This window comes from Caballeronia grimmiae (genome assembly GCF_000698555.1).
Classification (GTDB): domain Bacteria; phylum Pseudomonadota; class Gammaproteobacteria; order Burkholderiales; family Burkholderiaceae; genus Caballeronia; species Caballeronia grimmiae.
The window spans coordinates 1-57671 of record NZ_JFHE01000028.1 but is presented as its reverse complement, the minus strand read 5'-3'; the positions used below and the strand labels follow the sequence as shown (position 1 = coordinate 57671).

Sequence of the window (57671 nt, the reverse complement as noted above, 5' to 3'; positions counted from 1 at the left end):
CGGGGCAACCAGCGCCGCGAGCCGGAAGCCGCCGGTGCAATGGCCGCGGCTTTCGCGAAACTCAAACGATAAGCGACTTGCGCTGCCAACAAAAAACCCACGTCTCGGCGTGGGTTTTTTATTGAGCGTCGCAGCGCTCAGATTTCGATCTTCGTCCCCAGTTCCACGACGCGATTCGCCGGAATGCTAAAGAAGTCGGTCGGCTTCGCAGCGTTCTGATGCATCCACGCGAACACGCGTTCACGCCACACCGACATGCCGGGCAACTCCGTCGGCACCACGGTCTCACGCGCCATGAAGAACGACGTGTCCATCAACTCGAAGGTCATCGCGTGCGCACGCGTGATCTGTTCGAGGACTGCCTTCACATCGGGCGTCTCGTTGAAGCCGTACGCAGCCTTCACGAGAAAGAGACCACCCGTGACGTCCTTAACTTCCAGCCGATGCGCGTCGTCCACGTAAGGGATATCGCGCGTGATGAAGTTCAGAAAGATGGTCCGCTCGTGCAGCACCTTGTTGTGCTTCAGGTTGTGCAGCAGGCTGACCGGCACGAGCGAATCGCTGCCAGTGAGGTAAATGGCCGTGCCCGACACGCGATGCGGCGGGTGCGCAAGCAAGCCTTGCAGGAACGGCATCAGCGGAATGCCGTCGGCGGCCGTGCGATCCTTCACGATCATGCGGCCCTTGTACCAGGTCATCAGCAGGAAGAACAGCGCCCCGCCGATGCACAGCGGCAGCCAGCCGCCCTGCTCGATCTTCAGCAAGCTCGCGCCGAAAAAGCCGATATCGATGACGAGAATCATCGCGATCATCGCGCCGACCAGAAAGCGGTTCCATCCCCAGAGGTTCGTCATCACGACCGAAACGAGGATGGTGGTGACGAGCATCGTCGCGGTGACGGCGAGACCATACGCGGCCGCCAGGTTCTCCGAGCTCTTGAACCCGACCACGATGCACAGGATGATGAACAGCAGCATCCAGTTGACGAGCGGAATATAGATCTGCCCGATCGCCAGTTCGGACGTATGCAGGATTTTCATGCGCGGCACGTAACCGAGCTGGATCGCCTGACTCGTCAGCGAATACGCGCCCGAGATGACGGCCTGCGATGCGATCACCGTCGCGATCGTCGACAGAATCACGAGCGGCAGCAGCGCCCATTCCGGCGCGAGCAAGAAGAACGGGCTTTCGATGGCCTTCGGCGAGTGCATCAGCAGCGCGCCTTGCCCGAAGTAATTCAGCAGCAGCGACGGCATCACGAGCCCGTACCAGCCGTAGCGGATCGGCCTGACGCCGAAGTGGCCCATGTCCGCATAGAGCGCTTCCGCGCCGGTCAGCACCAGCACGACCGAACCGAGCACGATATACGCCTGCAGCACGTGATCGGCCATGAACGAGACGGCGTAGTACGGATTTAACGCGACCAGCACGCCCGGCGCGAGCACGATGTGATAAGCGCCCAGCACCGCGAGCGTGCCGAACCAGACCAGCATGATCGGCCCGAACAGCTTGCCTACCACGGCGGTGCCGTGACGCTGGATCCAGAACAGCATCACGAGAATGACCATCGTGATGGGGATCACGTAAGGCGAGAGTTTCGGCGCGGCGATCTCGAGACCTTCGACCGCCGATATCACGGACATCGCCGGCGTGATGACCGCATCGCCATAGAACATGCAGGCGCCGAAGATGCCGAGCATCATCAGCACACCGGAAAGACGGCCGGAGTCTTTCACGCTGCGCAACGCGAGGGTCATCATCGCGAACACGCCGCCTTCGCCGTTGTTGTCGGCGCGCATGACGAACAGCACGTACTTGATGGCCACGACGATGACGATGGCCCAGAACAGCAGGGAGATGACGCCGAGGATGGAGGCTTCCGAAAGCGCGATGCCGTGGGTTGGGCTAAAGGCTTCCTTCAAAGCGTAAAGTGGACTCGTGCCGATGTCGCCGAAGACGACGCCGATTGCCGCGAGCGCAAGCGAATGCAAAGGCTGTTTGCGCTCTTGCGCGTGAGTCATGTTAGTCATAAAAGCGAGAGATCCGTCCAGGGCGGAAGAAAACCGAACGCCATTCTATCTAACGTCGCACGCAGATACGTCTGCCTGCGTGTTGCTCATGCACCACGACAGACGCGAGTAAGAGTTTAGCATCGTGCCCCGAATGCGTAAGCGGCGCGGCACGCCTTTGCAACACGGTCGCGCTGAAAGGCGGCCGGAAAGCAAAACGCCGTTGCGTCGGGAGAAAACCCCGGCGCAACGGCGCAGTGCATCGAAACGAACAGGACGGCGCGATGCTCAAACGCGGCCGTTCTGCGTGCCTCGCTTGATCCAGGCGCCGAGGTTGTGAGGACGCACGGTGTCCCACTCCTCGAACGGCTGATGAATCCACGGATTCGTTTCAAGAAACTGCACGTGATAGTCGGGCTTGACCTTCGAGCACGCCTTGTACCAGAGCACCGCCGAGCGCACCGCGGTGATCGCGGGATAACGCTCTTTTAGGTGGTCCTGCACGCGCGCCAGCGTGACGCCCGAATCGACGAGATCGTCGACGAGCAGCACGTTGCCCGACAGTTCGCCGCGCGTCATCGTGATGTACTGCGCGATGTCGAGGTCGCCCTGCTGCGTGCCCGCGGCCTCGCGATACGAACTCGTCGCAAGAATGGCGAGCGGCAGGTCGTAGATGCGCGAAAGCTGGTCGCCGACGCGCAGGCCGCCGCGCGCGAGGCACAGGATTTTGTCGAACTTCCATCCCGAGTCGTGCACGTTCAGCGCGAGAATTTCGATCAACCGGTGATATTCGTCCCAGTTGACCCAGAGGTTCTTTTCGTCGTTACGCGGGTCGGTCATCGCGATCATGTGAGGCTCTTTCGATTGCATAGTGCGGTTATATACGAAATGTGGCCGCATGAAGCGGCCACATTCTTTACAGCGTCCGGTTCAGGCCGAGGCTTGGGCGCGCTCAGACCTTGAACGGATGACGAAGCAGGATGGTTTCGTCGCGGTCCGGACCGGTCGACACCATGTCGATCGGCACGCCCGCCACTTCCTGCACACGCGTGAGGTAAGCACGCGCGTTCTCGGGCAGGCTGTCCCACTGCGTAATGCCGACGGTGCTTTCCTTCCAGCCGCCGAACGTCTCGTAGACCGGCTCGCAGCGCGCCACTTCCGACGCGCCGCGCGGGAGGATGTCGAGCGCCTTGCCGTCGAGCGTATAGCCGACGCACAGCTTCACTTCCTCCAGGCCGTCGAGCACGTCGAGCTTCGTCATGCACAGGCCCGTGATGCCGTTGATCTGGATCGAGCGGCGCAGCGCGGCGGCATCCAGCCAGCCGGTGCGGCGCGGACGGCCGGTGACCGAGCCGAATTCCTTGCCGACGGAGGCGAGCGTCACGCCGACCGGGTCCTGGCGCTTCGGATTATCCGCGTCGTACAGTTCGCTCGGAAACGGGCCGGCGCCCACGCGCGTGCAATACGCCTTCGTGATGCCGAGCATGTAGTTGAGCTTTTGCGGACCGACGCCCGCGCCAGCCGTCGCCGCACCCGCGACGCAGTTGCTCGACGTGACGTACGGATACGTGCCGTGGTCGATATCGAGCAGCGTGCCTTGCGCGCCTTCGAACAGCAGATTGCGGCCAGCGTGGTTTTCGTCGTACAGGCGGCGTGAGACGTCCGTGACCATCGGCGCGAGACGGTCGGCGTAGCCGAGCATCGTGTCTAGCGTTTCCTGATAGTCGACTTCGGCGGCACCGAGATATTTCGTCAGCACGAAGTTGTGGAAGTCCAGCACTTCACGCAGACGTTCTGCGAAGAGCGGCGCGTCGAACAGATCCTGCACGCGCAGGCCGCGACGGGCCACCTTGTCTTCGTACGCCGGACCGATACCGCGCCCCGTCGTGCCGATCTTGCCGGCGCCGCGCTTGGCTTCGCGCGCCTGGTCGATGGCGACGTGGTACGGCAGGACGAGCGTGGCGGCCTCGGAAATGAACAGACGCTTGCAGACATCGATGCCCGCGGCTTCCAGTTCGTCGATTTCCTTGAACAGCGCCTGGGGGGACAACACGACGCCATTGCCGATGTAGCAGGCCGTGCCCGCGCGCATGATGCCCGACGGGATGAGGCGCAAGATGGTTTTCTTGCCGCCGATGATGAGCGTGTGGCCGGCGTTGTGACCGCCCTGGAAGCGCACGACGCCCTGGGCATGGTCCGTCAGCCAGTCGACGATTTTGCCCTTGCCCTCGTCACCCCACTGGGTGCCCACCACGACGACGTTGCGCCCCGGGTTCACATTCACTGCACTGGCAGACATGTTGATTCGTTAGCTGGTTAAAAACGCATTTTACCTATGTTCGCGGCCGTTTCCGAGTTTTTCGGGATGCATGCCGCGATTAGGTCTGGTTCACGCGCTTGCACGCGCGATGACGAAAGTCCTGGGCCGTCAGGCGCCGGAACGAGCCGGATTCACGCGCTCCTCGACCGCCCATTGCCCGTCGCGCTCGACCAGCACGCGATCGAATGCGAATTCGTCGAGATCGTGTTCGTGGCCCGGCAACGCCTGAATCACGACTTCGCCCGCATCCCGCAGCGTCGCGACGGCCGCGCGCAACGGTTCTTCGTGCCTCCACGGCGCGAGAATCGCGCTGCCGCGTGCATCGACGGGAGAAATGCGCGCCACTTCCCGCAGGTCCAGCGAGAAGCCCGTCGCGGGCCGCGCGCGGCCATAGGCCGAGCCGACATCGTCGTAACGGCCGCCGCGAGCAACCGCGTTCGGCACGCCATCGACGTAAGCGGAGAACATCACGCCGCTGTGGTACGCGTAGCCGCGCAGGTCGGCCAGGTCGATCATCAGCTCCGCGCCGTCGGCGCGGGCGGCGAGGAACGCGAGGTCGTCGAGCGCCCGCGCGATCACCGGCAGATTCGGCAGACGCGCACGCGCCATTTCGAGCACCGAAGCATCGCCATAAAGCGAAGGCAGCGCGCGCAACGCCTCGCGCGGCACGTGGCCGAGATGCGCCGTCAGTTCGTTGATGCGCGGCACGTCCTTGCTGGCGAGCGCGTCGTAGAGCGCTTCTCCGAGCGATGCCGCCGCCGGTTCCAGTTCAAGCAGCGCCGCGAGCACGCCCGCATGACACAGGTCGAGGCGCACTTTCGACAAGCCCGCGAGGTGCAGCGAATCGAGCATCAATTGCTGAATCTCGAGATCCGCTTCCAGCCCGGCGTGACCGTAGATTTCCGCGCCGATCTGAATCTGCTCGCGCGTCGCGTGCAGGCCGCGCGGACGCGTATGCAGCACGACACCCGCATAGCAAAGACGCGTGACGCCCTGCCGGTTCAGCAAGTGGGCGTCGATACGCGACACCTGCGGCGTAATGTCCGCCCGCAAACCCAGCGTCCGGCCCGACAACTGATCGACGAGCTTGAAGGTGCGCAGATTCAGGTCGCTTCCACCGCTCGTCAGCAACGATTCGAGGTATTCGAGCATCGGCGGCATGACGAGCTCGTAGCCGTACGAGCGAAACCGGTCGAGCAGGCGGCGGCGCAGCTCTTCGATCTTGCGGGCTTCCGACGGCAACACGTCGGCGATATTTTCGGGAAGCAACCAGGTGGACATCGATACGTTTCCTGCTTGGGCACGCGGCGCTCGCAAGCACGGCGCGCATGGGCGGATAGAGACAAAGATAGGCTAAATGGCGGAACCCCGCCGGGCGCTGCGATCCGCGATCGGCTTACGTGGCGATCCATAACAGGACCAGTCCGAGCGCCATCGCGATCAATCCGCCGATGCGGATGTGATGCGGCGGCCGTTCGGCGATACGGCGGAACGTGTCGCGCCAGGCGGTGGGAAAGACGAAGGGAAACATGCCTTCGATGATCAGCATCAACGCAAGTGCGAGCAGTATCGTCTCGACCATGTTCTCGGAAAGAAGGCGCCGCGCGCGTGTTTATTCACCTCTGGCGCGCGGCGCGGGTACGGTCAGCGTTTCGCTGCGGCAGCGGATGCGTCCGCACCGCCGTTCGGGCTTTTCATGAAGCGGAAGAAGTCGCTGCTCGGATCGACCACGATCACGTCGCCGGGCTTGAACGTCTTCTTGTACGCCTCGAGGCTCTGATAGAACTGATAGAACTGCGGATCGCGTCCGTATGCGTCGGCTGCGATGGCGGCGGCCTTGCTGTCGCCTTCGCCGCGGATCGACTGCGCCTGACTGTAGGCATCGGCGAGAATTTGCTGCTGCTCGCGTTCCGCGTCGGCCTTGATCTTGTCCGCTTCCGCCGTGCCTTTCGCGCGCTCGTTCGCCGCTGCCTGCTGGCGCGCCGCGATCATGCGCTTGTACACCGAATCGGCCACCGCCGACGGAAAGTCGATACGCGTCATCTGCAGGTCGACGAGCTGCACGCCGAACGCTCCCGCCGCGCCTTCCACCGCCTTCAGCGCTTCGTTCTCGAGCGCCTGCTGATTGCCGAGCGCATCGGTCAGCGAGCGATTCGCGAACGCGCTGGCAAGCGCGGTGCGGGCGAGCGCGATCAGACGCTCTTGCGCGGTTTGCGTGTTCTTCTCGTTGCTGACGAAGAGCTTGAGTGGATCGGCCACGCGATACTTCACGACCGTATTCACCAGCACTTCATTCTTGTCCGACGTCGTGAAACGATCGGCGCCGCTCTCGTCGATGGTGAGCGTGCGCGTGTCGATGAGCGTGAGCGTCTGGAACGGCGGCGGCAGCTTGAAGTGCAGGCCGGGACCGTCGAGGCGCGGGTTGCTGTCCCCGTGAGCGGCGACGATGGCGGCGTGCCGTTCGTCGACGGTGAAGACCATCGACGAACCGATAAACAGCACGATGACGACTGCGACGACGAGCGCAATGATTCGATTCATGTTCGCGCTCCTTACTGCAGGTCGTCTTGACGGCTGCGCGAGCGGAACGCATCGCGCGAGCGCAGCGGATCGCCACTCGCGGCACTGGCGCCGCTTGCAGGGCTTGCACCGCTCGCGGGCGCTGCTGCCGCCGGCGCCGAGGCGGGCGCCGTGGCTTGCGGACGAACCTGTGGCTCAACCGGAGCCGACGCGGCGCTGCCCGTGTTCGCCGCTGCGTCCCTGGCCTGCTGACGGTTCGCGTCGATGAGCTTGTCGAGCGGCAGATAAATCACGTTATTGCCTGCCTTGCTGTCCACGAATACCTTGGTAGTTTGCGAGTAGATCTGCTGCATCGTGTCCAGGTACATGCGTTGACGAATGACCGCCGGGGCCTTCAAGTATTCCGCGTAGACCTCCTTGAAACGCTCGGCGTCGCCCTGAGCCTGCGTCACCTGGCGGTTACTGTATGCGGTGGCTTCTTCGATCATCTTCGCGGCATCCGCCTTTGCGCGGGGCAGCAGTTGATTGGCGTAGGCCTCGGCCGTATCGCGGGCGCGCTCGTTGTCCTGCCGCACGCGCGATGCTTCTTCGAACGCCGCCTGCACCTGAGTCGGCACTTGCACGCTCTGCACGGTCACGCCCGTCACCTGTAAGCCGGTGCGGTAGGCGTCGAGGGAGCGCTGGATGGATTCGGTCAGACGCGGGCGCAATGCTTCGCGGTCCTTGTAAAGCAGATCGTCCGTCGCCGCGGCGCCGGCGATTTCTCGAATCGCGGCCTGCCCCGCCTCGGTGACGCTCAGGTCGGGATCGGGATTGCGGAACAGGAAGTCGGTCGGCGACTTGATCTGATACTGCACGGAGAAGCGCACGTCGAGAATGTCGGCTTCGTTCGTCAACAGCGATGCATCGCGCACGTTGCCTTGCGAGAGCGCCGTGCCGCGTCCGATTTCGACGGAGCGCACTTGCGACGTATCGACGATATCGTGCGACTGGAACGGATACGGCAAACGCCAGTGGATGCCTTGCGTCACCGTCTGCCGGTATTGCCCGAACTGCGAGACCACGCCGACGTGTCCATCCTGCACGACGAACACGCCGCTGCCGAGATAGATCGCGATGAGCACGCCAATGACGATGCCCACGCCGATGCGCGTGCCCCGCCCGTTGTCGCGCGGCATGCCGCCGTTCGGCTTGCGGCCGAAAATGCCGGCGAGGCGGCGATTGAATTCGCGCCACATTTCGTCGAGATCCGGCGGGCCTTCTTCCTTGCCGTTGCCGCGCTTGCCGTCCTGCGGGCGCTTCGAATCGTTCTTGACGCCGTCGCCGTCGCCCCGCCCCCAGCGCGGATCGTTGATCGAAAAGGCCGCATGCATGCGCTGCCTGTTAGTCCGCTCGTTGTAATCGTTCACTCAGTGATTCACCATTAGACAGCCGGTTCGATGCCGCGTCGGTCATGCGGAGCAGTTAGTGTCCGTGTTCAGGAACCTTGTGGCCGTCACGTTCTCCGGCTGGCCGGTGGTCTTCCGGCTGCGCGTTCTCGTCGTGTGTCTCGTTCGGCCCGGACTGCGTGGACTGCGGGAATTGCGTGGCTTCCGACATTTGCGCCGGCTCGCCGGTTTCGGCGAACACGCTCGGCATGCTTTCTTCGGGTTCGCCTGCTTCCGCTGAAGCAATTTCGGCGATGGCGGCGCGCAGCGCGTCGAGTCCCTGACCCGTGCGTGCGCTCAAAAAGACGCGCGAAATATTACCATACTCATCCCTTTCAACCGCCTCGCCGCGGGCCGCAAGTTCGGGCACGGCGTCGATCTTGTTGAAGACGAGAATCTGGCGGATGGAGTCCGCGCCGATGCTGCGCAAAACCTCGTTCACCTGATCGATCTGATCGAGGCGCACCGGACTCGATGCGTCGACGACGTGCAGCAGCAAGTCGGCGTGAATGGTTTCCTCGAGCGTCGCGCGAAACGCCGCGACGAGCTGGTGCGGCAGTTCGCGAATAAAGCCGACCGTATCCGAAACGACGACATGGCCCGCTTCCTCGCCGAGGAACACGCGGCGCGACGTAGTGTCGAGCGTGGCGAACAACTGGTTCGCGGCATACGCCTGCGCCTTGGTCAACGCGTTGAACAGCGTCGACTTGCCCGCGTTCGTATAGCCGACGAGCGACACCGACATCGTCTGATTGCGCTGACGCGCCCGGCGCTGCGTGCCGTGCTGACGGCGCAGCTTCGCAAGCCGCGTCTTCAGCGCCTTGATGCGCTCGCCGATCAGCCGGCGGTCGGTTTCGAGCTGCGTCTCACCGGGACCGCGCAAACCGATACCGCCCTTCTGGCGTTCGAGGTGGGTCCAGGCGCGAATCAGCCTCGTAGAGAGATATTGCAGTTGCGCGAGCTCGACCTGCAATTTGCCTTCATGGCTGCGGGCGCGCTGCGCAAAGATATCGAGGATGAGACTGGTGCGATCGACGACGCGGCGATTCAACGCAAGTTCGAGATTGCGTTGCTGCGCGGGCGCGAGCGCGTGATTGAAAATGACGAGTTCGACGTCGTTCGCTTCGCAGGAAAGGCGCAGTTCTTCGACCTTTCCGCTGCCGATGAACATTTTGGCGTCCGGACTGGACCGACGGCCGGTGAGCGTAACGGCAGGATGGGCGCCCGCACTTTCTGCGAGCAGGCTGAGTTCTTCGAGACTGGCTTCGAAATCGATCTTGCCGAAATCGATGCCCACAAGCGCTGCGTTAATCAAATTATGTCTGGATAGTTTTTGAAGCGACCGGCGAGTTGCTCAATGTTCGAATTCGGAATGGCAACGGCGCGCCGGCCGCAACGAGGTTAGGACGATTCAGCGTCCGGGTGGAAATTCACCGGGCGAGCCGGCACGACCGTTGAAATGGCGTGCTTGTAGACCATCTGGGTGACCGTATTCCGGAGCAACACGACGTACTGGTCGAACGATTCGATGTTCCCTTGAAGCTTGATGCCGTTGACCAAATAGATCGAGACCGGCACGTGCTCTTTACGCAGTGCGTTCAAAAACGGGTCTTGTAACAATTGCCCTTTGTTGCTCATAGCAAACTCCGTGTTTTTTGCAGGTTAGAAGTATTGTGACGAAGAAAAAGAGATCCGCCGGCAATCGCTACACTATAGCCGATTTTCGTTTCCGCACCAGACCGGCCATTTGGCCAATGAGGCCGAAACGCTTGGCTCCGCGGGCGCTTACTCTTTGTCCGCGTAGGGGTTCTTGCTCGAGCGAAACTCTATTCGCAATGGAGTGCCGGCCAGTCCAAAAGTTTCTCGGAATCGGCCTTCCAGATACCGCTTGTAGGTATCGGTGACCGCATCGAGCGCATTGCCGTGCACGACGATGATCGGCGGGTTCTGTCCGCCCTGGTGCGCATAGCGCAGCTTCGGCCGGACCGGCCCGCGGCGGCGCGGCTGCTGAAACTCCACGGCCTCGATGAGCGCGCGCGTGAGCTTCGGCGTCGGCAGCTTCGCCATCGCGGCGGCATAGGCGTCATCGACCGACTTCATCAATGCGCCGATGCCCGTCTTTTCCAGCGCCGAGACGTAGTGGAATTTAGCAAAGTCCAAAAACTTCAGCTTGCGCGTCAAATCGGCCTTCGTGCGCTCGCGCACATGCGAGTCCAGCCCGTCCCACTTGTTCACGCCAACGACGAGCGCGCGTCCCTGTTCGACGACGAAGCCCGCGATATGCGCGTCCTGATCGGAGATGTCCTGCTGCGCGTCGAGCAGGAGAATCACGACATTCGCATCTGAGATCGACTGCAGCGTCTTGACGACCGAGAACTTCTCGATCGCTTCGAAGACCTTGCCGCGGCGGCGCAAACCCGCCGTGTCGATCAACGTGTATTCGCGGCCTTGACGCTCGAAATCAACATAGATCGAATCGCGGGTGGTGCCGGGCATGTCGAACGCGATCACGCGCTCTTCGCCGATCAGCGTATTGACGAGCGTCGACTTGCCGACGTTCGGCCGTCCGACGATCGCGATCTTCACGCCGTGCTGCGCCTTCTCTTCCTCGCTCTCTTCCGGCTGACCGGCGTAGGCGATGTCGAGCGCGTCGTTGATCATCTCGGTGACGCCGTCGCCGTGCGCCGCCGAAATCGCGCGTGGATCGCCAAGGCCGAGTTCGTAGAAGTCCGACGCGACCGCCGTGTACTTCATGCCCTCTGCCTTGTTGACCACCAGGAAGAGCGGCCGGCCGGTCTTACGCAGATAGTCGGCGATCGACTTGTCCTGCGGCGCGAGCCCGTTGCGTCCGTCGACGATGAACACGACGATATCGGCTTCCTCGACGGCCTGCCGCGTCTGACGCGCCATCTCGTGCAGGATGCCGTCCTTCGCGACCGGCTCGAAGCCGCCGGTATCGACGACGAGATACGGACGCTCGCCGCCCACGCGCCCTTCGCCGTAGTGGCGGTCGCGCGTGAGACCGGGCAGATCGGCGACGAGCGCATCGCGCGAACGCGTCAGCCGGTTAAAGAGAGTGGATTTCCCCACATTGGGGCGCCCGACGAGGGCAATCACGGGTTTCATCAGAGTTTGTTCACAGTTGAACGCAAGGCGATGGGCGAAACGCGCGGTACGGCGTCTTCGCCGCTTGCGCCGCGAGAATGGCTGCGCTTGTCGAAAATTAGCATGGATTCGGCTCGCCGCTTTGCAGCTTATGCCGCTGTCGGGCCGTCGCGCCGTGCACCGATGGTTGCCTTGCGCGGGCTTTTGTCGCGCGGCATCGGCGGCGCGCTTTCTTCTTTCGTGCCCGGCCTGGCGGGCCATTCTTGTCGAGCGCGAACGGATGTCGCGCTCTGTTTTCTGCAACCCTGTACAGGGCTTCGGCGCTGCGAGCGCCGGTCCTTCCAATTGCGCCTCGTCCCGTGAAGGACGAAGCGCTGCATGAGACTTACTGCGGACGGAAGCCGTACAGGCCGCCATCGTGCGTCTGCACGACGAGCGTATTGCCCGCCAGCACCGGCGGCGCGGTAATTTCGCTGCCATCGGTCGGCGCGCGGCCGACGATCTCGCCGTTGTCCACGCTCAGGAAATGCACGAAGCCCTTGTAGTCGCCTACAACGACCGCGCGACCCAGGATGAACGGCACGCTGACGCGGCGGCTCTTCAGTTTGTCGTTCTTCCAGACGGGCGTGCCGTCCGACGCGCGAAAGGCGTTGACCACCGACCAGTCATCGCCGGCGGCGACGATCTGCTCGTCCTGTGCGAGGCCGCTATCGCTGGAGAAGTTCTTTTCCCAGACCGGACGGCCCGAGTTCGCGTCGAAACAGCCGATCTTGCCCTGGAACGTCACCGCGCAGGTCTGCGCGCCAACAAGACCCGGCGCGCCGGTCACGTCGTTGATGCGCTCGACTTCCGTCACGCCTTTCGGGTACGACACCGGCGCTTGCCAGTAGGCGTCGCCCGTTTGCAGGTTGATCGCGGCGAAGTTGCCGCCCGGGAAGCCCGCGAGCACCGCCTGATTGCCGGCGAAGGTCATCGCGGCGGCCACACGCAGATTCAGCGGCACGGCGCGCAACTGGAATATCCACTTCTGCTCGCCGGTCTGCGCGCTGAACGCGATGACCTTGCCGTCGATGGTGCGCACGACCACGAGATCATTGCCGACGAGCGGCGGCGAAACGATTTCGCCCGGCGCCGTGGCCGTCCACAATTGCTTGCCGTCCGGTCCGAGCGCGTAGACGGAGCCCTTCAGGCCGCCGACCGCCGTCAGATTGCCGTCGCTGCCGACGCCCGCCGACAGATCGTCCTTGAGCTTGGTGCGCCAGACTTCCTGACCGGTCGTCGCGTCGATCTTCGCGACAGTGCCATTCTCGCCTGCGGCGAAGACGGCATCGCCCACGGCGACCGGCGCGAACAGGTAACGGCCGGCTTTGCCGACGCTCGCCTTCCACGCCTGATTGACATTCAGCACCGGCTTGATGTCGACGAGCGGTGTCGGCACGCGGCGTTCGTCCTTGGTGGACGCACAGGCGGCCAGCAGGACGGTCATCGCGCAGGCGAAGGGCACGGCGTAGCGTTTCAATTGAATCATCGGTGGACGCAACATGAATGGGTGAATTCGGTTGACCGGCGCAGCCGCGCTTCGCTCGATGGCGACGCGCGGCGCGGCGGCTTGATTGGCGAAATAGCGTTGGCGCTCGAACGAAGCGACGGTCGAAGCCGTCGCTCGAGAGCGGTCAGCCGCCAAGCGAATCGAGCTTGAACTCGATCAGTTGCCGGGTGGCCGCGTCGTTCTTCGGCAAGCTGTCGAGCGCCGTCTTGTAGGCGGCGCGCGCGTCTTCGCGCTTGCCTTGCGCTGCGAGCAGATCGCCGCGGCGATCAGCAACGACGCCCTTGAACGCATCGAGCGGAGCGTCGGCGAGCAGCTTAAGGCCGGCGTCGTAGCTCTTTTCGTCGAGCAGGATCAGCGCCATGCGCAGCTTCGCGATCTGCTTGTACTCGTCGTCCTTCGCGTGGTCGATGGCCCACTGCAGTTGCGCCTTCGCGCCGGCGGCATCGCCCGCTGCGTAAAGCGACTTGGCCGCCGAGAGCGCCGACATCTGCGCGTACGCCGTGCCGCCGAACTTGTCTTCCATGTCCGACGCGACGCGCGCGACGAGCTTCTGATCGTTGCCGTTCACGGCCTGCTGAAGCCGGTCATAGAGCACCGAAGCTTCCGCCGCCTGACGGCGCTGCCAGTAATTCCAGCCGTTGAAACCGGCCGCAACGACGAGCGCCACGAGCACGATCCACGTCGTGGCGTTACCCCATTTGGCCCACCAGGCCTTGACACTTTCCAGTGATTCTTGTTCGTCGTGGTAACTCATCGTCCAGCTATTCCTTCCTGCGTCTCATTGCCCATCGTGGCCTGGCACGATGGCGGGATCGGACCGATCTCCACGATGCGCGCGGCGCTTGATCCGACCAGAGCCTGTTCGTCAGGCGTCCTCGTCGGCGGATGCAACCATCGCATTGATTAGGTATTCGGTCAAGTCTTCCGCCGGAACGTTGACTTGCTCGTTCTTTTGCGCATCGGCCGTTTCGTCGCCGGTGCGTCGCAGCGGCTTCACGCCGATCGTTCCTTGCGCGAGTTCGTCCTCGCCGAGCACCACGGCGAACGCCGCGCCGCTCGCATCCGCCTTCTTCATCTGCGACTTGAAGCTCGCCGGCGCGCCGTCCGGGCTGCAGTGCAGAATGACGTCGAGGCCGGTGTCGCGCAGCCGTTCAGCGACGATGAACGCCTGCTCCGCCGCCTTTTCGCCCTGATGCACGACGTACACGTCCGTGCCTTCCGGTTCCGGCACCAGATTCTCTTCCTTGAGCAGCTCGAGGATACGCTCGACGCCCATCGCCCAGCCGCACGCCGCCGTCGGCTTGCCGCCCAGTTGCTCGATGAGCGGATCGTAGCGGCCGCCGCCCGCCACCGTGCCTTGCGCGCCGAGCTTGTCGGTCACCCATTCGAACACGGTGAGGTTGTAGTAATCGAGGCCGCGCACGAGACGCGGATTGACGGTGAACGGAATGTTGTTCGCCTTCAGCAGACGCTGCACACCGTCGAAGTGCTTGCGCGATTCCTCGCCCAGAAAGTCGACGAGCTTCGGCGCGTTTTGCGCGATTTCCTGCATCGCCGGGTTCTTCGTGTCGAGCACGCGCAACGGGTTCGTATAAAGACGGCGCTTCGCTTCTTCGTCGAGGGAATCGGCGTGCTGTTCGAGATACGCGATCAGTTCCTTGCGATGCGCCGCGCGCTCTTCCGCCTGGCCGAGCGAATTCAGTTCGAGCCGGATGCCGGTGAGGCCCAGGTCGTCCCACAGGCGCTGGCACATCATGATGATTTCGGCGTCCGTATCCGGACCCGCGAAGCCGAGCGCTTCCACGCCGACCTGATGGAACTGCCGATACCGCCCGCGCTGCGGACGCTCATGCCGGAACATCGGCCCGATGTACCACAGGCGCTTCGGGCCGTCGTACAGAAGATTGTGTTCGATGGTCGCGCGCACGACGGCCGCCGTGTTCTCCGGACGCATCGTGAGATGCTCGCCGTTGAGCGCGTCGGTGAAGCTGTACATCTCCTTCTCGACGATGTCGGTCACTTCGCCGATGCCGCGCGTGAAAAGCTGCGTATGCTCGACGATCGGCGTGCGAATGTTCTGATAGCCGTACGCGCGCAGCAGCGACTTGACGGTGCTTTCGAAGAAGTCCCACAACGCGGCATCCTGCGGGAGGATGTCGTTCATGCCCTTCACGCCGCTCAGCTTCGAGAGCCGTTTCTTCTGTTCAGTCATCTGTCTTTAGAGTGATGCCGCGGACGTCTCGACGCGCTGGCCGTAAGTGCGTTCGACGTAGTCGCTAACGATTTGCTGGAATTCCTCGGCGATGCGCTCGCCGCGCAGCGTCTTGACCTTTGCGCCGTCGATGAACACCGGCGCGGCCGGATTCTCGCCGGAACCCGGCAAGCTGATGCCGATATTCGCGTGCTTCGACTCCCCCGGCCCGTTGACGATGCAGCCCATGACCGCCACGTGCATCTTCTCGACGCCCGGGTACTGATCACGCCAGACCGGCATCGAATTGCGCAGATACGTCTGGATCTGCGACGCCAGTTCCTGGAACAGCGTGCTGGTCGTGCGGCCGCAGCCGGGACATGCGATGACCATCGGCGTGAAGGAGCGCAGACCCATGGTCTGCAGAATTTCCTGTCCGACGACGACTTCGCCCGTGCGCGCGCCGCCCGGCTCGGGCGTCAGCGAGATGCGGATCGTGTCGCCAATGCCTTCCTGCAGCAGCACCGAGAGCGCCGCCGTCGAAGCGACGATACCCTTGGAGCCCATGCCCGCTTCGGTGAGCCCGAGGTGCAGCGCGAAACTGCAACGCTTCGCCAGTTCGCGATATACCGCGATCAGATCCTGCACGCCGCTCACCTTGCACGACAGGATGATCTTGTCGCGGCCAAGGCCCAGTTCGACGGCGCGTTCGGCCGAGCCGACCGCCGACTGGATCAGCGCTTCGTACATCACGCTTTGCAATTCCCACGGCTTCGAACGCGCGGCGTTTTCGTCCATCATGCGCGCGAGCAGATCCTGGTCGAGGCTGCCCCAGTTCACGCCGATCCGCACGGGCTTGTCGTACTTGATGGCGGCTTCGATCATCTGCGCGAACTGCGTGTCGCGCTTCGCGCCCTGCCCGACGTTGCCCGGATTGATGCGGTACTTCGACAGCGTCTCGGCGCACGCCGGATGGTCGCGCAGCAACAGATGGCCGTTGTAGTGGAAGTCGCCGACGAGCGGAACCGACACGCCCATGCGGTCGAGCTGTTCGCGGATGTGCGGCACGGCGGCCGCCGCTTCCGGCGTATTCACCGTGATGCGCACGAGTTCGGAGCCGGCCTGCGCGAGTTCCTTGATCTGGATCGCGGTGCCGATGGCGTCGGCCGTGTCGGTGTTGGTCATCGACTGGACGCGCACCGGCGCATCGCCGCCGATCGTCACGAGCTGGCCGCCCCAACGCACGTCCACGGCATGCGACGAACGGCGAGACAACGGACCGCCGAAGACCGGATCGGTCGAACAAATCTTGCTGCTAATCAGGGATTGAGCTTCGGATTGCATCGAAAAACCCTTTGGCAAACGGCGCGCTGCGCATGCAGCGACCGTCGCTTGTTTGAAACCTCGAACGAGCGTCACGGCCGAACCGGGACGCCCTCGTCATGTCCGCGCGCTGAATCACCGACGCTGGCGGCTCCGTCTGCCTCTTACGGCAAGGACAGGCGCGCGACGTTTCCGCGTGCGCCGGAATACTTCTTGGCGTCGACGGGCTGATCGTCGATCGACAGCGACTCGACGCCCTTCGCGTTCCCGACGGTCACCTTGAAAGGCGCATCGCCTTGCACGCGCTGCACGCTGCCCGCACGGACAAGGCCGGAAAACAGTTCCTTGCCGTCCTTGCCGCGCACGTTGAACCAGCTATCTTCCTTCACCTTCAGTTCGATTGCATTCGCGCCCGTGCCTGCGCTTCCGACAGCCGGAGCCGAAGCAGCCGCAGCCGCAACCGATGCCGGGACCGCAGCCGCCGGAGCGGCCTTGACCGTCGATGCAGCCGCCGGCGCGCTCGCGCCTTGCACGGCTGCGATCGTCGACGATGACGCCGGCAGCGCGTTCGTGCCGAGCGGACGCGGCATCGGCTGTTCGCCGGGCGCCGCCGCCACTTCGGGCAGCGATGCCTCGCCGGTGTTCGCCGCTGCGGCTTCATCGGGCGTTGCGGCCTGCGACGAGGCAGGCTTGTCGATCGACGTCGCCGCCGAACCCGCGCTCGACTTCAGCCGCGCAAGCCACGCCGACGAATCGCCGCCGGTATGCCACATCACGAGCGCGGCGAGCACGGCGACGATCGCCGCCACGCCCCACAGCCACGAACGCTTGCGCCCGGATGAATTGCCGAGCGGCATCGAGACGCGCCCGCGCGGCAAGCCCGCGCCGGACGACGCCGGCACCTTCAAATTGTGTTCGACCGGCACGCCCTCGCGGCGAAACGCCTGCGTGAACGGCGTCGGGTCCGCACCCAGCACCTTCGCGTAGCTGCGCACGATCCCCGCCGCAAAAGTGCGGTCCGGCAACTGGCTGATGTCGCCCTCTTCGAGCGCTGCCAGCTTCTGCGGCGACACCTTCAGGCGCGCCGATACATCGTCGATCGACCATGCTTTGGCATGCCGAAGCTGCGCGAGACGCGCGCCCACTGCTTCCAGCGAGTCCAGCGGCTCCGCCTGGCGCTCGCCCGATGCCGCCCCGTCGACGCGCGTCCGGCCATCATGCTGAGTGGCAGGCACATCGCCGGTATGACTGCCGAAAGGCGTCGGGTGTTGCGGCTCACTCATCCCAAATTCCTCGCATCGAATCTTTTATAGAGCGCTGCTGCGCCGTGAAGTGCAAAAAGCACTGAACAATACAACTCCGGCGCTGTTGCAGACCGCTTTATAACAAAATGTTCGGCTTTGCGCGCCCTGTGGAGCGCTTGCTTCGTTGTTATCTGTGTTCTTGTGTTGCGGCGGCACGCCAATGTGCCGCAAGGGCGCACCCGGCGTTCTGCCGGGACCGCGCCGCCGTCAGACCGCGCGCACTTCGATCACCTTGCTTCCCGCGCGGCTCGTGCGCTCGGCAAGCCGCGTGCGGTCCTGCACCGCGCCCGCGAGCTGACCGCAGGCCGCGTCGATGTCGTCGCCGCGCGTCTTGCGCACGGTCGTGACGATGCCCGCGTCGATCAGAATCTGCGCGAAGCGCTTGATCTGCTCGTTCTTCGACCGAGTCAGGCCCGACTCGGGGAACGGATTGAACGGAATCAGGTTGAACTTGCACGGCACATCGCGCGTGACGGCGAGCAGTTCGCGCGCATGCGCTTCGGTGTCGTTGACGCCGTCGAGCATGCAGTATTCGAACGTGATGAAGTCGCGCGGCGCGACCTTCAAATAACGCTGACACGCAGCCATCAACTCGCGCAGCGGATACTTCTTGTTCAGCGGCACCAGCATGTCGCGCAGCGGATCGTTCGGCGCGTGCAGCGATACCGCGAGCGCCACCGGCAAGTCTGCCGCGAGGCGGTCCATCATCGGCACGACGCCGGAGGTGGACAGCGTCACGCGCCGGCGCGACAGGCCGTAGGCGTTATCGTCGAGCATCAGGCGCATGGCGGGCACGACGGCGTCGTAATTGAGCATAGGTTCGCCCATGCCCATCATCACGACATTCGTCACGACGCGCTCGCCCTTGCCCGGGCCGCCGACCTCGCGGCCAAGCGACTTGCGCAGCGCGAACTCCGCCATGCGCAACTGGCCGATGATTTCCGCCGTTGTCAGATTGCGAGAGAAACCTTGCTTGCCGGTGGAGCAGAACCGGCAGTTGACCGCGCACCCCGCCTGCGACGAGACGCACAGCGTCCCGCGCGTTTCTTCCGGGATGAACACGGTTTCGACCGCGTTGCCGTTGCCGACGTCGATCAGCCACTTGCGTGTGCCGTCGGCGGAAACGTGGTCGCTGATGATGTCGGGCATCGCCAGACTGGCGCGGCCCTTGAGTTTTTCGCGCAGCGATTTTGCGAGATCCGTCATGCCGTCGAAGTCGTCGGCACCAAACTGGTGGATCCAGCGCTGCAATTGCTTGGCGCGAAACGGCTTTTCGCCAAGGCTGCCGCAATATGCGACCAGCCCGGCGGCGTCGAGATCGAGAAGATTGACGGTGGTGCTGCTCGTCATGTCGAGTTCTGCCATTTACAGATTGCGAAGCCCGGACCGGTTCTATCAAACCTGGTCCGGGACCGTTCGCGCCAATTCCTGCTTTTTAACAACCATTTCTGCGTTGCGGCGCGATGACCGCGCCACTGGTCCGGCGCGGCGACCAACGCTTGAATCGGTTTCCCGATCGGCGTTTCGATTAACGCGAGTAGACGTTCACTTCCGGGAAGAAGAACGCCACTTCCTGACGCGCCGTTTCCGGAGCATCCGAGCCGTGCACGGCGTTTGCGTCGATGCTGTCAGCGAAGTCAGCGCGGATCGTGCCCTTCTCCGCCTTCTTCGGGTCCGTCGCGCCCATCAGGTCACGATGCTTGGCGATTGCGTTCTCGCCTTCCAGCACCTGGATCACGACCGGGCCGGAGATCATGAATTCCACGAGGTCCTTGAAGAACGGGCGTGCAGCGTGCACAGCGTAGAACTTCTCAGCGTCCCCGCGGGACAGATGAACCATGCGCGACGCGATGATCTTCAGACCAGCGTTCTCGAAACGGCTGTAGATCTGGCCGATAACGTTCTTTGCCACTGCGTCCGGCTTGATAATCGACAGGGTGCGCTCGATCGCCATGAAAAACTCCAAAAAATGAACTGTTTACGGATTAAAACGAATCGACAATTGTAGCACGAAGCAAGGTATGATTTCGATTGAAACCTTACGGCGCCGTAAGCATCAAAGAGGCAAGGACTGCGCGGTGCGCGACGCGAAATTGAGGGCAGAACCATTGAATTCGGGGCGCTCCGCAGCCATATTGGATCCAAACGTGGCGTTGCAACGCAGCGCCGCGAAATCGCTAAGAATGGCTTAAGTCTGCGACCCTATCATTCACGTGTGACGGATGTTGAAGCAGGACCAACGAAGACAATTGGAGCAAGGAGAAACCATGAACGAATCACCCTACAGCTTTGGCCGCAACGGCAGCGTTACCTCCGTGGAGGTGCGCAACAAGGTCCTGCGCAATACTTACTGGATGCTCGCGCTTTCGATGGTGCCGACGGTCCTCGGCGCCTGGGTCGGCGTGGCGACGGGTTTCTCGCTGTTCGCCGCCACCAGCCCGGCAATGAGCTTCATCGCGTTTCTGGCCATCGCGTTCGGCTTCATGTTCGCGATCGAGAAGACGAAGGACAGCGGCATGGGCGTCGTCGTCCTGCTGGGCTTCACGTTCTTCATGGGCCTGATGCTGTCGCGCCTGCTGAGCTTCATTCTCGGCTTCTCGAATGGGCCGCAACTCATCATGATGGCGTTCGGCGGCACCGGCGTCATCTTCGCCGCGATGGCCACCATCGCCACGGTCAGCAAGCGGGACTTTTCGGGCCTCGGCAAGTGGCTGTTCATGGGCGTACTGGTGATTCTGCTGGCTGCGTTCGCGAACATCTTCCTGCAACTGCCGGCGCTGATGATGACGATCTCCGTCCTCGCCATCGTGATCTTCTCGGCGTACATGTTGTTCGACGTGCAGCGCGTGGTGAACGGCGGCGAAACGAACTACATCAGCGCAACGCTCGCGATCTACCTCGATCTGTACAACGTGTTCACGAACCTGCTGGCGCTGCTCGGCATCTTCGGCGGCAACCGCAACTAAGTCGGCGGAGCGTGCAGAAACGAAAAACCGGCCTTCGGGCCGGTTTTTTTACGTCTGCTGAAAAGGTGCGAAGCCTCAGTCGCGCTCGAACAGCGCGATGGATTCGACATGCGACGTATGCGGAAACATGTTGACGACGCCCGCGCCCTTCATCCGATACCCCGCTTCGTGCACGAGCAGACCGGCATCGCGCGCGAGCGTCGCCGGATTACACGACACATAGACGATGCGCTTCGGCAGCGGTCCGTCGCCGCTTCGCGCGATGTCCGCCAGCGCCTTCGATACCGCGAGCGCGCCTTCGCGCGGCGGATCGATCAGGAATTTGTCGAACGCGCCGAGCGCGCGCAGGTCATCGGCGGTGACTTCGAACAGATTTCGGCATGCGAACGACGTATAACCGTCGACGCCGTTCGCCTTCGCGTTGTCGAGCGCACGCGCCGTCAGCGCTTCGCTTCCCTCGATGCCGACGACTTCGCGCGACAGCCGCGCGAGCGGCAGCGTGAAATTGCCGATCCCGCAAAACAGGTCCAGCACGCGATCCGACGGCTGGGGCGCGAGCAGGCTCAGCGCGCGCGCCACCAGCACGCGGTTGATCTGGTGATTGACCTGCGTGAAATCGGTCGGCTTGAACGGCATGCGGATATTGAATTCCGGCAGCGTATAAGCCAGCTCGCGGTCGAGCGGATAAAACGGATAGACGGTGTCCGGGCCCTTCGGCTGGAGCCAGAATTGCACGCCGTGCTCATCGGCGAATGCGCGGATCAGCGCCTCGTCGGCTTCGTTGAGCGGCTCGAGAATGCGCAGCACGAGCGCGGTCAAGTCGGTCCCGACCGCCAGTTCGATCTGCGGCATGCGATCGCGAATCGACAGCCCTGCCACCAGATGACGCAGCGGCACGAGCATCGCCGAAACGTGCGGCGGCAGCACTTCGCAGCTCGTCATGTCGGCGACGTAGCTGCTCTTGCGCTCGTGGAAACCGACCAGCACGCCGCCCTTCTTCTCGACATGCCGCACCGTCAGGCGCGCGCGATACCGATAGCCCCACGACGGCCCGTGAATCGGCCGAAACATCGTCTCGGCGCGCAGCTTCGCCAGATGCTGAAGATTGTCTTCCAGCACGCGCTGCTTCACGGCGATTTGCGCACGTACATCGAGATGCTGCATCGAGCAGCCGCCGCAGGTGCCGAAAAACTGGCACTTCGGCTTCGCGCGGATCACGCTTTCGCGCAGCACCTTGACGACTTGCGCCTGTTCGAAGCTCGGCTTCTTGCGATAGCTCGAATAGCTCACCCGTTCGCCCGGCAACGCGCCTTCGACGAAGATCACCTTGCCCGGCTCGCCGTCCTCGTTGACCGTGCGGCCGACGCCGCGCGCTTCCATATCGAGCGCATCGATTTCGATCTCAGGCGCGACGAACGAGGGATCGGGCGTGACGGACTTGGCCGGCGCGGCGCGGCGGCGATGCGGATTTTTTCGAGCGGCTTCAGACACCTGCGTACTTCCTGACTGACGGGATGGCAAATGCGAGATTGTAGACGAACGTCACGAAGTCATCGTCCGAACGCGGCGAGATACTCGGCCCAGTGCGGCGATGCTTCCTGCGCGAGTGCGTTCTTCACGAAGTTGATTTCGTCGGCGTACTCGTCGGGCGTGAAGCCGCCGCGCATCATCTGAAAACGGCAGTACATCAGATACGTGTTGACGACATCGGTCTCGCAATAGTTGCGGATTTCCTCGATCTGCCCGTCGCAATACGCTTCCCAGACCTTGCCGCCGTCCATGCCGAGCTTGCCCGGAAAGCCGCACAGTTTGGCGAGCGCATCGAGCGGCGCGTTCGCGCGCGCCTGATACATCGCGAGGACGTCCATCAGATCGATATGCCGCATGTGATAGCGGCTGATGTAGTTGTTGAACTTGAACTCGCGATCGTCCTGTCCGAGATCCCAGTATCGCGGCGCGGCGATGCCATGCACGAGCGCACGGTAATGGAGCACGGGCAGATCGAAACCGCCGCCGTTCCAGGAAACGAGTTGCGGCGTGTATTTCTCGATCACGCGATAAAACGACTGAATGAGCGCGGCCTCGTTGTCGCCCGGCGCGCCGAGCGAGCGCACGCGAAAGCCGCTGTTGTCCCGGAAAACACAGGAGATGGCGGCGACGCGCTGCAGATGATGCGGCAGAAAATCGTTGCCGACGCGCTCACGGCGCGCGGCGAACGCATGGTCCGCGACTTCGCGGTCGGAGAGATCGTCGGGTAAGTCTTCGAGACGGCGAATGCCGTCGACATCGGGAATGGTCTCGATGTCGAATACGAGAATCGGTGTCATTGAATCCTGCGGATGTACGGCGATGCGACGCCCTCGCGGGCGTCGATTAGCGTTAAAGCACGGCGTCCTTGCGAACGCCGTTGGATGCGAAAAAGCGCTTGAGCCTCACGAGCGCCTCTTGCTGAATCTGGCGCACACGCTCGCGCGTGAGGCCCATTTCGTCGGCCAGTTCTTCGAGCGTCGCCGGCTCGATGTGATTGAGTCCGAAACGTCTCTCGATCACATGCCGGTGTTTATCCGACAGCCGCGACAGCCACAGCCGCGTAAGCGATTCCAGCTCGCGATGCTGCACCTCGGCGTCGGGCGATTGGCTCTGGTCGTCGGACAAGAGGTCGAGCAGGCTGCTGCCCGGATCAAGGTCGAGCGGCGCGTCGAGCGATGCCGTGTGTTCGTTGAGCGCGAGAATGTCGGTCACTTCCTCCGGCGTCTTGCCGGTGAGATACGCGATATCGTCGATGCTCGCATCGCGGCGCTCGGGCGCGACGGCATCGTTCGAGTTGGCGGAATTTTTTTCCAGATGGCGCTTCGCGCGCAGCACCTGATTGAGTTCGCGGATCACATGCACCGGCAGCCGCACCGTGCGCGCCTGATTCATGATCGCCCGTTCGATGCTCTGGCGAATCCACCACGTCGCATAGGTCGAAAAACGAAAACCGCGCGTTGGATCGAATTTCTCGATCGCATGCATGAGGCCGAGATTGCCCTCTTCGATCAGGTCGAGCAAAGGCACGCCGCGATTCAAATAACCCTTCGCGATGCTGACGACCAGCCGCAAATTGCGCTCGATCATCACCTGCCGCGCCTCGAATTCGCCCGCCTTCGCGAGACGCGAATAGCGCTGCTCTTCCTCGACGGTAAGCAGCGGCTTCACGCTGATGCGGTTCAGATAATGCTGGATGGTGTCGGCCGTGAGTTCGGCCTGGAGCAGCGAGCGGAAGTCGTCGGCATCGGGCGCGGAATCGTTTGCGCGCTCGGCGCCTTCTTCGCTCTTTTCGCGGCTTCCGCCTTCTTCCTCAGAGTCGACTTCGACGTCGATATTCTCGGCGTCATCATCGTGAGTCGAAGCACCCTCCTCCACCGACACTTGCAAAGGTCGGCTGATCGTCTCAGTCTCGGCTTGCGGCAGGCGGCGCTTCGTTTTCGGCATGATGGTTCCGCTTTATTGCGGCGGCAAATACTTCAGTGGGTCAACAGGTTTACCCTGCCGGCGAACTTCGAAATGCAACATCACACGGTCCGAATCGCTGTTGCCCATCTCAGCGATCTTTTGCCCTTTAGTCACCGCGTCACCTTCTTTTACCATCAAAGCGCGGTTATGTGCATATGCCGTGAGAAAAGTAGCGTCGTGCTTGATGATAATGAGATTGCCATAGCCGCGCAGCCCATTTCCGGAATAAACCACCCGTCCATCCGCTGAAGCGTTGACCGCATCTCCAGCCGCGCCGCCGATATTCAAACCCTTGTTCTTCGCATCGTCGAACGTACCGATAATCGGACCGCGCGCCGGCCAGCTGAACGCCGGCTGAGTCGCCGCAGCCGCGCTGTTATCCACGCCCGGCGCACCCGGCACACTGGCCGCATCCGCAGGCGCTGCGCCCATGCCCGAACTCGGACCGTAGTACGGCGGCTGACCCGTTGCGCCCGCTGCAACTCCGGGCTGCTGTCCGCCGCCGAGCGGCTGTGCCTGTACCGCGCCGCCCGCAATAGGCGCTGTCGAAACACCCGGCGTCGCCGCGGTGAGATTCGCGCCCGGAGGCGCGACGCGCACCAGTTGACCGACTTCGATCTGATTCGGGTTCGTCAGGTTATTCCACGCGGCGATGTCGTGATAATTCTGACCGTTTTCCAGTGCGATCCGATATAGGGTGTCGCCCGGCTTCACACGGTAATAGCCGGGTGGCGGCGGAGCGTTGGCGGCGGCGGCTGCCTGAGCCGCGTCGGTGGCGATCGGTGCGCCCGTCCTGTCGACCACCGGCGCCATGTCCATGCGCGTCGAACAGGCCGCCAGCACGGCTAGCGCCAGTACGCAAACGCCGCGCTGCGCCGCCGTCAGACGAACGTCCGCACTTCCTTCTCGCAAAGCACGCAAGATACTCATCGGTGTCAAATCACTCCGGATTTTAAAGGTACAAAGAAAACGCGATCAAGCTGGGACTCGCGCCACTGCGTCGCTGAAATGCGCGTGACGAGCGTCAGCACTTGCGACTGCGCAGCCTGCGATCCGACCGGCGCAACGAGCTTGCCGCCCACTGCCAGTTGATCGAGCAAAGCCTGCGGCACGTCGAGCCCCGCGCATGCGATGACGATCGCATCGAACGGCGCCGCCGCCGGCAGTCCGAGGCGGCCGTCGCCATAGTGAAGCCTGATGTTCGGCACACGCAGCGGCCTGAGATTGAGCTTCGCGCGCTCGGACAGCGGGCGCACGCGCTCGATGGAATACACCTCTTTCGCGACTTGCGACAGCACCGCCGCCTGATAGCCGCAACCGGTGCCGATCTCCAGCACCTTGTCGAGGGTGCGCCCGGTCGCGACGAGTTCGATCATGCGCGCGACGACGGACGGCTTCGAGATGGTCTGGTGATGACCGATCGGCAGCGCCGCGTCTTCGTAGGCCTGCGCGGCGAGCCCCGGATCGACGAACATGTGACGCGGCACGACCGACATCGCGTTCAGCACGCGCGGGTCCGTGATGCCGTTCGTGCGCAGCCGTTCGACCATGCGCTCGCGCACCCGTTCCGAGGTCAGCGTCTGCGTGCTGGCCAGCGCGACATTGGGCGCGCCCTTCTTCGATGTGGCGTTCGCGGCGCCGTTCAGCGCGTCGCGTTCGATGCCGCGCTGCGCGGTGCGCAACGCGCTCGTGCGCGGATGCGGCGCTTGTGCCGGGCTTCGCGTCGCGCCGGGAACCGGTTTCGCCGTAACGGGTATCTGTTTCGCGGAAAAAATAGATGCAGCGGCCCCGCTGTTCGTCGCGCTCGTCGGAGACCGCAACGCGCCAGGCTTGCCCGGCGATGCGGCGGCCGGCTTCGCACGCGATGCATCGGCCCGGCCGGCGGGCTTGCGCGGCTCGCGTACCAGGTCCGCGAGCGCCAGCGGGAAGCGCTTGGCGCGCTCGTCGGTCATGTGCGGCGGCTCCCGGCGCGCGCCCATTCGCGCGTCTCGGCCATGAGCTTCGTGTGCGTCAGGTCGAGTTGGAGCGGCGTGATGGAGACATAGCCGTTCGCCACGGCATGGAAATCGGTGCCTTCGCTGGCATCGAGCGCATCGCCCGACGGGCCGATCCAGTAGATAGGATTACCGCGCGGATCGGCCTGGCGGATGACAGGCTGCGAAGGATGGCGCTTGCCGAGACGCGTCACGCGCCATTCGCCGAGCTGGTCGTACGGCAAGCTGGGAATGTTCACGTTCAGCAACGGATGACCGGGCATCGGATGATCGAGAAAGTGCGCGACGATTTCCGCCGCCACGCGCGCCGCGTCTTCGAGATGTAGCCAGTCCCGTCCGACGAGCGAGAACGCGATGGACGGAATGCCGAACATGAAGCCTTCGGTGGCCGCCGCGACGGTGCCGGAATACAGCGTGTCCTCGCCGACGTTCTGCCCGTTGTTGATACCCGACACGACGAGATTCGGCTGCTCGTCGAGCATGCCGGTCAGCGCGATGTGCACCGAGTCGGTAGGCGTGCCGTTCACGAAATTGAAACCGTTCGCCGCACGATGAATGCTCAGAGGCCGGGACAGCGTGAGCGAGTTCGATGAGCCGCTGCAGTTCTGCTCCGGCGCCATCACGGTCACTTCGCCGAGCGGCTGCAAGGCGTCGTGCAGCACGTTGATGCCGCGAGCCAGGTAACCGTCGTCGTTGCTGAGTAGGATTCGCATCCGACGATTGTAACCGAGGAAACATGACGCGCGAACGAGTCGCCGGGGCTCGTACGGCGTGTGCGCCGTGTCATAAACTGAGCGCCTACCCACAAGGAGACGACATGCGCGCCGTTCGCTGCAACCTGCACGGATTACCCGAGACGCTCGTCATCGAGACGCTGCCCGACCTGCATCCAGAAGCGGGCGAAGTCGTCATCGACGTGAAGGCGGCGAGCGTCAATTTCCCCGACGTGCTGATCATCCAGAACAAGTACCAGTTCAAGCCGCCGCTGCCGTTCACGCCGGGCGCGGAGTTCGCCGGCGTCGTGCGCGAAGTCGGCGCGGGCGTCACGCGCTTTCGACCCGGCATGCGCGTGGCGGCTTACACCGCGCAAGGCGCGTTCGCCGAACAGGCGCGGGCGAGCGAGACCGCGTGCATCGCGCTGCCCGATGACGTCGATTTCGCCGATGCCGCCGCCTTCATGATCGCCTACGGCACGTCGTATCACGCGCTCGTCGATCGCGGCGCGCTGAAGGCCGGCGACACGCTGCTCGTGCTCGGCGCGGCGGGCGGCGTCGGGCTGGCGGCGGTACAGATCGGCAAGATCGTCGGGACGCGCGTGATAGCGGCGGCGTCGAGCGCGGAGAAGCTCGCGTTCTGTCGCGAGCATGGCGCCGACGATGTGATCGACTATGCGAACGAAGACTTGCGCGAACGCGTCAAGGCGCTGACCGGCGGCAATGGGCCGGATGTCATATTTGATCCCGTCGGCGGGGCGTATGCCGAACCGGCGTTTCGCAGCATCGGCTGGCGCGGGCGCTATCTCGTGGTCGGCTTTGCGAATGGCGAGATACCGAGGCTGCCGCTGAACCTCGCTCTGCTGAAAGGCGCGAGCATCGTCGGCGTGTTCTGGGGCGATCACATGCGCCGCGAACCTGCGCTTGCGGAAAGCGAATACGCGACGATGGTCGACTGGATCAGAACCGGCAAGCTGCGTCCCGCCGTGACGAAACGCTATACGCTCGATGAAACGGCGAAAGCGCTCGACGACATGATGAACCGGCGGGTGACGGGGAAAGTGGTCGTGGAAATGTGAATGTGAGGTGGCCGTCGCGAAATTGCATCGGCAAAGGCCGCGGCGAAGCTATGCGCGTTAGGCATCCGGCAGTACCGTCGCCTGCGCTGCGTCCCGCTCACGACGCGCGGCCGGTCGGACCGGTTGCGTCTCGCGCCCGCTTGCGCCCTGCAGCGCATTGAAGGCGGCCATCACGCGGCGCACGCTGAGCAGACGCTTCCAGAACCGCTCCCTCAATGCAGCCGATGGCACCAGCGCAGGCGGCAGCACCACGGCCCCCGGCCCCCAGCCCGGCCGCCACGACCGGGCGAGCCCGCGTCGCATGAAGAGCGTCAGCGTCGGCACGCCGAGCGACGACGCAAGATGACCGAGCCCGGAATCGTTGCCGATGAACCACCTCGATTCGGCGATCCACGTCGCGACATCGCCGAGACGCGGCAGCGCGTTGACCTCGTGCCCTGCGCGCGCGACGTCGTCCCAGCCGGACATCTCGGCCGGCGAAACAAGAAAGCTCGGCACGAGCTGACGCCGCGAGAGCGCGCGAGACAGCGCGAGAAACTTGTCGCGATCCCACATCTTCTCGGGATGGCTGCCGGTCGGATGGATGACCACGCGATTGCCGAAGCGCCCGCGCATCACGCCAGCGGGCACGACGAGGCCATTGGAGGGCGTCACATCGCGCAGATGCAGCACGTTCGTCGCGATATTGAGGATGCGCTCGACCATATGCTTGCTGCCGCTGTATTCGGGAAATTCATTGAGGCGAAGCGTTTGCCCGGAGCGGCTGAGCGCGGCGGCGTAGTCGGTCTTCCAGAGTTCGATGACCGTATCGAAGGCGCCCCGGCATGCGCCCGCCTCTCGAACGTCCACGCCTGGTAGCCAGTCCGCGAGCTGCTCCGCCACCCAGCCGAACACGACTGGCCGATAGCCGTTGCGGATGAGATTGTTGACGAGCACGAGCCCGATCAGGCTGTCTCCGATCGGCGGCGGCAATGCCACCGCAACCGCATTGCTGGTGTCCAATCTCATTCGTTGTCTTGCGCAAATCGCTTGAATCGCATCATGAAGGCGCCGCGCCGCCGATGGGAATCCGCACCGAACCCGGGAGCCCGCCGAACCGTGCACCACGATGCCCCGAGCACGGAAAGTCGGGCCGAATCTTACAGCAATGCGCCATCGAGCGTGGCCCAGAGATCGATTCGGTTTTCGAAAGGATAACCGACTTGTGCGGATCGAGCTGACACCGGCGTGTCACTTAACGTCACGCGCGCATGAAGCACTCACAGCTTTTCGGTCTCGCCGCTCTTCGGTTGCCACTTCATCAGCCGGCGCTCGACGAGCGCGACGATTCCATCGAGCACGAGTGCGAACGCGGTCAGCACCAGAATGCCGGCGAAGACCGTGTTGATATCGAACGTGCCTTCGGCCTGCAAGATGAGATAACCGACGCCTCGTGCCGAGCCGAGATATTCGCCGACCACGGAGCCGACGAACGCAAGCCCGACCGATGTATGCAAGCTCGAAAACACCCAGCTCGTCGCGCTCGGCAAATACACGTGCCGCAGGAGTTGCTTGCGATTCGCGCCGAGCATTCGCGCGTTCGCAAGCACGACCGGACTGACTTCCTTCACGCCCTGATAGACGTTGAAGAACACGATGAAGAACACCAGCGTCACGCCGAGCGCCACCTTCGACCAGATGCCGAGGCCGAACCACACTGCGAAGATCGGCGCGAGAATCACGCGGGGCATCGAGTTGGCGGCCTTGATGTACGGATCGAGAAGCGCGCTCATCGTCGGGGCGAGCGCGAGCCACAGACCGACCCCAAGACCGAAGACCGTGCCGATGACGAACGCCAGCACCGTCTCGATCAGCGTCACCCACAGGTGCAGGTAAATCTCGCCGCCGCTGAACCATTCCCAGATGCGCACGAGCACCTTCTGCGGCTCGCCGAAGAAGAAGGCGGCCTTGTTCGCGTCGTCGAAATAGAAAGGCGGCAGAAGCGTCGGGCTGGTCAGCGCGTACCACAGCACGAAGCACGCAACGAGCAGCAGGACCTGCCACAGGACCAGATTTTTTCGCTTCGGGCGCAGCCTATTCCACATGATCGTTCCGTTTCAACTGCTGCTGATAACCCTTGAGCACTTCCTCACGCAGCACGCCCCAGATCTGCGCGTGCAACTCCACGAAACGGGGATGCGAGCGAATCTCGGCGACATCGCGCGGACGCGGCAAGTCGATGGCGAACTCGCCGATCGGATGCGTCCCGGGCCCCGCCGACAGCACGACCACGCGATCAGACATCGAAATGGCTTCGTCGAGATCGTGCGTGATGAAGAGCACCGCCTTGCGTTTTGCGGCCCACAGATCGAGCAGTTCGTTCTCCATCAACTGCCGCGTCTGGATGTCGAGCGCGGAGAACGGCTCGTCCATGAGGATGATGTCGGGATCGAGGATGAGCGTCTGCGCCATCGCGACGCGCTTTCTCATGCCGCCCGACAATTGATGCGGATAGCGGTCGCCGAAACCGCCGAGGCCCACGCGCTTGAGCCATGCCTCGCCGCGCGCGGCGGCTTCGTCGTTCGTCACACCCCGGAACGCGAGGCCGGCGGTGACGTTGTCGAGCGCGGAACGCCAGGGCATCAGCGCATCCGCCTGGAACATGTAGCCGGCGCGCCGGTTGATGCCGTTCAGCTTTTCACCGAAGACGCGCACCGTGCCGGACGACGGCTGCAACAGTCCCGCCGATACATTGAGCAACGTCGACTTGCCGCATCCCGTCGGACCGACGACGGAGACGAACTCGCCCGGCGCAATCTTAAGGTCGGTGTTTCGAACGGCCGTATAACGGTCGCTGTGGCTATCGCGTGAAGCGAACGTGCACGTGACGTCTTCCAGCGCAAGCGCAGGTGTCGAAGTGGTATTCATCGCTCACGCCTTGACGGTCGCGAGCGCCTTCTTCACGAAGTCGTTGGTCCACGTCTTCGACACGTCGATCGGCTTGCCCTTCACCGTTTCGTCGAACGCCTGCAGCGTCTTCAGCGCCGTCGCCGGGCCGTCTTCCGGCATCAGGCCGTCCGGCGACATGGCTTCCTTCACGTGCTGCCATGAATCGAGATACAGCGCGCGATCGCCGAGCAGATAGCCTTCCGGCACGGTCGCGATCAATTCCTTGCCCGATGCCGCCTGCAGCCACTTGAGCGCGCGGACCATCGCGTTGGTCAGCGCCTGCGTCGTGTTCGGGTTCTTGTTGATGAAGCTCTGCGACGTGTACAGGCAGCCCGCAGGCATGTTGCCGCCGAAGACCGTCTTCGTATCGGCGAGCGTGCGCGTATCGGAGACGATGCGGATATCGCCTGCGCGATCCAGCTTGGTCATCACGGGATCGAGATTGGCGATGGCGTCGATCTGACCGGACTGCAGCGCGGCAATCGCGCCCGCCCCGGCGCCCACGCCGATGAACGAGACATCGCTCGCTTTCAGCCCGGCCTTCGCGAGCACGAAGCTCGCCATGATCGACGTCGACGAGCCCGGCGCGGTCACGCCGATCTTCTTGCCCTTGAGATCGGCGACCGACTTGTAGTTCGGCATCGCCTTCTTCGATACAGCGAGCACGATCTGCGGCGCGCGCCCCTGAAGCACGAACTCGCGGAAATACTGGTTCTTCGCCTGCAGCAGCAGCGTGTGTTCGAACGCGCCGGACACGACATCGGCACTGCCGCCGACCGCTGCCTGCAACGCCTTCGCGCCGCCCGCGAAATCCGAGATCTCGACGTCGAGCCCTTCATCCTTGAAGTAGTTGCGGCGCTCGGCGATCGTGAGCGGCAGATAGTAGAAGAGGTTCTTGCCGCCGACCGCGATCGAGACCTTCGTCTGCTCCAGCTTGCCCTGCCCGAAGGCGAGCGGCATGCCCGACAGTGCACCACCCGCGAGCATGGCGCCGCTCGCGATGAACGTTCTGCGTTTCATCGTTGTTTGTCTCCTGTCCCATGCAAGCTTGCTTGCTGCATGTGCTTTGTTGTTGTCGCGGTGAAGTTGACCTAGATGACCTTGGCCGCTCGCAGCCGCGCGATGTCGTCAGGATGATACCCGAGCGTTTGAAGCACTTCATCGGTGTGTTCACCGAGTTGCGGTCCGAGCCAGCGCGTCTCACCGGGCGTTTCCGAGAGCTTCGGCGTGACGTTGGGCAGCGTGATCTCGCGGCCGTCCTGCCAGGGGAAGCGCTGAAGCATCTGACGCGCAATGAATTGCGGATCGGCGAACATGTCCGCCACGCTGTAGATGCGCCCGGCCGGCACGTCGGCGGCGTTGAGCACGGCGAGCGCCTCGTCGATGCCGCGCGTCGCGAGCCAGGCGGCGATCGCGTCGTCGATTTCCTGCGTGCGCGGCACGCGGCCATCGTTGGAAGCGAGCGCGGGATCGTCGGCGAGATCGGCGCGGTCGATCGCCATCATGAGCCGCTTGAAAATAGGATCGCTGTTGCCGCCGATCACGATGCTTCCATCGCGGCAAGGATACGTATTCGACGGCACGATGCCCGGCAGCGACGCGCCCGTGCGCTCGCGCACGAGGCCATAGACGCCGTACTCCGGCACGACGCTTTCCATCATGTTGAAGACGGCTTCGTAGAGCGCGACGTCCACCACTTGCCCCTTGCCGCCATTGACTTGCCGATGATGCAGCGCCATCAGCGCGCCGATCACGCCATGCAGCGCCGCGATCGAATCGCCGATCGAGATGCCGATGCGCGGCGGCGGCAAGTCCGGATAGCCGGTGATATGACGCAAGCCGCCCATCGATTCGGCGATCGCGCCGAAGCCCGGCCGGTCGCGATACGGCCCGGTCTGCCCGTAGCCGGACAGCCGCACCATCACGAGGCCGGGGTTGTCGGCGGACAGCGTTTCGTAGCCGAGACCGAGCTTTTCGAGCAAGCCAGGGCGAAAATTTTCGACGACGACATCGGCTTCCTTCGCGAGCCGCCGCACGATTTCCTTGCCCTCTTCCGCCTTGAGGTTGACCGTCACCGATTTCTTGTTGCGCGCCTGCACGGCCCACCACAGCGACGTGCCGCCCACTTCCGGATACAGCTTGCGCCACTTGCGCAGCGGATCGCCGCCGTTCGGATCTTCGATCTTGATGACATCCGCGCCGAACTCGCCCATAAAACGCGCGGCGAACGGCCCGGCGATGAGCGTGCCGAGTTCGAGCACTTTGACGCCGGCGAGCGGCCCGGTCGTTGCGGTCATTCTCGTCTCCTATCAATAGTTTTCTACGGCCCGTTCATGTCAGCGGGCTTTGTCGACTGCTTCAGAGCGGCTTGAATCGAGGCGTGCCGTCCGCGAGGGTATCGTTGAACATCTGCGCGGGACGCACCCACAGGCCGCGCTCGTGCGGCCACAAGTGTTCGTAGACCGTCATTTCTTCTTCGGTTTCGGAGTGCCGCGCGACGCCGATCACGCGATAAAGCCCGCCCTTGTAATGCCGATGCGTGGCGAGCGCGAGTGCTTCGGTTTCTGTCATGACTTGTGGATTCCGCTGGATGTCACAGGGCTAAACGGAGCGGCGATCGATCATCGCCCGGGCGATGGTGCCGGCATCGACATATTCCAGTTCGCCGCCCACCGGCACGCCGCGGGCGAGCCGCGTCACCTTCAGCCCCTTCGATTTCAAGGTCTGCGCGAGGTAATGGGCGGTGGCTTCGCCTTCATTCGTAAAGTTGGTGGCGAGCACCACTTCCTGCACGACGCCATCCAGCGCGCGGTTGATGAGCCGGTCGAAGTGAATCTCCTTCGGACCGATGCCGTCGAGCGGGCTGAGCCTGCCCATCAGCACGAAGTAAAGCCCGCGATAGGTCAGCGTCTGCTCGAGCATGATCTGATCGGCGGGCGTCTCGACGACGCACAGCAACGCCGGATCGCGCTCTTCATCGAGGCAGACTTCGCAGACGGCCGCCTCGGTGAACGTGTTGCACTTCTCGCAGTGCCGCAGATGCTCGGTCGCGAACAGCAGCGACTGGCCGAGCTTTTCGGCGCCGGCGCGGTCGTGCTGCATCAGGTGATACGCCATGCGCTGCGCCGACTTGGGACCGACGCCGGGCAGCGCGCGCAGCGCCTCGACGAGCGCCGACAATGCGGAAGGTTGTTTCATGTGTCCTCATGGCGCGCCCCGCACGGGGCGCTGATTAGAACGGCAGCTTGAAGCCCGGCGGCATCGGCATGCCGGCGGTCATGCCGCTCATCTTTTCCTGCGTGGTGGCTTCCGCCTTGCGCACGGCGTCGTTGAAGGCCGCGGCGACGAGGTCTTCGAGCATGTCCTTGTCGTCGGCGAGCAGGCTCGGGTCGATCGACACGCGCTTCACGTCGTTCTTGCAGGTCATCGTCACTTTCACGAGACCGGCGCCGGACTGGCCCTCGACCTCGATCAGCGCGAGCTGGTCCTGCATCTTCTTCATGTTTTCCTGCATCTGCTGAGCTTGTTTCATCAGCCCGGCGAGTTGGTTCTTCATCATGGTTCGGCTCCTTGCTGGAAAGCGGATATGGCGGATGGCGACAATCGCGCCGCGCATGCAACGGCTGCAACGGCGCGCAAAAAATGGCGATGCCGCGGATGCGGCCAATCTTACTGTGCGCGCGGCGCCTGCTGTGCGGACGCGTCGGCGAGCGGCCGGATCGAGCCTTGCACGATGCTCGCGCCGAAATCGCGGATCAGCGACTGCACGAACGGGTCGCGCTGGATTTCCTGTTCGGCCTCCTGCTGGCGTCGTGCGCGTTCGCGGGCATCGAGCGCGGCGGCGGTGCGGCGCACGGGGCCGACAGCGACGTTGACCTCGATTGCGCGGCCGAGTTTTTCGGCGAGCGCGGCCTTGAGCTTCGCGACGTGCGAGGCGTCGGCGTACATCTGGACCGCGACGGCGAGCGTGACGGAATTCGCGTCGCAGGCGGTCAGTTCGCTGTTGAACGCAAGCTGATAGGCGACGCCCTTGAGCGGCAAATCGGCTGCCAGCACGGCCCATTCGACCGCGAGGCCGAGCGCATCGAGCGGCACGGCGGGCGGCAGCGGCGTGGCATCGACCTTCGGTGCGGGCGTGGATGCGGATTCGCCGGCGAAGCGCATGTCGTCCGGGCCGCTATCGAACGCGGGCACGTAGCCGTCATCGGGCGGCATGAAGTACTCGTCTTCCGACGATACCGACGGGTAATCGTCCGGCGGCATGTCTTCCCACGGCGGGACGACCTTGGCGGCGGGCTTGGCCTGCGGTTCGGGCGCGGCTGCGGGCGCAGCGGCCGGCGCGGCGCGACGCGGCACGGGAGCCTGAACCTGGACGGCCGGCTTGGCGACCGGTTTCGGCGCGACAGGCTTCGCCGCAGCCGCCGATGCCCCGCGCGCTCCGCGATCCGACGACAGGCGCATGCCCGCGCTGCGCAGCACTTCGAGCGCGGCGCTGGGTCCGGTGCCGGCGCGCTTCGCCGCTTCGGCCTGCGGAGTGTCCTGTGTTTGACCCGCGGCGTCGTTCAACGCTTGACGCGCTGCTTCGGGAAGCGGCGCGGACGCGGCGAGCGGCGCATCGGCGGGCTCACTCGGCTCACTCGGCTCGGCCGCTCGCGTCACGACGACAGGCGGTGCAGCAACATCCGCAGAGGCGTCGACGATGGTTTCCGCGACCGGCTGCGCCGGCTTCTCGCTAACCGCCGGCTCGCCCGTAACCGGCTGCGGCTGAGGAATATCCGCCGTTTCCACGCGCATGACGGACGCTTCCGCCGTCGGCAGCGGCGAACCGTTCGCCGAAGTCTCGACGGGCGATACTTCCACCGCCTTCGCGGACATCGGCGCGGGCGCCACCGCGCGCTCGGCCATCGCGCCGGCGAGCGCGGCGCTGCGCTGCGCCTTGGCCGGCTGCGGCGCGTTGACGGCGACACCGCCGCCGCCCGGCCCGCCCGCCGGCTCGAACGCCAGCATGCGCAAAAGCGTCATCGTGAAGCCGGCGTATTCGTCGGGCGCAAGGCCCAGTTCGCCGCGCCCCACGGTTGCGATCTGATAGAACAATTGCACCTGCTCGGCGGACAGCATCTCCGCGAAGCGGCGGATATCCGCGGCCTCGGGCCACTCGTCGAGCACCGACGACGGCGCGAACTGCGCCCACGCGATTCGATGCAGCAGACTCGCCAGATCCTGCAGCGCCGTCGAAAACGACAGGCTGCGCAGCGCCATTTCATCGGCGATGGCGAGGACGCCTTCGCCATCGCTCGCGGCGAGGGCGTCGAGCAGCCGGATCAGATAGCTTTGATCGAGCGCGCCGAGCATGCCGCGCACGGCTTCCTCGGTAACTTCGTTGGCCGAATACGCGATGGCCTGATCAGTCAGCGAGAGCGCGTCGCGCATGCTGCCGTCCGCGGCGCGCGACAAGAGCCGCAGCGCCTGCGACTCGAACGTGATCTGTTCCTGCTGAAGGATGTTCTCGAGATGCGAGACGATATGCCCGGCCGGCATCTGCTTCAGATTGAACTGCAGGCAGCGCGACAGCACCGTGACCGGAATCTTCTGCGGATCGGTGGTCGCCAGGATGAACTTCACATGCGGTGGCGGTTCTTCCAGCGTCTTCAACATCGCGTTGAAGGCGTGGTTCGTCAGCATGTGGACTTCGTCGATCATATAGACCTTGAAGCGCGCATCGACGGGCGCGTACACGGCGCGCTCGAGCAACGCGGCCATTTCATCGACACCACGATTGCTCGCCGCATCCATCTCGGCGTAATCGACGAAGCGGCCCTCGTCGATTTCCCGGCATGCGCGGCACACGCCGCACGGCTTCGAGGTCACGCCGGTTTCACAGTTGAGCGCCTTCGCGAAGATCCGCGAGAGCGTCGTCTTGCCGACGCCGCGCGTGCCCGTGAACAGATACGCGTGATGCAGACGGCCGCCATCGAGGGCGTGCGTGAGCGCCCGAACGACGTGCTCCTGGCCGACGAGCGACTCGAACGATTTCGGCCGCCATTTGCGTGCGAGAACTTGATAGGTCATGCGCGAAATTGTATCAGCAACGACTTTGGGTAAACGCCGCCCGGACGCGCAGTGCCGGGCGTCGGAACGGCCGCTTCCGGGACGACAGATGCCCGAAGCAACGCGCGTAAAAGCAGCGGCTCGTGCCGGAATGACTTCGAAGATGGGGGAGATACAGCAGAAGAAAAGCGGAAGGTGACGAGCCCGACCCTCGGCACTGGTGGAAAGCGGCTGTGGCTGCTTCGTTCCCGACCTGACCAGGTTGACCGCGCCACCATGCGAGGAGGCCCGTCACGACGAATCATAGCACAGCCCGCGCGACGCCCGGAAGCCTCGCACAGGCGCCCTCTTGCGCTGCGTGTTTTCGGCCTCAGATGACCCCTATCGGGCACCGGCAACGGATAGCAAAGTAAGCTAAGATGACACATGACTCATCCGTGACCGGCGGATCGCACGCTTCATGACGACGTCCGGCAAGCGGAGTTCGCGGCTTTCGAGCGGCGAAATCCTTTTTCTGTTTTGGTGTATCGTGGCGAGCATTCCAACGCGGCCTCGAATCAATTGAGGTATTCAGATAATGAGCGAATCAATCAAGCACATCAGCGACGCTTCTTTCGAACAGGACGTCGTCAAGTCGGATAAACCTGTCCTGCTCGACTTCTGGGCGGAGTGGTGCGGTCCGTGCAAGATGATTGCCCCGATCCTCGACGAAGTCGCGAAGGATTACGGCGATCGTCTGCAGATCGCGAAGATCAATGTCGACGAACATCAGTCGACGCCGGTGAAGTTCGGCGTGCGCGGCATTCCCACGCTGATCCTCTTCAAGAACGGCGCGGTCGCCGCGCAAAAGGTCGGCGCGCTGTCCAAGTCGCAGCTCACCGCATTCCTCGACAGCAACCTGTAAAAGCGTCGCCGGACGTCTGCCTCGTTTATCCCGGCGGCAGCGCCATGAAGAACGCGCCCGGGCCGATGTTGTCGCGCGACAACATCGGCTGAAAAGCCCCGCCCCCGGCCTATCCGAGGCCCGCAAGGCGTGTGCTATGCTAGAATTACAAGACTTCAAGAAGTATTAAGTCCTAGAGCGGTTCCGCTCACCTCTTCTCCCATCTTTCTGTCGCACCTCTTCTCCCTGGCGGGAAATCCGTATGCATTTATCCGAGCTCAAGTCTCAGCACGTGTCTGCACTGATCGAGATGGCCAATGGCCTCGAGATCGAAAACGCGAACCGCCTGCGCAAGCAGGAATTGATGTTCGCGATTCTTAAAAAGCGCGCCAAGGCTGGCGACACGATTTTCGGCGACGGCACGCTCGAAGTGCTGCCGGACGGCTTCGGTTTCCTGCGCTCGCCCGAGACTTCCTATCTCGCGAGTACGGACGATATCTATATCAGCCCGTCGCAGATCCGCCGCTTCAATCTGCATACCGGCGATACGATCGAAGGCGAAGTCCGCACGCCGAAAGACGGCGAACGTTATTTCGCGCTGGTCAAGGTCGACAAAGTCAACGGGCAGCCGCCCGAGGCCTCGAAACACAAGATCATGTTCGAGAACCTCACGCCGCTGCATCCGAACAAGCCGCTGCCGCTCGAACGCGAAATGCGCGGCGAAGAAAACGTCACGGGCCGGATCATCGACATGATCTCGCCCATCGGCAAGGGCCAGCGCGGCCTGCTGGTGGCGTCGCCGAAGTCGGGCAAGACCGTGATGCTGCAGCACATCGCGCATGCGGTGAAGGCGAATCATCCCGACGTGATCCTGTTCGTGCTGCTCATCGACGAGCGCCCGGAAGAAGTGACGGAAATGCAGCGCTCGGTGCGCGGCGAAGTGATCGCATCGACGTTCGACGAACCCGCCGCGCGTCACGTGCAAGTGGCCGAAATGGTCATCGAGAAGGCGAAGCGCCTGGTCGAAATGAAGCACGACGTGGTGATTCTGCTCGACTCCATCACGCGTCTCGCGCGTGCGTACAACACGGTCGTGCCGGCGTCGGGCAAGGTCCTGACGGGCGGTGTCGATGCCAACGCGCTGCAGCGTCCGAAGCGGTTCTTCGGCGCGGCGCGCAATATCGAGGAAGGCGGGTCGCTGACCATTATCGGCACGGCGCTGATCGAAACCGGCAGCCGCATGGACGACGTGATCTACGAAGAGTTCAAGGGCACCGGCAACATGGAAGTGCACCTGGAACGCCGCCTCGCGGAGAAGCGTGTTTATCCGTCGATCAACCTGAACAAGTCGGGCACGCGCCGCGAAGAACTGCTCATCAAGCCGGACTTGCTGCAAAAGGTCTGGGTGCTGCGCAAGTTCATTCACGACATGGACGAAGTCGAAGCGATGGAATTCCTGCTCGACAAGATCCGTCAGACGAAGAGCAACTCCGAGTTCTTCGACATGATGCGCCGCGGCGGGAGTTGATCTCCTGCTCGACACAAAGAACCGCCTGCACCGTCAGGCGGTTTTTTTATGCTCGCGGGCATGCCGCGCTTCGTACAATCGATCTGTCTTCACGATCCGCACGACCGATGGCCAATCTTTTCACCCGCTGGCTCGGCGCGCAACGCCGCGAGCGCGCGCTGCGCAAACACGCTATCGACGACGCCCTCTGGCAACGCACGCTCGATGCGTTCCCGTTTTACCGCCACCTGAACGCGGCCGACCGCGAGCGTCTGCGCGAGACGACGAGCCTCTTCATCGCGCAGAAGGAATTCTCGACCGCGCATGGACTCGAGCTGACCGACGAGATGATCGTGTCGATCGCCGCGCAAGCCTGCCTGCCGGTGCTCAACCTGGACCTCGATCTGTATGGCGGCTGGGTCGGCGTGATCGTTTATCCGGGCGAGTTCGTCATCAGGAAGACGGTGGAGGATGAAGCCGGCGTCGTTCACGAGATCGAGCACGACGCGAGCGGCGAAGCATGGGAAGGCGGGCCGGTCGTGCTGTCATGGGAAGACACGCAGATGGCCGATGCCTCGGACGCGTACAACGTCGTCATCCACGAGTTCGCGCACAAGATCGACATGGTCAACGGCGAAGCCGACGGGCACCCTCCGCTCTTTCGCCGCTGGCACGCGCCGCTCGACAACGCCGCCTGGTCCGATATCTTCGATAACGCCTACGACCAGTTCTGCGCCCGCGTCGATGCCGTGCCGCAGCGGCGCTGGAGCCGTTTCGAGCGCGAATCGCTGATCGATCCTTATGCGGCGGACCATCCGTCGGAGTTCTTCGCCGTGTGCAGCGAGGCGCTCTTCGTCACGCCGGACGCATTCCAATCCGAGTACCCGGAGCTCTATCGGCTGCTTGCGCGGTATTACCGGCAGGACCCGGCGAACGTCGGTGCGCTGACCGGCTACTCCGCCTGACCGCAAAAAGTGTCGAGCGGCTGATTTTCTGGCATAATCGCCGTTTTTCGACCCTAGGCAAGTGACTCGCGAAAAGCCCCGTGAAACGGTGCGGCGGGTTGGCTACCGCCAGATACCAGGAAAGACCATGAAACAAGGCATTCACCCGGATTACCGCGAAGTTCTGTTCGTCGACATGTCGAACGACTTCCGTTTCGTGACCCGCTCGACCATCCAGACGCGCGAGACCGCCGAATTCAACGGCAAGACGTACCCGCTCGCGAAGATCGAAGTGTCGTCGGAATCGCACCCGTTCTACACCGGCCAGCAGAAGATCATGGACACGGCCGGCCGCGTCGAGAAGTTCAACAACAAGTTCGCACGCTTCTCCGCCAAGAAGTAAGTCGGGCTTCAGGTTTCAGCAAAAAGGGCAGCTTCGGCTGCCCTTTTTTGTCGGCGCGCGGTTTGTGCGTCGTGCCGCTGCATCGCAAGCGTGGAGCCTGATCCCGCATTGAACGCTGCAACCCGCGACACGACTACAATGCCGGATGCTCCAGCCACGCTGCGTTTCGGCGCATCTCTCAGGCCCGTCTTTTCACCAAGCTTCTCGCATGCGATCTGTCGTTCGTCTGACCGCCTCCGCCACCAGCGCCCTGCCGCGCTGGCTGCTGCTCGCCATCTGCATCACCTATGCGTCGTTCGGCCTCTTTGGCCGCGATCCCTGGAAGAACGAAGACGCGGCCGGCTTCGGCGTCATGTGGACGATGGCCAACGGCGACGCCCGCGACTGGCTCCTGCCGAACCTGATCGGCAAAGCCGCCACCGGCGACGGTCCGCTGATGTACTGGCTCGGCGCGACGTTCATTCGCGTGCTGAGTCCGTGGGTCGATGCGAGCAACGCATCGCGCGTCATTACCGGGCTGCTGTTCTGTCTCGCGTGCGCGTTCGTGTGGTACTCGGCCTATCTGCTTGGCCGGCGTGACGAAGCCCAGCCCTTCAAATACGCTTTCGGCGGCGAGCCGGAACCGCGCGACTACGGCCGCACGCTCGCCGATGGCGCGCTGCTCATCCTGCTCGCGTGCTTCGGTCTTGCGGAACGCGGCCACGAAACCACGCCGCAACTCGCGCAGTTCGCCGGCACCGCGATGCTCATCTACGGCCTCGTCCGCAGCCTCGACAAGCCGATCCACGGCGCGCTCGTGTGGGGCGCGGCGATCGGCGTCGTCGGGTTGTCGAGCTCGCCGGTGCTCGTGTTCGCGCTGCTGCTCTGCACGCTCGCGATGACCGTCATCGTGCGTCAGGTGCGCGCCGCGCCGCTGCTGATTTACGGCTTGCCGGTTGCGGTCGTGCTGATCGCCGCCTGGGTGCTGCCGACGCTCCACTTCTTCCCCGACGACGGCGAATGGTGGCTGCGTCAATGGTGGCGCAACAGCTTCCATACTTTCACCGCGCCGCCGTCGCTCGAACTGGGCTACGCGATCAAGAACCTCCCGCTCTTCACGTGGCCCGCGTGGCCGCTCGCGATCTGGGCGTTCGTGAGCTGGGGCGGCATGCGCCGCTCGCCTCACGTCGCGGTGCCCTTGTCGATCATCGGGCCGCTGCTCGTGCTGGTCGTGCTGCAGGCGCACGAAACCAACCGGCTCTTCATGCTGCTGCTGCCGCCGCTCTCGGTGCTCGCGACGTTCGCGCTGCCCACGCTCAAGCGCGGCGCGATCAACGCGATCGACTGGTTCGCGATGCTGAGCTTCACGATCATCGGCACGCTGGTCTGGCTCGTATGGACGGCCGGCATGTTCGGCTTTCCCGCGCCGATGGCCCGCAATCTCGCTCGTCTGGCGCCGGGCTTTCATCCCGAGTTCAAGCTGATCTCGTTCGTCTGCGCGGTCGCCGTGACGGTCTGCTGGTTCATGCTCGCGCGCTGGCGTCTCACGCGGCATCCGAAGGTGCTGTGGCGCAGCGTCGTATTGTCGAGCGCCGGCACCACGCTGATGTGGGTGCTGCTCATGACCTTGTGGCTTCCGGTGGTCAACTATAGCCGCACCTATCGCGACGTCGCGGAGCAGATCGCATCGCATCTTCCGCCTGATTACACCTGCATCTCCCCGGCGCGCCTGGGCGACGCGCAGATCGCCACGTTCGCCTATTTCGGCGGCATGCAGTTTGCATTCGACGAAGACTGCGACGTGATCCTGCGTCAGGATCGCGCGGACTTCGGCGACCCGTCGTCGATGTCGACGTTCGAATGGAAGCTCGTCTGGGAAGGCCGGCGCGTCGCCGATCGCGACGAGCGGTTCCGCCTGTATGTGCGCATCCAGCGTCCGGTGCCGCCGCCGGCAAAACCCGTGCGCAAGCGCAGCCTGCGCCGGCCGCAATAAAAGGACATGACCTCGATATCACCCGTTCGTACCGGCACGACCGGCATGTGGAGCGATGTGCGAAAGATCGCATCGCTTGCATGGCCCGTGCTGATCGGCCAGCTCGCGGTGATCGCGTTCGGCGTGATCGATACCGCGATGGTCGGCCGCTTCTCCGCCACCGATCTCGCCGCGCTCGGCCTCGGTTCGTCGATCTATATCTCCGTCTACATCGGGCTGACGGGCATTCTGGTCGCGCTGCAGCCGATCGCCGGGCAGCTCTTCGGCGCGGGCCGCGAAAGCGAGATCGGCGAGGAGACGCGTCAGGCGCTGTGGCTCGCGGCGGTCCTCGCCGTCGCCGGTTTCGTCCTGCTCTATTTTCCCGAGCCGCTGCTGAGTCTCGCCAAAGCCCCGCCCGCGCTGCATGACCGCACGGTCGACTATCTGCGCATCCTGTCGTTCGGCTTGCCCGCGAGCCTCGCGTTTCGCGTCTACAGCTCGCTGACGAACGCGGTCGGCAAGCCGCGGCTCGTGATGTTTCTGCAGGTCGGCGGACTCGTGCTCAAGTTTCCGCTCAACACCTGGTTCATCTTCGGCGGCTTCGGCGTGCCCGCGCTCGGCGGGCCGGGCTGCGCGCTCGCGAGCACGCTCATCAACTGGGTGCTGGCGATCGTCGGCATGACGGTGCTGCTGAAGTTCGAGTTCTTCCGTCCATTCGGCATCTTTTCGCGCTTCACGTGGCCCGTGTTCAAGCGACAGGTCGCGCTTCTGCGGCTCGGCATTCCGATGGGCCTCTCGTACCTGATCGAAGTGACGTCATACACGTTCATGGCGCTCTTCATCTCGCGCTTCGGCACGACGACGCTCGCCGGTCATCAGATCGCGGGCAATCTCGGCGCCGTGCTGTACATGACGCCGCTGTCGATCGGCATCGCATCGTCCACGCTGGTCTCGCAGGCGCTCGGCGCGCAACGCTTCGACGATGCCGCGTCGATCTCGCGTCACGGCATCGGCATGGCCTGCGTCCTGGCGCTCGGGTATGGCGTCGCGCTGCTTGCCGCGCGGCCGCACGTGATCGGCGCCTATACGCCCGATCCGAACGTCATCGCCGCAGCCATGCCGCTCGTGCTCATCATCTTCTTCTATCACCTCTGCGACGCGCTCCAGATCACCACGGCGTTCATCCTGCGCGCGTACAAGGTGACGATCGTGCCGACCGTCATCTATGCGATCGCGCTGTGGGGCATCGGACTCGGCGGCGGCTATCTGCTGGGCTTCGATGTCGGCGGCGCGGTGCCGGCTTCGCTGCAAGGCGCACGCGGTTTCTGGATCGCCAATTCGCTCAGTCTCGGCGTGGCGGGCGTCGGCCTCTTTCTCTACTGGCGGCGCGTGAGCACCCGGCATATCAGCACCGTCGACCTGCGCTGAGCCGATTCGTCGCAAAACGTCAACGCTTTCGCACGGGCAGCAAGAAGTACGTAGGCGTCCAGTAGAATCGCGCGTCGAGGAACCCTCGGAGCGAGTGGATGAGCCGCGTTATCAGCAAACAAAAATGGATCCTGGCCGCAACCACCGTACTCGCCGCGCTCGCGTTGAGCGTGGCGAATCATCGGGCCGATGCAGCGCGCGCCGTCAGCGTGTCGCCGCAAGGCAAGGTCGCCCAGGTGAGGCAGGTCGTCGTCAAGTTCGACGAAGCAATGACCGCGTTCGGCAGCCCCGCTGCCGCCGCCCCGGCGAAGCTCGCATGTGACGGCGCGCCGGCGGTTGCCACGGCGGGCAGTGCGCGCTGGATCGACCAGAAGACCTGGGCCTTCGACTTCAACAGCGACCTGCCGCCCGGCGTGCGCTGCGCCGTGGATCTCAACGCGGGCATCAAGTCCGCCGCAGGCAACGCGCTTGCGGGTCCGAGTCACTTCACGTTCCAGACCGGCGGTCCGTTCGTGACGCGCATCGAGCCGAGTGGCGGCGACATCGAAGAAGACCAGGTCTTCGTGCTGCGCCTGAACGGTCCGGCCACGCAAGCCTCCGTGCTCGATCATGTCTGGTGCGAATCGAGCGCGCTCGGCAACCGCATCCCCGTGCGCATGACCGATGACGCGACCCGCACGGCTCTCCTCGAACATTTCCGCTACCAGAAAGAAAGCGATCGCGTGCTCACGCTCGCTTGCCAGCAGCGGCTGCCGTCCGCGTCGAAGATGCAGCTCGTCTTCGGACAAGGCGTGACGGGGCCGAGCGGCATCCCGAACGACGTCGAGAAGCGCTTCGACTACACCGTGCGCGAACCGTTCAAGGCGGGCTTCACGTGCGAACGCGAGAACGCGAACGCGCCGTGCACGCCGCTGAGTCCGGTCCGCCTTTCGTTCACCGCGCCGGTCAGCCGCGCGGACGCAGCGAAGTTCGTGTTGCGCGGGCCGAACGGCAGCGTCGCCCCGCGCTTCAATCCGGACGACAAGGATGCCGAAGTAAGCGCCGTCGAGTTCGCCGCGCCACTGCCGGAGCGCGCTGCGCTGACCATCGAAGCACCGTCGAATCTGAAGGACGTAAGCGGCCGCGCGCTCGCCAACGCGGACTTGTTCCCGCTCAAGACGGCCACCGCCGGGATGCCGCCGCTCGCGAAATTCTCGTCGGGATCGTTCGGGATCATCGAGCGATTCGCCGAACCGGACATGCCCGCCATGCTGCCAGTCACGCTGCGTCACGTCGAAGCGGACCTGCACGTGCAAAGCCTCAATGCCGGCGCTTCCAGGATCACGAAGCTGAAGCTCGATGCGGACACGGACATCCGCCAATGGATGCGAACCGTCGACGTGTTCAACGGCATGACGATGTCGCGCTCCAGCGTCCAGGCGCGCATGCCCGAAGCGTTGCATAACGGCATCGCGCCGGTCATCGTGCGCATTCAGGACGGCGCCGTGAGCAGCGATCCGGCCATCGACATTCGCTCGCTGTCGCTCCTGACCAAGCGCGCGGGCGTCGAAACGCTGACGCTGCCCGCCGCCGATCCGAAGGCGCTGCGGCCGTTCGAAGTCGTCGGCATTCCGTTCACGAAGCCCGGGTTTTATGTCGTCGAACTGGCGTCGCCGGCGCTCGGCGCATCGCTGATGGGCAAGCAACAGTCGATGTTCGTCCGCACGTCGGTGCTCGTCACGAACCTCGGCGTGCATTTCAAGCAAGGGCGCGAAAACAGCGTCGTCTGGGTGACGACGCTCGACAAGGGCAAGCCCGTGCCGAACGCGCAAGTGCGCGTGACGGACTGCAACGGCGATCAGGTCGCGACCGCCACCACCGATGCGCAAGGCATCGCGAAGATCGACAAGCCGCTTGCGGCGGCGCGCGAGTGCGGCGAACGGAGCCTGGCCTACGACGGCTTCTTCGTATCGGCGCGTGTGAACGATCCGGTCACCGGCCCCGACATGGCCTTCGTGCAATCGGACTGGAATCGCGGCATCGAATCATGGCGCTTCAACGTGCCGACGGACATGAGCGTCGCGCGCACCGCACGCGCCCACACCATCTTCGATCGCACGCTGCTGCGCGCGGGCGAAACGGTGTCGATGAAGCATCTGCTGCGCGTCGAGACGCTCGGCGGCTTCGCGTTCGCGAAGAAGTATCCGACGCGCGTGACCATCCGCCATATCGGCAGCGGGCAGACGTGGCATCTGCCGCTCGCGTGGGCCGCGGACCATAGCGCGGATTCCACGTTCAACGTGCCCGCAGCGGCGAAGCTCGGCGAGTACAGCGTATCGCTCGACGACGGCAAGTCCGGCGCAAGCAGCACGGACAACGAGGACAACGGCGGCCCGGTCAGCGAGTCGTACGCGACGGGCAGCTTCCGCGTCGAGGAATTCCGCCTGCCGGTTTTCAAGGGTTCCATTTCGGCCGGCGACAGCAAATCGCCGGGACTCGTCGCCGCGAAGGAAGCGCCGGTTTCCGTGCGACTCGAATATGTGCAGGGCGGCCCGGCGTCGAATCTGCCGGTGCAGGTGTCGGCGCTCGTGCGCGACTCGTACCCGTCCTTCGCTTCGCAATTCGAAGGATTCAGCTTCTCGCCGTATCGCAAGCCGGCGAACGATGGCGCAAGCGCGCCCGCCGAGGATCAGGAAGGCGATGGCGGCGAAGAGCAGCAAGGCGATTCGACGACGAAACTCGTCGCCGACAAGGTGCGCGTGACGCTCGATCGCGATGGCGCGGGCAAGCTGACCGTGATGCCGCTGCCCGCCGTCGATGCGCCGAAGCGTCTCGCGCTCGAAGCCACCTTTGCCGACCCGAACGGCGAGATTCAGACGATCAGCGGCGCGGCGACGCTCTGGCCCGCCGCGGTCGCTGTCGGCGTGAAGGCCGGGCATTGGGTGTCGGTCGGCGATACCGTGCCGGTTCAGGCGCTCGCGCTCGACCTGCAAGGCAAGCCGCGTGCGGGGGTGTCAATCGAAATCAGGGGCATTGCGCGCGTGATGTCCAGCTCGCGCAAGCGCATGGTCGGCGGCTTCTATGCCTACGACAACCACAGCGAGACCAGCGACCTCGGCACGCTCTGCAGCGGCAAGAGCGACGATCACGGCCGGCTCTCCTGCGACGCCAAGCTGAAACAGGCGGGCAACGTCGATCTGATCGCGGTGGCGAAAGACGGCGACGGCCACGAAGCGAACGCAAGCACGTCGGTCTGGGTCACGCGGGAGGACGAACTGTGGTTCGGCGGCGAGAACACGGACCGCATCGACGTGTTGCCGGAAAAAACCAGCTACGAGCCGGGTGAAACCGCGCGCTTCCAAGTCCGCATGCCGTTTCGCGCGGCCACGGCGCTCGTCGCCGTCGAGCGCGAGGGTATCGTCGAGACGCGCGTCGTCGAACTGAACGGCAAGGATCCGACCATCGAACTGAAGGTGCAGGACGCGTGGGGGCCGAACGTGTATGTCTCGGTGCTCGCGCTGCGCGGACGCGTGCGCGAGGTGCCGTGGTACTCGTTCTTCACGTGGGGCTGGAAAGCACCGGTCGAATGGGCGCGTGCGTTCTGGTACGAAGGGCGCCAGTATCAGGCGCCGACGCCGCTCGTCGATCTGTCGAAGCCCGCGTTCCGTTACGGGCTTGCGTCGATCAAGGTCGGCACGGCGTCGCACAAGCTCGCGGTCAGCGTGAGTCCGGACGCGAAATCGTATTCGGTGCGCACGACGGCGCATGTGAAGGTGAAGGCCGCCCTGCCCGATGGCAAGCCCGCGCCGGCCGGCACGCAGATCGCTGTCGCCGCCGTCGACGAAGCCTTGCTCGAACTCATGCCCAACCAAAGCTGGGACGTGCTGGACGCGATGCTGCAACAGCGCGCATACGGCGTGGAAACGGCGACCGCGCAGATGGAAATCGTCGGGCGGCGTCACTTCGGGCGCAAGGCGGTGCCCGCGGGCGGCGGCGGCGGACACGGCGCGACCCGCGAACTCTTCGATACCCTGCTCCTGTGGAATCCGCGCGTCACGCTCGATGCCAACGGCGAAGCATCCGTCGATGTCCCGCTGAACGACGCGCTCACGCGCTTCAGGATCGTCGCGATCGCGGCTGTCGGCGCGGGCCGTTTCGGCACGGGCAGCGCATCGATCCAGACGTCGCAGGACTTGCAGCTCATCTCCGGATTGCCGCCGCTCGTGCGCGTCGGCGACGCGTTCCGCGCGCAGTTCACGCTGCGCAACGCGACATCCCGCACGATGCGCGTCGTACTTGCGCCGCACGCGAGTCCGCTCATGTTCGATGCGCGGACTGTCGAACTGGCGGCGGGATCGTCGCAGGAAGTGGCCTGGGATGTGACCACGCCGGATGTGCTCGGTGCGAACGCTTCCGCCAGCCTCGTCTGGGACGTGAGCGCCAGCGAGCAAGGCACCGGCAAGGCCGCCGACGCCGTGAAACTCACGCAGCGCGTCGTGGCAGCGATTCCGGTGACGGTGCAGCAGGCGACCATCGCACAGGTCGATGGCACGCTCGCGCTGCCCGTCGCCCCGCCCGCCGATGCAACGCAAGCGGCCGATGGCGCGGTGCGTGGCGGCGTCGCGGTATCGCTGCAACCGAAGCTCGCGGACGGCTTGCCGGGCGTGCGCCGCTGGTTCGAGCGTTATCCGTATAACTGCCTCGAACAGCAGACCTCGCGCGCACTCGGCTTGATGGACGCCGCGCAATGGCAAGGCGTGCTCACGCGCATGCCGGCTTATCTCGACGGTGACGGCCTTGCGAATTACTTCCCGCCGTTCGACGATCAGCGCGCGAGCGGCAGCCCGGCGCTGAGTGCGTATCTGCTCGCCGTGACGGACGAAGCCGCGAAGGCGGACCGCCGCTTCGTGCTGCCCGCCGATCTGCGCGACCGGCTGACGGCGGGGCTCGCAAACTTCGTCGAAGGCAAGGTCGAACGCAAGTACTGGGCGCCGCGCAACGATCTTGACTTCGAGAAGCTCGCGGCCATCGAAGCGCTCTCGCGCTACGGTCTTGCGCAGCCGCGCATGCTCGGCTCGATCACGGTCGCGCCGAATCAGTGGCCGACATCGGCGGTGCTCGACTATTACGCGATTCTGTCTCGCGTCGACGGCATCCCGAATCGCGAAGAGAAGCGCGCGCAGGCCGAGCAGATCATTCGTGCGCGGCTCACGTATCAAGGCACGCGTCTCAGCTTCTCCACCGAGCACGACGACGACCTCTGGTGGCTCATGACAAGCGTCGAGACGAACGCCGCACGCACTGCCCTGCTCTTCGCCGATGCGCCCGGCTGGAAGGACGAGATGCCGCGTCTCGTCGCGGGCCTGCTCGCGATGCAGCAGCACGGCGCATGGCAGACGACCACGGCCAACCTGTGGGGATCGCTCGCGGTCGGCCGCTTCTCGCGCCTGTTCGAAAGCACGCCGGTGACGGGCAGCACGGCGGTCGCGCTCGGCTCGTCGGTGCGTGACGTGAACTGGGATGCAGCCGCGCCGGCGGCGATGGCGTCGACGGCATCGGCCACGCCGATCACGAAGACCGCCAACACGCGCAGCACGATGCTGCCGTGGTCGACCGGCTCGCTCACCCTGACGCAAAACGGCGAGGGCAAGCCGTGGGCGACCATCGAAAGCCTTGCGGCAGTTGCGCTGAAGGGGCCGCTCGCGGCCGGCTATCGCATCACGAAGACGGTGACGCCCGTGGAGCCTGCGGTCAAAGGCGTGCTCTCGCGTGGCGACATCGTGCGCGTGCGGCTCGAGATCGACGCGCAAAGCGACATGACCTGGGTCGTCGTCAACGATCCGATTCCCGCCGGCGCGACCATCCTCGGCTCCGGCCTCGGCCGCGATTCCGAAGCGGCGACGCGCGGCGAGAAGCAGGACGGCGCGGCGTGGGCGACGTTCATCGAGCGCAGTTTCGACGGCTATCGCGCGTATTACGACTATGTGCCGAAGGGCGGGCTGAAGGTCGAATACACGATGCGGCTCAACAACGCCGGCACGTTCGGCCTGCCGCCGACGCGCGTCGAAGCGCTCTACGCTCCGTCGACCTTCGGTGCTTTGCCGAATGCGCCGATGGTCGTCAAGCCGCTCGCGGCGAAGTGACACCGTGAAGCGCGCCGCCTGCTTCGTCATCGCGATGGCGCTCTGCGCGGCCGCTCATGCCGCGCCGAGCTTCGACGACGTGCGCGCGAACTGGCGCAGCTCCGACTGGCTGCTGCTCGCCCGCGACGGCGAAACGCTGCAACGCACGCGCATCGACAAGAGCGCGCGGCGCGGCGACTGGATCGCGCTTGCGGAGGTGTCGCCGGCGCTGCGCGAAGCGATCGTCGTTTCGGAGGACAAACGATTCTACGAGCACGCGGGCGTGGACTGGCGCGGGGCCGCCGCCGCCGCGTGGGGCAACCTGTGGAACACGCGCACGCGCGGGGCATCGACGATGACGATGCAGCTCACCGGTCTCATCGGCGATGAAAGCAGAAAGCCGTCCGGGCGGCGGTCGCTTGCGGAAAAGGCGCAGCAGACGGTCAGCGCGTTGTGGCTCGAGCGCACGTGGCGCAAGGATCAGATCCTCGAAGCGTATCTGAACCTCGTGCCGTTTCGCGGCGAGATCATCGGGCTGTCGGCGCTGTCGCAGACGCTCTTCGACAAGGCGCCTTCGGGCCTCGACGAGCGCGAAGCCGCGCTTGCCGCCGCGCTCGTGCGCGCGCCGAATGCGCCGTATGCGAAGGTCGCGGCTCGCGCGTGCCTCATCCTGCGCGACATGCAGTCCTTGCACGCAGACGGCAAACAAAAGGCCGCCGATCCCTGCGTCAATCTCGACAGCTACGCGCAACTGACGCTCACGCGCACCGCCTCGGCGCCGTCGTACGCGCGCGGTGACGATGCGCTCGCGCCGCATTTCGCGCGGCGCGTCGCGGGTGAAGTGCATCCCGCAGCCGGCGCGCGCGCGCGTTCTACGCTCGATGCGCGGCTTCAGCGCTTCGCCCGCGACACGCTCGCCCGCACGCTGGCCGAGCTGAACGCGCGCGCGCATCCGCGCAACGTGCACGACGCGGCGGCGATCGTCATCGACAATGCTTCGGGCGAGGTGCTCGCGTGGGTCGGATCGGCGGGCGGCTTGTCGAACGCACCCGAGGTCGATGCCGTGCTCGCGCAACGTCAGGCCGGCTCGACGCTCAAGCCTTTCCTGTACGCCCAGGCGATCGACGAAAAGCGCCTGACCGCCGCCACGCTGCTCAACGACGCCCCGCTCGATCTCGCGACGGGCGGCGGCCTCTATATCCCGCAGAACTACGATCACGACTTCAAGGGCTGGGTGAGCGTGCGCACGGCGCTCGGCTCGTCGCTGAACGTGCCGGCTGTGCGGGCGCTCGTGCTGGTCACGCCGCATCGCTTTGCAAAGACGCTCGTCGCGCTGGGCCTGCCGCTGTCGCAAGCGGGCGATTACTACGGCTTCAGCCTCGCGCTAGGCAGCGCCGATGTGACGCTCGCCTCGCTTACGAATGCGTATCGGGCGCTGGCGAACGGGGGCATCGCGCGGCCCGTTTTCGCTCTGGCGGACCATCCGGCGGCGCCTGCCGGAACGCGCGCGTTCAGCCCGGAGGCGAGCTTCATCGTCACCGACATACTCGCCGACAACAACGCGCGCACCCGCACGTTCGGCTTCGACAGCGTGCTCGCCACCCGCACGTTCAGCGCGGTCAAGACCGGCACCAGCAAGGACATGCGCGACAACTGGACGGTCGGGTTCACGTCGCGCTATACGGTGGGCGTGTGGGTCGGCAACGCGGACGGCGCGCCGATGTGGGACGTCTCCGGCGTGACGGGCGCAGCGCCCGCGTGGAATGCGCTCGTCAACTATCTGCATCGGCGTGCAGGCAGCCGCGCGCCCGATGCGCCGCCGGGCGTCGTGAAGACGCGCCTCGCGTATCAGGACGATATCGAGCCGGCGCGCGACGAATGGTTCGTGCGCGGCACGCAGATGGACCGGATCGGCCTGACGGCGACGGCTGCGGCGGCAACCCGCACCGTGCGCCTCGACGCCAAGGCCGCGAAAATCGGCGCGCCGACCGACGGCACGATTTTCGCGCTCGATCCCGACATTCCGCCCGCGCGCCAGCGCGTGTGGTTCGAACGCACGGGCGGCGGCCGTCTCGTCTGGCGGCTCGATGGCAAGCCGTTCGGGCACGATGCTCGCGCCGCCTGGCTGCCGTGGCCGGGCCGGCATGTGCTCGAACTCGTCGATGCGCGCGGCGAAACGGTCGACAAGGTCGGCTTCGAAGTGCGCGGTGCGTTCGCAAAGACAGCCGGGCCGGCATCGAAATAGGTTGGCTGGATCACGCGAACATTGGCATCGCGAAAGTTCTCTCGCCGGCAATTGCTTCGCGGCAGGCTTCTTATCTCTCCGACGATAAAGATTGGGCGCAAACGCGGCGCATCCTGCCGGGTCATGCAAAATGCCCACGGTCGACGCCCAGGGCGGGAAATTGTCCTATGCTTGACGGCGTTGCCCGCCTGATTCCTTCGGCGGTACGTGCCTGAGCGTTTCCGATCCACTGTTTCGATTCCTTTGTCCGGAGTGCCGTCATGCTGAAGAAGCTGTTGATGCTGTGCGTTGCGTTCATGCTGTCCATCGGCGCCGCGTTGGCCGCCGTCGATGTCAATACCGCCGATCAAGCCGCGCTCGAAGCGGTGAAAGGGCTTGGGCCGGTAAAATCGAAGGCGATCGTCGATGAACGCACGAAGAACGGACCGTATAAGGACGCCGACGACCTCGCGAACCGTGTGAAGGGCCTCGGCACGAAATCGGTGGCGAAGCTGGAGGAGAATGGGCTGACTATCGGCGGCTCGTCGCTGCCGCCCACCGGCAAGACTTCGACGCCCTCGTCGACGAAGCCGCAAGGCGGCGCGGCGCCCAATTCGACGATCAGGTCATCGACGGCGGCGACGGCGGCGACATCGCCCGCGGCCACGAACGAGCGGACGCCGGCTGTGACGCCGGCGTCGGGCCCGTCCACTGCTTCCGGCAAGAAGAAATCGAGCGCGACGAGTGCCGCGGCATCGGCATCGGCCGCGACGAGCGACGCGAAAGCGTCCAAATCAAAGCGCAAGAAAGACAAAGCGGCGAGCGCCACGGCCGCCAGCGGTCTGTGAAGCGCAACGTTACCCGAAACCTTTTGTAGTGAGATAGAAATGAGCCTACTCGATATCCTCGCCTCCTCCCTCGGCAACTCGTCGCAACAAGGCGGCCAGAGCGGCGGCGGTCAGGCCGCGCTGATCGCGGCGGCGCTTGAGTTCGTCAACAGCCAGCCTGGCGGCATCGCGGGCCTGATTCAGCGTTTTCATCAGAACGGCGCGGGCGATATCGTGTCGTCGTGGATCGGCACGGGTGAGAACAAGCCGATTAGCCCGGGACTGCTGACTAATGTGCTCGGGTCCGAGAATGTCGGCGCGCTGGCGCAGAAGGCGGGCGTGTCGGGCGATCAGCTTTCGGGATTGCTGGCGACTGTGCTGCCGCATATCGTCGACCGTGCCACGCCGAACGGCGAAGTGCCGCCGGAAGGAAAGCTGGATCTGACGGGCGTGCTGGGGTCGCTGGGCGGCCTCGCCGGGCTGTTCGGGGGAAGCGAGAGCCCGAAGCAAGGATAAGACGCGGTTCGTCCTGCATTGGGATGACTTGAAGGCCCCACCCGGCGAAGCCGGGCGGGGCTTTTGCTTTTTCGATTTTTATTTGCACGGCAGCTTGTATAGAGCAGCAGGCTGTTCTTCGAGGGTTTGCTGGCAAAGAAAAATCGCCACACCGCCCAATGCGATGTTGGCCTCCACGCTGCACCTCTTAACTTCGGCGATTCCGTGTGTGTGGGTTGTCGCGTCTCGATGACCCGTAGCGACGATCTTGAATTCAACCAAGCTAGTTTGAATAACTTGGTGCGAATAGCTTAGTTACCGTCAATATTAATTAGTATTGTTGACGAACTTCGACACACCGACAAAGGCGTAACGGATACCCTGAAAGCACCGAATATCAGGAGCTTTCATGGCGGACATGTTCATTAAAATCGACGGCATCGCAGGCGAGTCACAAGACTTGACTCACCCCGGTGAAATTGAGGTCTCCAGTTGGGAATGGAAGATTTCCGCACCGGCCACGTCCGGCTCTGGCGGCGGAGCAGGCAAGGCCACCGCGTCGGATTTTTCATTCGCCCATCAGATTGATCGCTCGAGTCCCAACCTGATGCGGTTCTGCCTCGAAGGGCGGCGAATTTCAAAGGCCGTCTTTTCCATGCGCAAGGCTGGCGGTGTGCCCCTCGATTTCTGCAAGATCACTATGTCCGATGTGGTCGTGACCAAGTGCCATCCGTCGGCGATCGGCAGTCTCAACGACGAGCATGTGACGCTGTCCTTTACCAAGGTTAAGCAGGAATACGTGCTTCAGAACACGATGGGCGGCTCCGCTGGCACGGTCTGCGCCGAATCCGACATCAAGAAAAATGTTTCGGAAAACTGAACGCCCCGCAAATATCGTGACCATCGGCGTCGCAGCTCTGTTAATCGGCCTCGCTGCCATCACGGCATGGAACAACCTGAGCTTCATCGCGGCGGCATCAACGACCGAAGCGAAAGTCATCCGACTAATCGCCGGTAGCGGACGGCATCCCATCATCGAATTCAACACGCGCGATGGCGAGCGTGTCTCTGTTCCTGCCAGCAGCCTGCAACGTCTCGAAGTGGGCGACCGGATCGAGATCCTCTATCTGCGTCAAAGCCCAAGGGCTATGTCGAAGTTGAACCAGCCACTGCTTCTATGGGGGGACACGCTTGTTCTGCTCATCGTCGGCATCCCGGTGCTCGTTGCGGGCCTTCTCGGACAGTCGATCAGCAGAGGGAAATAATGCACGTTTCCGAATGGAAGTTTGGTACGTCCGCGACCGGCGGTGGAGGCATTGGGACCGTGCTGTTGTCCGGCGGGTTGATTGTGCTGGCAGACCCGAAAGAAACACTGCACGCCTTTCACTATGGCGGTTTCGGATTCGGTATCAGCAAGAGACTGCCCGAGCGCATACGCTTACCTGACCTCAGGCTCCGGCGACGGGCTGGGGGTACTGTGCTGTCGGGCACTGGGGGAACGACGCAATTCGATAGCTATGGCGTGGTTTATTCCCTGATCGAAGAGCGCGAACTGATCGCGAATGACTTCACAGGCGGAGTGATCTACGCCGAGGTTAGTGCGGGCGCGCTCTTCGCGGTCGGCGGTTCGTGCCTCTTCGTTGGTATCGATCAGAAAGTGATGATGCTCGCAACACTCAATCCCGGCCTTTTCGCTCGCTTTCTGTTGCGCAACGCCAAGGCGATGATCGTCGTCGTTGGCGACAGTGAGGGGTTGATCGACGGTATTGGCGGCGGAGCGATGCTAGGTGCAATGACCTACGAGGGACCGTTTAAAGAATAAGCGCTTCGTCATTTTTCGGCGACAGGGTTACGATGTGGCCGTTTATTTTGCGGTCGGTCGACGCACAGCGGAGCGAACAGGGCGTAACGGGAAGCTAGATGTAGAAAAAGGCAACGGTCCCCCGTTGCCTTTCCACCGCTCCCCCCCGCAGCAAGGGAGCGAACCACACCTTAATGCACCACCCGGTCAAACACAAACTCGCCATCCCGGATATCAACCGGAATCACATCCTTAGGCCCAAAGCGCCCCGCAAGAATGAGCTTGGCCACCGGATTTTCGATCTCCTGCTGAATCGCCCGCTTCAACGGACGCGCACCGAACACCGGGTCATAACCCACCTTCGCGATCTGCTCCAGCGCCGCATCCGACACATCGAGCTGCATATCCAGCTTGGCCAGCCGGTCATGCAAGCGCTGCAGTTGAATCTTCGCGATCGACTCGATATTCGCCCGATCGAGCGAATGGAATACCACGACATCATCGATACGATTCAGGAACTCCGGCCGGAAATGCAGTTTCACTTCTTCCCAGACCGCGTCTTTCACCCTGTCGTGCGGTTCGTCGACCATGCCCTGAATCACATGCGATCCGAGATTCGACGTCATCACGATCACCGTGTTCTTGAAGTCCACGGTACGGCCCTGTCCATCGGTCATGCGGCCATCGTCCAGCACTTGCAGCAGCACGTTGAACACATCCGGATGCGCCTTCTCGATCTCATCGAGCAGAATCACGCTATACGGCTTGCGGCGCACCGCTTCAGTCAGGTAACCGCCCTCTTCGTAACCGACGTATCCCGGCGGCGCGCCAATCAGCCGCGCGACGCTGTGCTTCTCCATGAATTCGCTCATGTCGATGCGGATAAGATGCTCCTCCGAATCGAACAGAAACGCCGCGAGCGCCTTGCACAGTTCCGTCTTGCCGACGCCCGTCGGCCCCAGGAACAGGAACGAACCATACGGACGGTTCGGATCGGAAAGACCCGCGCGTGAACGGCGGATCGCATCGGCCACCGCGCCGATCGCTTCATCCTGGCCGACGACGCGCTCATGCAGCTTGCCCTCGATCTGCAGCAGCTTCTCGCGCTCACCCTGCATCATGCGCGACACGGGAATGCCCGTCGACCGCGACACCACTTCCGCAATCTCCTCCGCGCCGACCTGCGTGCGCAAGAGACGCGGACGCGTCGGATTGTTCTGCTCCTGCGATTCGGCCTGCGTGACCTGCTTCAGCCGCGCTTCGAGTTCGGGCAGCTTGCCGTACTGCAACTCGGCGACCTTCTCGAGCTTGCCCTCGCGCTGCAAACGAGCGATGTCAGCGCGAACTTTCTCAATCTCTTCCTTCAGTTGCGCGCTGCCCTGCACCGCGGCCTTCTCGGCGGTCCAGATTTCTTCGAGATCGGAATACTCGCGGTTGAGCCGCTCGATTTCCTCTTCGATGAGTTGCAGCCGCTTCTGCGATGCCTCGTCCTTTTCCTTCTTCACCGCCTCGCGTTCGATCTTGAGCTGAATGAGACGGCGATCCAGCTTGTCCATCTCTTCGGGCTTCGAATCGATTTCCATCTTGATGCGCGACGCCGCTTCGTCGATCAGATCGATCGCCTTGTCCGGCAGAAAACGGTCGGTGATATAGCGATGCGACAGTTCCGCCGCCGCGACGATCGCCGGATCGGTGATTTCGACACCGTGGTGAAGCTCGTACTTCTCCTGCAAGCCGCGCAGGATCGCGATGGTCGCTTCCACCGACGGTTCATCCACGAGCACTTTCTGGAAACGGCGCTCGAGCGCCGCGTCCTTCTCGATGTACTTGCGGTACTCGTCGAGCGTCGTCGCGCCGATGCAATGCAGCTCGCCGCGCGAGAGCGCAGGCTTCAGCATGTTGCCCGCATCCATCGCGCCTTCGGCCTTGCCGGCGCCGACCATCGTGTGGATTTCATCGATGAAGACGATGGTCTGCCCTTCGTCCTTCGCAATGTCGTTCAGCACGGCCTTCAGGCGTTCCTCGAACTCGCCGCGATACTTCGCGCCCGCGAGCAGCGCCGCCATGTCGAGCGACAGCACGCGCTTGCCCTTGAGCGTCTCCGGCACTTCGCCGTTGACGATGCGCTGCGCGAGC

49 protein-coding genes and 1 other RNA gene (1 of these 50 running past the window's edge) are annotated in these 57671 nt (G+C 63.9%); 16 read left to right on the top strand and 34 right to left on the bottom strand.

The window, feature by feature from the left end; translation table 11 throughout:
- Window positions 1–72, top strand: the 3' portion of a protein-coding gene (locus BG57_RS22695; protein WP_035968304.1) for a Tex family protein. Its footprint begins 2274 nt before the window's first position; only the last 72 of its 2346 coding nucleotides appear in the window; its start codon lies off the left edge, out of view; the stop codon is at window positions 70–72.
- A gap of 65 nt (window positions 73–137) precedes the next feature.
- On the opposite strand, the gene BG57_RS22690 is transcribed toward BG57_RS22695, so the two are convergent.
- From BG57_RS22690 to ndk, 17 genes are all read right to left on the bottom strand, one after another.
- Window positions 138–2030: a potassium transporter Kup gene (locus BG57_RS22690; protein ID WP_035968302.1), complete on the bottom strand. Its 1893-nt coding sequence runs from the start codon at window positions 2028–2030 to the stop codon at window positions 138–140.
- Between the two features lie 267 nt (window positions 2031–2297).
- Window positions 2298–2858, bottom strand: coding sequence for a phosphoribosyltransferase (locus BG57_RS22685; protein ID WP_035968301.1), 561 nt, complete (start codon window positions 2856–2858; stop codon window positions 2298–2300).
- Between the two features lie 103 nt (window positions 2859–2961).
- The gene (locus tag BG57_RS22680) at window positions 2962–4308 is read right to left on the bottom strand and encodes an adenylosuccinate synthase (protein ID WP_035968299.1); all 1347 of its coding nucleotides are present in this window, start codon (window positions 4306–4308) and stop codon (window positions 2962–2964) included.
- A 129-nt stretch (window positions 4309–4437) separates the two neighbouring features.
- Window positions 4438–5610, bottom strand: coding sequence for an ATP phosphoribosyltransferase regulatory subunit (locus BG57_RS22675; RefSeq protein ID WP_035968297.1), 1173 nt, complete (start codon window positions 5608–5610; stop codon window positions 4438–4440).
- Between the two features lie 115 nt (window positions 5611–5725).
- Entirely contained in the window at window positions 5726–5911 is a 186-nt protein-coding gene (locus tag BG57_RS22670) for a DUF2065 domain-containing protein (protein WP_035968294.1), read from the bottom strand.
- A 62-nt stretch (window positions 5912–5973) separates the two neighbouring features.
- Window positions 5974–6870: a protease modulator HflC gene (gene hflC, locus BG57_RS22665; protein ID WP_035968293.1), complete on the bottom strand. Its 897-nt coding sequence runs from the start codon at window positions 6868–6870 to the stop codon at window positions 5974–5976.
- 11 nt (window positions 6871–6881) lie between these two features.
- Window positions 6882–8258 carry an FtsH protease activity modulator HflK gene (hflK, locus tag BG57_RS22660; protein WP_035968292.1) on the bottom strand — a complete coding sequence of 459 codons (1377 nt, stop codon included), beginning with the start codon at window positions 8256–8258 and terminating at the stop codon, window positions 6882–6884.
- 55 nt (window positions 8259–8313) lie between these two features.
- Window positions 8314–9591 (bottom strand): GTPase HflX, encoded by a 1278-nt coding sequence (hflX, locus tag BG57_RS22655; RefSeq protein ID WP_035968291.1) that lies wholly within the window; start codon window positions 9589–9591, stop codon window positions 8314–8316.
- Window positions 9592–9677: 86 nt separating this feature from the next.
- Window positions 9678–9914 (bottom strand): RNA chaperone Hfq, encoded by a 237-nt coding sequence (hfq, locus tag BG57_RS22650; RefSeq protein WP_006999489.1) that lies wholly within the window; start codon window positions 9912–9914, stop codon window positions 9678–9680.
- 147 nt (window positions 9915–10061) lie between these two features.
- Window positions 10062–11402 carry a ribosome biogenesis GTPase Der gene (gene der, locus BG57_RS22645; protein WP_035968290.1) on the bottom strand — a complete coding sequence of 447 codons (1341 nt, stop codon included), beginning with the start codon at window positions 11400–11402 and terminating at the stop codon, window positions 10062–10064.
- 364 nt (window positions 11403–11766) lie between these two features.
- Window positions 11767–12909, bottom strand: a complete 1143-nt coding sequence (gene bamB / locus BG57_RS22640) for an outer membrane protein assembly factor BamB (protein WP_035968334.1) — start codon at window positions 12907–12909, stop codon at window positions 11767–11769.
- Between the two features lie 145 nt (window positions 12910–13054).
- Entirely contained in the window at window positions 13055–13684 is a 630-nt protein-coding gene (locus tag BG57_RS22635) for a tetratricopeptide repeat protein (protein WP_035968288.1), read from the bottom strand.
- A gap of 111 nt (window positions 13685–13795) precedes the next feature.
- The gene (hisS, locus tag BG57_RS22630) at window positions 13796–15142 is read right to left on the bottom strand and encodes a histidine--tRNA ligase (RefSeq protein ID WP_035968287.1); all 1347 of its coding nucleotides are present in this window, start codon (window positions 15140–15142) and stop codon (window positions 13796–13798) included.
- 6 nt (window positions 15143–15148) lie between these two features.
- On the bottom strand, window positions 15149–16465 hold the full coding sequence (gene ispG / locus BG57_RS22625) for a flavodoxin-dependent (E)-4-hydroxy-3-methylbut-2-enyl-diphosphate synthase (RefSeq protein WP_035968286.1): 1317 nt from the start codon (window positions 16463–16465) through the stop codon (window positions 15149–15151).
- A 143-nt stretch (window positions 16466–16608) separates the two neighbouring features.
- Window positions 16609–17727 (bottom strand): helix-turn-helix domain-containing protein, encoded by a 1119-nt coding sequence (locus tag BG57_RS22620; protein WP_035968285.1) that lies wholly within the window; start codon window positions 17725–17727, stop codon window positions 16609–16611.
- Between the two features lie 228 nt (window positions 17728–17955).
- A complete protein-coding gene (gene rlmN / locus BG57_RS22615) occupies window positions 17956–19098 on the bottom strand; it encodes a dual-specificity RNA methyltransferase RlmN (RefSeq protein WP_035968329.1) in 1143 nt (380 codons plus the stop codon).
- Window positions 19099–19276: 178 nt separating this feature from the next.
- On the bottom strand, window positions 19277–19702 hold the full coding sequence (gene ndk, locus BG57_RS22610) for a nucleoside-diphosphate kinase (protein ID WP_035968284.1): 426 nt from the start codon (window positions 19700–19702) through the stop codon (window positions 19277–19279).
- A 313-nt stretch (window positions 19703–20015) separates the two neighbouring features.
- Between ndk and BG57_RS22605 the strand changes: the two genes are divergently transcribed.
- The gene (locus BG57_RS22605; RefSeq protein WP_035968283.1) at window positions 20016–20714 is read left to right on the top strand and encodes a Bax inhibitor-1/YccA family protein; all 699 of its coding nucleotides are present in this window, start codon (window positions 20016–20018) and stop codon (window positions 20712–20714) included.
- Window positions 20715–20789: 75 nt separating this feature from the next.
- Here the strand turns inward: BG57_RS22605 and rlmD are convergent, their stop codons facing one another.
- The 6 genes from rlmD to surE are packed head-to-tail and all read right to left on the bottom strand — an operon-like array spanning window position 20790 to window position 26916.
- Window positions 20790–22205: a 23S rRNA (uracil(1939)-C(5))-methyltransferase RlmD gene (gene rlmD / locus BG57_RS22600; RefSeq protein ID WP_035968282.1), complete on the bottom strand. Its 1416-nt coding sequence runs from the start codon at window positions 22203–22205 to the stop codon at window positions 20790–20792.
- 59 nt (window positions 22206–22264) lie between these two features.
- Window positions 22265–23041, bottom strand: coding sequence for a 3'-5' exonuclease (locus tag BG57_RS22595; protein WP_035968279.1), 777 nt, complete (start codon window positions 23039–23041; stop codon window positions 22265–22267).
- 52 nt (window positions 23042–23093) lie between these two features.
- Complete coding sequence (gene rpoS / locus BG57_RS22590) at window positions 23094–24188, bottom strand: RNA polymerase sigma factor RpoS (protein ID WP_035968277.1); 1095 nt, start codon at window positions 24186–24188, stop codon at window positions 23094–23096.
- 12 nt (window positions 24189–24200) lie between these two features.
- The gene (locus tag BG57_RS22585) at window positions 24201–25139 is read right to left on the bottom strand and encodes a peptidoglycan DD-metalloendopeptidase family protein (protein ID WP_035968274.1); all 939 of its coding nucleotides are present in this window, start codon (window positions 25137–25139) and stop codon (window positions 24201–24203) included.
- A gap of 5 nt (window positions 25140–25144) precedes the next feature.
- Window positions 25145–26161 carry a protein-L-isoaspartate(D-aspartate) O-methyltransferase gene (locus tag BG57_RS22580; protein ID WP_035968326.1) on the bottom strand — a complete coding sequence of 339 codons (1017 nt, stop codon included), beginning with the start codon at window positions 26159–26161 and terminating at the stop codon, window positions 25145–25147.
- Window positions 26158–26916, bottom strand: coding sequence for a 5'/3'-nucleotidase SurE (gene surE / locus BG57_RS22575; protein WP_035968272.1), 759 nt, complete (start codon window positions 26914–26916; stop codon window positions 26158–26160). Before surE ends, BG57_RS22580 begins: the two co-directional genes overlap by 4 nt.
- 104 nt (window positions 26917–27020) lie before the next feature.
- Between surE and BG57_RS22570 the strand changes: the two genes are divergently transcribed.
- Window positions 27021–27995 carry an NADPH:quinone oxidoreductase family protein gene (locus tag BG57_RS22570; protein WP_035968270.1) on the top strand — a complete coding sequence of 325 codons (975 nt, stop codon included), beginning with the start codon at window positions 27021–27023 and terminating at the stop codon, window positions 27993–27995.
- 57 nt (window positions 27996–28052) lie between these two features.
- Here BG57_RS22570 and BG57_RS22565 read toward each other — a convergent pair whose 3' ends face one another.
- The 10 genes from BG57_RS22565 to ffs all read right to left on the bottom strand — a co-directional run bounded on the left by BG57_RS22565 (window position 28053) and on the right by ffs (window position 37264).
- Window positions 28053–29003, bottom strand: a complete 951-nt coding sequence (locus BG57_RS22565; protein WP_035968269.1) for a glycosyltransferase family 9 protein — start codon at window positions 29001–29003, stop codon at window positions 28053–28055.
- Between the two features lie 251 nt (window positions 29004–29254).
- Window positions 29255–30079: an ABC transporter permease gene (locus BG57_RS22560; protein ID WP_035968267.1), complete on the bottom strand. Its 825-nt coding sequence runs from the start codon at window positions 30077–30079 to the stop codon at window positions 29255–29257.
- On the bottom strand, window positions 30069–30902 hold the full coding sequence (locus BG57_RS22555; RefSeq protein ID WP_035968265.1) for an ABC transporter ATP-binding protein: 834 nt from the start codon (window positions 30900–30902) through the stop codon (window positions 30069–30071). Before BG57_RS22555 ends, BG57_RS22560 begins: the two co-directional genes overlap by 11 nt.
- Window positions 30903–30905: 3 nt before the next feature.
- Window positions 30906–31943 (bottom strand): ABC transporter substrate-binding protein, encoded by a 1038-nt coding sequence (locus BG57_RS22550; protein ID WP_035968263.1) that lies wholly within the window; start codon window positions 31941–31943, stop codon window positions 30906–30908.
- 71 nt (window positions 31944–32014) lie between these two features.
- The gene (locus BG57_RS22545; protein ID WP_035968262.1) at window positions 32015–33220 is read right to left on the bottom strand and encodes a CaiB/BaiF CoA transferase family protein; all 1206 of its coding nucleotides are present in this window, start codon (window positions 33218–33220) and stop codon (window positions 32015–32017) included.
- Between the two features lie 61 nt (window positions 33221–33281).
- A complete protein-coding gene (locus BG57_RS22540) occupies window positions 33282–33494 on the bottom strand; it encodes a DUF1653 domain-containing protein (protein WP_035968261.1) in 213 nt (70 codons plus the stop codon).
- Window positions 33495–33524: 30 nt separating this feature from the next.
- Window positions 33525–34121 (bottom strand): recombination mediator RecR, encoded by a 597-nt coding sequence (gene recR / locus BG57_RS22535; RefSeq protein WP_035968260.1) that lies wholly within the window; start codon window positions 34119–34121, stop codon window positions 33525–33527.
- 34 nt (window positions 34122–34155) lie between these two features.
- Entirely contained in the window at window positions 34156–34482 is a 327-nt protein-coding gene (locus BG57_RS22530) for a YbaB/EbfC family nucleoid-associated protein (protein ID WP_014191628.1), read from the bottom strand.
- A 110-nt stretch (window positions 34483–34592) separates the two neighbouring features.
- On the bottom strand, window positions 34593–36992 hold the full coding sequence (locus tag BG57_RS22525; protein WP_035968256.1) for a DNA polymerase III subunit gamma/tau: 2400 nt from the start codon (window positions 36990–36992) through the stop codon (window positions 34593–34595).
- Window positions 36993–37165: 173 nt separating this feature from the next.
- An RNA gene (ffs, locus tag BG57_RS31365) (signal recognition particle sRNA small type) lies at window positions 37166–37264 on the bottom strand.
- Window positions 37265–37548: 284 nt separating this feature from the next.
- On the opposite strand from ffs, the gene trxA reads away from it, so the two are divergent.
- From trxA to BG57_RS22455, 13 genes are all read left to right on the top strand, one after another.
- Complete coding sequence (trxA, locus tag BG57_RS22520; protein ID WP_008349330.1) at window positions 37549–37875, top strand: thioredoxin TrxA; 327 nt, start codon at window positions 37549–37551, stop codon at window positions 37873–37875.
- A gap of 241 nt (window positions 37876–38116) precedes the next feature.
- Complete coding sequence (gene rho / locus BG57_RS22515; protein ID WP_035968253.1) at window positions 38117–39382, top strand: transcription termination factor Rho; 1266 nt, start codon at window positions 38117–38119, stop codon at window positions 39380–39382.
- Window positions 39383–39489: 107 nt separating this feature from the next.
- Window positions 39490–40326: a M90 family metallopeptidase gene (locus tag BG57_RS22510; protein WP_035968250.1), complete on the top strand. Its 837-nt coding sequence runs from the start codon at window positions 39490–39492 to the stop codon at window positions 40324–40326.
- Between the two features lie 127 nt (window positions 40327–40453).
- Window positions 40454–40708, top strand: coding sequence for a type B 50S ribosomal protein L31 (locus BG57_RS22505; protein WP_035968249.1), 255 nt, complete (start codon window positions 40454–40456; stop codon window positions 40706–40708).
- Window positions 40709–40916: 208 nt separating this feature from the next.
- Window positions 40917–42680: an ArnT family glycosyltransferase gene (locus BG57_RS22500; RefSeq protein ID WP_035968247.1), complete on the top strand. Its 1764-nt coding sequence runs from the start codon at window positions 40917–40919 to the stop codon at window positions 42678–42680.
- Between the two features lie 45 nt (window positions 42681–42725).
- Complete coding sequence (locus BG57_RS22495) at window positions 42726–44087, top strand: MATE family efflux transporter (protein WP_035968245.1); 1362 nt, start codon at window positions 42726–42728, stop codon at window positions 44085–44087.
- Between the two features lie 98 nt (window positions 44088–44185).
- On the top strand, window positions 44186–50209 hold the full coding sequence (locus tag BG57_RS22490; protein ID WP_035968244.1) for an Ig-like domain-containing alpha-2-macroglobulin family protein: 6024 nt from the start codon (window positions 44186–44188) through the stop codon (window positions 50207–50209).
- On the top strand, window positions 50172–52433 hold the full coding sequence (pbpC, locus tag BG57_RS22485; protein WP_081850963.1) for a penicillin-binding protein 1C: 2262 nt from the start codon (window positions 50172–50174) through the stop codon (window positions 52431–52433). The genes BG57_RS22490 and pbpC overlap by 38 nt, the downstream gene beginning before the upstream one ends.
- 260 nt (window positions 52434–52693) lie before the next feature.
- Window positions 52694–53260 carry a ComEA family DNA-binding protein gene (locus BG57_RS22480; RefSeq protein WP_035968239.1) on the top strand — a complete coding sequence of 189 codons (567 nt, stop codon included), beginning with the start codon at window positions 52694–52696 and terminating at the stop codon, window positions 53258–53260.
- Between the two features lie 39 nt (window positions 53261–53299).
- Window positions 53300–53755 carry a YidB family protein gene (locus BG57_RS22475; RefSeq protein ID WP_035968237.1) on the top strand — a complete coding sequence of 152 codons (456 nt, stop codon included), beginning with the start codon at window positions 53300–53302 and terminating at the stop codon, window positions 53753–53755.
- Between the two features lie 388 nt (window positions 53756–54143).
- Window positions 54144–54614 (top strand): Hcp family type VI secretion system effector, encoded by a 471-nt coding sequence (locus BG57_RS22465; RefSeq protein WP_035968232.1) that lies wholly within the window; start codon window positions 54144–54146, stop codon window positions 54612–54614.
- 16 nt (window positions 54615–54630) lie between these two features.
- Window positions 54631–54999, top strand: a complete 369-nt coding sequence (locus tag BG57_RS22460) for a DUF3592 domain-containing protein (protein ID WP_035968230.1) — start codon at window positions 54631–54633, stop codon at window positions 54997–54999.
- Window positions 54999–55556: a hypothetical protein gene (locus BG57_RS22455; RefSeq protein ID WP_035968229.1), complete on the top strand. Its 558-nt coding sequence runs from the start codon at window positions 54999–55001 to the stop codon at window positions 55554–55556. Before BG57_RS22460 ends, BG57_RS22455 begins: the two co-directional genes overlap by 1 nt.
- Before the next feature lie 170 nt (window positions 55557–55726).
- On the opposite strand, the gene BG57_RS22450 is transcribed toward BG57_RS22455, so the two are convergent.
- The coding region (locus tag BG57_RS22450; protein WP_035968225.1) for an AAA family ATPase at window positions 55727–57671 on the bottom strand (1945 nt) is incomplete at its 5' end.

Bases quoted from the DNA above. Each gene is read 5' to 3' on its own strand.
- BG57_RS22690 (WP_035968302.1), bottom strand. From the start codon at position 2,030: ATGACTAACATGACTCACGCGCAAGAGCGCAAACAGCCTTTGCATTCG.
- BG57_RS22685 (WP_035968301.1), bottom strand. From the start codon at position 2,858: ATGATCGCGATGACCGACCCGCGTAACGACGAAAAGAACCTCTGGGTC.
- BG57_RS22680 (WP_035968299.1), bottom strand. From the start codon at position 4,308: ATGTCTGCCAGTGCAGTGAATGTGAACCCGGGGCGCAACGTCGTCGTG.
- BG57_RS22675 (WP_035968297.1), bottom strand. From the start codon at position 5,610: ATGTCCACCTGGTTGCTTCCCGAAAATATCGCCGACGTGTTGCCGTCG.
- BG57_RS22670 (WP_035968294.1), bottom strand. From the start codon at position 5,911: ATGGTCGAGACGATACTGCTCGCACTTGCGTTGATGCTGATCATCGAA.
- hflC (WP_035968293.1), bottom strand. From the start codon at position 6,870: ATGAATCGAATCATTGCGCTCGTCGTCGCAGTCGTCATCGTGCTGTTT.
- hfq (WP_006999489.1), bottom strand. From the start codon at position 9,914: ATGAGCAACAAAGGGCAATTGTTACAAGACCCGTTTTTGAACGCACTG.
- der (WP_035968290.1), bottom strand. From the start codon at position 11,402: ATGAAACCCGTGATTGCCCTCGTCGGGCGCCCCAATGTGGGGAAATCC.
- bamB (WP_035968334.1), bottom strand. From the start codon at position 12,909: ATGATTCAATTGAAACGCTACGCCGTGCCCTTCGCCTGCGCGATGACC.
- BG57_RS22635 (WP_035968288.1), bottom strand. From the start codon at position 13,684: ATGAGTTACCACGACGAACAAGAATCACTGGAAAGTGTCAAGGCCTGG.
- hisS (WP_035968287.1), bottom strand. From the start codon at position 15,142: ATGACTGAACAGAAGAAACGGCTCTCGAAGCTGAGCGGCGTGAAGGGC.
- ispG (WP_035968286.1), bottom strand. From the start codon at position 16,465: ATGCAATCCGAAGCTCAATCCCTGATTAGCAGCAAGATTTGTTCGACC.
- BG57_RS22620 (WP_035968285.1), bottom strand. From the start codon at position 17,727: ATGAGTGAGCCGCAACACCCGACGCCTTTCGGCAGTCATACCGGCGAT.
- rlmN (WP_035968329.1), bottom strand. From the start codon at position 19,098: ATGACGAGCAGCACCACCGTCAATCTTCTCGATCTCGACGCCGCCGGG.
- ndk (WP_035968284.1), bottom strand. From the start codon at position 19,702: ATGGCGATCGAGCGCACCCTGTCGATTATCAAGCCGGACGCAGTGGCA.
- BG57_RS22605 (WP_035968283.1), top strand. From the start codon at position 20,016: ATGAACGAATCACCCTACAGCTTTGGCCGCAACGGCAGCGTTACCTCC.
- BG57_RS22595 (WP_035968279.1), bottom strand. From the start codon at position 23,041: ATGACACCGATTCTCGTATTCGACATCGAGACCATTCCCGATGTCGAC.
- rpoS (WP_035968277.1), bottom strand. From the start codon at position 24,188: ATGCCGAAAACGAAGCGCCGCCTGCCGCAAGCCGAGACTGAGACGATC.
- BG57_RS22585 (WP_035968274.1), bottom strand. From the start codon at position 25,139: ATGAGTATCTTGCGTGCTTTGCGAGAAGGAAGTGCGGACGTTCGTCTG.
- BG57_RS22580 (WP_035968326.1), bottom strand. From the start codon at position 26,161: ATGACCGACGAGCGCGCCAAGCGCTTCCCGCTGGCGCTCGCGGACCTG.
- surE (WP_035968272.1), bottom strand. From the start codon at position 26,916: ATGCGAATCCTACTCAGCAACGACGACGGTTACCTGGCTCGCGGCATC.
- BG57_RS22570 (WP_035968270.1), top strand. From the start codon at position 27,021: ATGCGCGCCGTTCGCTGCAACCTGCACGGATTACCCGAGACGCTCGTC.
- BG57_RS22565 (WP_035968269.1), bottom strand. From the start codon at position 29,003: ATGAGATTGGACACCAGCAATGCGGTTGCGGTGGCATTGCCGCCGCCG.
- BG57_RS22560 (WP_035968267.1), bottom strand. From the start codon at position 30,079: ATGTGGAATAGGCTGCGCCCGAAGCGAAAAAATCTGGTCCTGTGGCAG.
- BG57_RS22555 (WP_035968265.1), bottom strand. From the start codon at position 30,902: ATGAATACCACTTCGACACCTGCGCTTGCGCTGGAAGACGTCACGTGC.
- BG57_RS22550 (WP_035968263.1), bottom strand. From the start codon at position 31,943: ATGAAACGCAGAACGTTCATCGCGAGCGGCGCCATGCTCGCGGGTGGT.
- BG57_RS22545 (WP_035968262.1), bottom strand. From the start codon at position 33,220: ATGACCGCAACGACCGGGCCGCTCGCCGGCGTCAAAGTGCTCGAACTC.
- BG57_RS22540 (WP_035968261.1), bottom strand. From the start codon at position 33,494: ATGACAGAAACCGAAGCACTCGCGCTCGCCACGCATCGGCATTACAAG.
- recR (WP_035968260.1), bottom strand. From the start codon at position 34,121: ATGAAACAACCTTCCGCATTGTCGGCGCTCGTCGAGGCGCTGCGCGCG.
- BG57_RS22530 (WP_014191628.1), bottom strand. From the start codon at position 34,482: ATGATGAAGAACCAACTCGCCGGGCTGATGAAACAAGCTCAGCAGATG.
- BG57_RS22525 (WP_035968256.1), bottom strand. From the start codon at position 36,992: ATGACCTATCAAGTTCTCGCACGCAAATGGCGGCCGAAATCGTTCGAG.
- trxA (WP_008349330.1), top strand. From the start codon at position 37,549: ATGAGCGAATCAATCAAGCACATCAGCGACGCTTCTTTCGAACAGGAC.
- rho (WP_035968253.1), top strand. From the start codon at position 38,117: ATGCATTTATCCGAGCTCAAGTCTCAGCACGTGTCTGCACTGATCGAG.
- BG57_RS22510 (WP_035968250.1), top strand. From the start codon at position 39,490: ATGGCCAATCTTTTCACCCGCTGGCTCGGCGCGCAACGCCGCGAGCGC.
- BG57_RS22505 (WP_035968249.1), top strand. From the start codon at position 40,454: ATGAAACAAGGCATTCACCCGGATTACCGCGAAGTTCTGTTCGTCGAC.
- BG57_RS22500 (WP_035968247.1), top strand. From the start codon at position 40,917: ATGCGATCTGTCGTTCGTCTGACCGCCTCCGCCACCAGCGCCCTGCCG.
- BG57_RS22495 (WP_035968245.1), top strand. From the start codon at position 42,726: ATGTGGAGCGATGTGCGAAAGATCGCATCGCTTGCATGGCCCGTGCTG.
- BG57_RS22490 (WP_035968244.1), top strand. From the start codon at position 44,186: ATGAGCCGCGTTATCAGCAAACAAAAATGGATCCTGGCCGCAACCACC.
- pbpC (WP_081850963.1), top strand. From the start codon at position 50,172: ATGCGCCGATGGTCGTCAAGCCGCTCGCGGCGAAGTGACACCGTGAAG.
- BG57_RS22480 (WP_035968239.1), top strand. From the start codon at position 52,694: ATGCTGAAGAAGCTGTTGATGCTGTGCGTTGCGTTCATGCTGTCCATC.
- BG57_RS22475 (WP_035968237.1), top strand. From the start codon at position 53,300: ATGAGCCTACTCGATATCCTCGCCTCCTCCCTCGGCAACTCGTCGCAA.
- BG57_RS22465 (WP_035968232.1), top strand. From the start codon at position 54,144: ATGGCGGACATGTTCATTAAAATCGACGGCATCGCAGGCGAGTCACAA.
- BG57_RS22455 (WP_035968229.1), top strand. From the start codon at position 54,999: ATGCACGTTTCCGAATGGAAGTTTGGTACGTCCGCGACCGGCGGTGGA.